This is a genomic window from Pseudomonas palleroniana, assembly GCF_003031675.1.
Taxonomy (GTDB): Bacteria; Pseudomonadota; Gammaproteobacteria; order Pseudomonadales; family Pseudomonadaceae; genus Aquipseudomonas; species Aquipseudomonas palleroniana.
The window spans coordinates 1-57671 of the sequence record NZ_PYWX01000007.1; the positions used below are offsets into that span (position 1 = coordinate 1).

The window sequence follows — 57671 nt, forward strand, 5'->3', positions numbered from 1 at the left end:
ATGCGGAGTGTCAGTCAGCACATGTGTAACTGGCCCACCGCATTCGCGAGCAAGCCCGCTCCCACATTTGGATCTCAACTGGCTTTCAGTACGTTGTGCGGCACCGAACACGCCTCATCCAGGAACTTCACCACGGTCCCCATGCACGCCTGGCGTTCTTCCACATGGGGCATGTGGCTGGAATCTTCGAACAGTGCCCAGCGCACGTCCGCGATTTCATCCAGGAACGGCTTGACCACCAGCGGCGTGGCCTCGTCGTGCCGACCGGAGATCACCAGCGTCGGTACGTTGATCGCCGACAGGCGGCCGATCACGTTCCAGTCTTTCAAGCTGCCGATGACGTGAAACTCGGTCGGGCCGCTCATGGCGTGGTACACCGTCGGGTCTGAATCGACCTGGGCGAAGGTACGCGCCACTTCTTCCGGCCATGGGTTGACGCGGCATACGTGCTGGTCATAGAAAATCCGTGAAGCGGCTACGTATTCCGGGTCCTGGTAGCTGCCGGCCTGTTCATGCTTGAGCAGGGTTTCATGCACGCCTTCCGGCAACAATTTGCGCAGGCGGTTGGCCTCGCTGACCCAGGTACGCATGCAGGTCGGCGAGTTGGCCGGGATAAAGGCACGCAGGCCCTTGGGTTGCAAGATCGCGTGTTCGCTGCCGAGCATACCGCCCCAGGATTGGCCGAGAATCGCGTAGTTGTCGCTGATTTGCAGGTGGTCCAGCAGGTTGTTCAGTTCTTCGAGGAACAGGCTGATGGTCCAGAACGACGGGTCTTTGTCGGGCAAGTGGGTGGAGCGGCCATTGCCCAGTTGGTCGTAGTGAATGACCGCGTGGCCGCTGGCGGCGACGTCCTTGAAGGCGTCGACATAGTCATGGGTGCAACCAGGGCCGCCATGGATGACCACCAAGGGAGTGCGGCCGCTGCTCAGGTCGCCGGTGACGCGGTACCAGGTTTGGTAGGCGCCAAAGGTTGCATAGCCTTCGCGGACTTTGTCGATGAATTCCATTTCGTACCCTGCTGTGAAAAAAAGGATCAGGGACACGATAGTCTGCACGCAAAATTTAGGTAACTAGCAAAACAGATAGGTTTTTGCCGGCGGCTCAATCTTCGAGCAGGCGGTAATGGGTGGCACGTACCACCGCCTGCACACGGTTCTTGGCCCCCAATTTGTGCATGGCTGAAGTCAGGTGCAGGGTGACCACCGCCAATGAGCGGCTCAGTTGCTTGGCGATTTCGGCGGCGGTCAAGCCGTCGGCGGCCCATTTCAGGCACTCGCGTTCACGCTTGGTCAAATGGATGTGCGGGTAGGTGCGTAGCTCCTTGCTGAACAGCGGGTAGGCCGCTTCCTGCAGGGCATGGGTAATCAGGCTGAAATCCGTCAGGGTTTGCTGGGCATCCTTCAGCACCGTGTGCGCCTTTCCGGTGCGCAGGCCGGTCAGGGAGGCAAAACCGCCACGGGGCAAATGGATAGGCACGCTGACCCCGCAGGTCAGTTGCTGTTCATGCAGGTAGGACGATACCGGCGCGTGGCAGGGGTCGATGATTTTCTGCAAGGCGGTCTCGGCTTTTGCCTCGTAGGACCAGACAAACGGCGACACCGTGCTCAGTGCCAGATGCTGCACCGGGTCAATCTGGTAAAACCCTTCGCTGCACCACAAGGCCTGCCAGTCGCTGGGCGTGTTGCGCAGTTGCAGCACCGAGGGGGTGATGAGCGTGCCATTGAGGTCGATGGGCACCGGGGTGTAGTCATACACCAGTGCATCGAAGCCCAATTGTTGGGCGAGGATGAAAGTGTTGTCCATCTGTTCATCCAGGCTCCTGCCCGGCATGAGGCGATTATTGAAGGCGGTCAGCTTGGCCAGCATCCGTTCTGCTCCCGAATTCATTTGAATCTCGACTTGCTGCAAGTAGAATGCCACGCCCCGGCGAAGGACTGCCAGGCCAAACCTATAAGAAATACCAGGTTATGGCCGCGTGGCATCCTCGGTAGTGTTGGCCTGATCAGCGGCCGCTACCCGCCAGGCCGATACAACACAAGGAATGTATGCATGTGGCGTGAAATTGCCCCCGACCAGCAGTACAACGTGCAAGTCGATGGCCATAACCTCGTGGCCTACAGCTTTGGGGACGGCGATGAGGTGCTCTTGTGTCTCAACGGCGGTCCCGGCTTGCCGTGTGATTACTTGCGCGACGCCCATGGCTGGCTCAAGGACCATAACCTGCGAGTGGTTGCATTCGACCAGCTTGGCACGGGCGCATCAGCCAGACCGACCGATGTTTCCCTGTGGGAAATCCGCCGTTATGTGGAAGAAGTCGAAACCGTGCGCCAAACCCTGGGCCTGGGCCGTGTGCACTTGCTGGGGCATTCCTGGGGCGGCTGGCTGGGCATCGAATACGCCATTCACTACCCCGATGCGCTGAAAAGCCTGATCCTGGAAAACACCGTCGGCGACATCCCGCACCTGTCCCTGGAGCTTGACCGCCTGCGCGGTGCCCTGGGCAGCGAAACCGTGGCCATGATGCAGCGCCACGAAGCCATGGGCACCCTCGAGCACCCGCAGTACCAGGCGGCAATCACCTTGCTCAACTACCGCCACGTGTGCCGCCTGGACGAATGGCCCGAGCCGGTCAAGCGCTCCCTCGGCGACTGGAACATGGGCCCGTACGAAACCATGCAAGGCCCCAACGAGTTCCTGTATATCGGCAATCTCAAGGACTGGAACCGCATCCCCGAGATGGCCGGGTTCAAGATGCCGATATTGATCACCACCGGCCAACATGACGAGCTGACCCCGGCCTGCGCGATGCGCATGAAGCAAGCCGCCAGGCACGCCGAGTTGCACGTTTTTCCCAACAGCAGCCATATGCCGTTTTATGAGGAGCCCCAGGCGTACTTCCCGGTGTTGCTGGACTTCCTCGCTCGCCACCGAGGCTGACGGATGAACCTGGCGCGCTATCGCTTTGTGCTCTCCCGGCCGCTGCAATTGCTGCCGGTGTTGTTCGGCATCAGCCTGATCACCTTCGTGCTGGTGCGTTCCATTCCCGGCGACCCGGCGCGGGCCTTGCTCGGCTCGCGCAGCACGCCGGATGCGCTGCTGAAAATTCGCGCCCAGTACGGTCTTGATCAGCCTCTGTGGCTGCAATATTTCTACTTCCTCAAGAACCTGCTCAAGGGCGATCTCGGCCAGTCGTTGTTGTACAAGGTCGATGCCCTGAAGCTGATCGTCACCCGCATCGAACCGACCTTGGTGTTGGTACTGGGCAGCGTGGTGCTGGCGCTGCTGATTGCGCTGCCGCTGGCGACGCTGGCGGCACGCAATAAAGGCGGGTGGGTGGACAACCTGATCCGCGTGTTCACGACGGTCGGCCTGGGCATGCCGGCATTCTGGCTGGGCTTGATGTTGATCCTGTTGTTGAGTGTGCAGTGGGGCTTGTTCCCGGTGTCCGGCTATGGGCGGACTTGGCTGGATAAGGCTCACCATATGCTGCTGCCATGCCTGACCATCGCACTGGCGCTGTCGGCGGTGCTGGTACGCAACCTGCGGGCGAGCATGTTGATGGAGCTGCAGGCCGATCACGTCACCGCTGCACGCGCGCGTGGACTGTCGGAGGCGGCCGTATTTCGCCGGCATGTGCTGCCCAATTCGCTGGTGCCGGCGGTCAACCTGCTGGCCGTCAACATCGGCTGGCTGATCAGCGGCACGGTGGTGATCGAGAGCCTGTTTGCGATTCCGGGCATTGGCCAATTGTTGGTGCGCGGGATCTTTACCCGCGATTACATGGTGGTGCAGGGCGTGGCCATGGTGCTGGCCTGTGCGACGGTGGTGGTCAACTTCCTTGCCGATGTGGTGACGGTGGCCCTCGACCCGCGAGTGAAGATGCAATGAGCAGTCGCCCACTGATCGCTCCGTGGCGCGTGCGCCTGCGTTTTGGTTTTCGCAATGGTCGGCTGACCGCGGCGTGGGGCCTGCTGATACTGTTCGGCTGGTTTGCCCTGGCACTATGCGCACCCTGGATTGCGCCGTATGACCCGATTGCGCAGCACACTGACCTCAGTTTGCTGGCGCCGAGCCTGGCCCATCCGTTCGGCACGGACAACTATGGCCGAGACATCCTTTCACGGGTGATCTGGGGCGCGCGCATCGACCTGCAACTGGCCATCGTCGGGGTAATTTTCCCATTCATGATCGGCACATTCATCGGCGCGGTTTCCGGCTATATCGGCGGGCGCTTCGACAGCTTTTGCATGCGCGTGATCGACGTGATCCTGGCATTCCCGTTCCTGGTGTTGATGCTGGCGATCATGGCCATCCTCGGCCCGGGCCTGAAGAGTTTTTATATCGCCATGGCGCTGGTGGGCTGGGTGTCGTATGCGCGGCTGATCCGCTCGCAGATCCTGGTACTCAAGGAAAGCGACTTTGCCTTGGCCGCCAAGAGCCTGGGCTTCGGCCATGGGCGCATCCTGTTCAGGCACCTGCTGCCCAACGCAATGTTCGGTTCGATCGTGTTTTCCATGTCTGACGCAGTGCTGGTGCTGCTCAACGGTGCCGCAGTGAGTTACCTGGGCCTGGGCGTGCAGCCGCCGACGGCTGAGTGGGGGACGATGGTGGCCGAAGGGCAAGCGTTTATCACCACCGCGTGGTGGATCTGCACCTTTCCGGGGTTGGCCATTGTGACGCTGGCCATGGGCTTCAGCCTGTTGGCCGATGGCGTGGCGCAAGTGTTGGGGGATCGCTCATGAGCCTGTTGCAGGTCAAGGATCTCAGCGTGATCGCGCATAACGCCGGGCGGGATGTCACGCTGGTTGATCGCGTGTCTTTCGGCCTGGCTGAAGGCGAAGTCCTCGGCCTGGTGGGTGAGAGCGGTTCCGGCAAGACCCTGACGTGTCGCGGGCTGATGCGGTTGCTGCCGTCGCCCAGCCTGCGTGTGCAAGGCGGTAGCGTGCGCTTGGCCGGGCAGGACTTGTTGTCATTGGACGACGCCGGGATGCGTGCCGTACGGGGTGGCCAGTTGGGCATGATCTTCCAGAACCCCAGCAGCCACCTTGACCCCTTGATGCGTATCGGCGAGCAGATCGGCGAAGGCATCCGCTTGCATCAAGGCGCATCGAAAAAAGACGCCCGCCGGCAGGCGATCGAAGTGCTGCGTCAGGTGGGCATTCCCGATCCCCAGGCGCGGGTCGACAACTATCCTCACGAGTTTTCCGGCGGCATGCGCCAGCGCGCGATGATCGCCGTGGCGTTGGGCTGCAACCCGAAAGTACTGATTGCCGATGAGCCGACCACCGCTCTGGATGTGACGGTGCAGGCGCAAATCCTGCGCTTGTTGCTGGACCTGCGCGACCAGCGTGGCCTGTCGATCATCATGATCACCCATGACCTGGGCGTGGTGGCGCAGACCTGTGACTCCATTGCGGTGATGTATGCCGGGCGCCTGTGCGAGCACGGCAGCAAATACGACTTGCTGGCCCGTCCGCAGCACCCTTATACCGCCGGCCTGATCGATTGCCAGCCGGCCCACAGCAGCGGCCACGCCTTGCTGCGCACCATCCCCGGCCAGCCGCCTTTGCTGGATGCATTGCCGGACGGTTGTCGCTTCAACCCGCGTTGCCCGCAGGTGGGCGCGTTGTGCTTCGAGCGGCTGCCCGAAGGCGCGCAAGTGGCGTGTCACTATCCGTTGGGAGGCCGTCCGTGAGCCTGTTGCAGATCAAGGATCTTGAGGTGCGCTTTGCCGCATCCGGTACGGGGTTGTTCGGCCTGAACCGGCAGTGGGTGAGGGCGGTCAACGGGGTTTCGCTGAACCTGGCCGCCGGCGAGACCCTCGGTTTGGTGGGCGAATCCGGCAGCGGAAAAAGCACCCTGGGGCGCGCGATCCTGCACCTCAACCCGATCAGTGCCGGCCAGGTGTTGTTCGATGGCATCGACATGGCCCACGGCAGCGCCATTGACATTGCGCGCTTGCGCCATGAAACCGCGATGATCTTCCAGGACCCGTACGCCGCGCTGAACCCCCGCCACACGGTGGGCGAAACCCTTGCCGAAGTGCTGCGGGTACAGCGCAAAGTCGCACCGGCGGGGATTCCACGCCGCGTTGATGAGCTGCTCGATCTGGTCGGCCTGCGCCCCGAGCTGGCCAGCCGCAAGCCCGGCTCCCTCAGCGGCGGCCAGTGCCAGCGCGTCGGTATCGCCCGCGCCCTGGCGGTGGAGCCGCGCTTGATCATCGCCGATGAGTGCGTGGCGGCATTGGATGTCTCGATCCAGGGCCAGATCATCAACCTGTTGCTGGAACTGCAGCAGCGCATGAACCTGGCGATCCTGTTTATCGCCCATGACTTGGCCATCGTGCGGCGCCTGTGCGACCGCGTGGCGGTGATGTACCTGGGCAAGATCGTCGAAGAAGGGCCGGTGGAAGCGGTGTTCAGCGCGCCGCGCCATCCGTATACCGCGGCATTGATCGAGGCGATTCCCGAGATCGACCCGCATCGGCCATTGCCTGCGCAGCTTCTGCCGGGTGAGCCGCCCAGCCCGTTGAATTTACCGGCCGGTTGCGCCTTTCATCCGCGTTGCCGCCATGCCCGGACGGAGTGTTCCGTGGTGTTGCCGCCGACCCATTTCCTGCACGAGCATCGGTACAGTTGCGTGCTTGAACAGCCCTTGAACCTTTCCTGCCATTCATGAACAAGGAGTTATGGACATGCAATCCCGTCACTTGAAGTTGCTCGCCGCCGCTACGCTCACCGCGTGGTCCCTGACAGCCGGGTTGGCACACGCCGCTGGCGTGCTGACCATTGGCTGCCGTGAAGACAGCACCACGTTCGACCCGATCAAAAGCGCGCAAAACCGCGACACCTGGGTATTCGCCAACGTCTACGACACCCTGGTGCGGGTGGATAACCTGGGCACCAAGATGGAACCGGGGCTGGCCGAAAGCTGGGACATTTCCAAGGACGGCCTGACCTATACGTTCAAGCTGCGTGATGCGAAGTTCTCCGATGGCTCGTCAATCACCGCCGACGATGCCGCGTTCAGCCTGTTGCGTATCCGCGACAACAAAGCCTCGCTGTGGAGCGACCCGTTCAGCCTGATCAATACCGCCAAGGCGACGGACGCCAAGACCCTGGTGGTGACCCTGAAAACACCGGCCGTGGCTTTCCTCTCGCAACTGGCGTCGCCGACCGTCTCGATCCTGTCGGAAAAGGCCATGACCCAGATGGGCGAAGACGCCTACTCGGAAAAACCGGTGACCTCGGGCGCGTTTACCGTGGATGAGTGGCGCAAGGGCGATCGGGTGATCCTGAAGAAAAACCCGAACTTCTGGCAAGCCAAGAGCGTCAGCCTGGATGGCGTGGAATGGGTGTCCGTGACCGATGACAACACCCGTATGCGCATGGTGCAGAACAATGAACTGGACACCGCGATCTTCGTGCCGTTTTCGCGGGTGGAAGAGCTGAAAAAAGACCCGAACGTCGTGATCCACTCCGACCCGTCTACCCGTGAAGACCACCTGCTGATCAACCACGCCCACGGCCTGCTGGCCAAGCAGGAAGTGCGCGAGGCGCTGGACATGGCCATCGATAAGCAATCGTTGGTCAAGACCGCTACTTACGGTCAAGGCACCGTGGCCTATTCCTACATCCCGAAAGGCTCGCTGTACCACTACGCCAACAACCTGCAGCGCCCGTACGACCCGACGGCGGCCAAGAAGCTGTTGGAGCAGGCCGGCGCCAAGGACTTGAAGCTCAACTACGTGGTCAATGCCGGCAACGAAGCCGATGAGCAGATCGCGGTGATCATCAAGGACCAACTGGCCAAGGTCGGCGTGACCGCCAACCTGCAAAAGGTCGACCCGACCCAGAGCTGGCAGATGCTGGTGGACGGTGACTACGATATCTCGGTGATGTACTGGACCAACGACATTCTCGACCCGGACCAGAAAACCACCTTCGTCCTGGGCCACGACACCAACCAGAACTACATGACCCGCTACAAGAACGACAAGGTCAAGGACCTGGTGGCTGCGGCACGTATCGAGGCGGACCCGGCCAAGCGTGAGCAGATGTATGTCGAACTGCAGAAGTTGGCGAAACAGGACGTCAACTGGATCGACCTGTACTACAGCCCGTATATCAACATCTCACGCAAGAATGTGAGCAACTTCCTGCAAAACCCGTTGGGCCGCTTCACCCTAGAAGAAGTGGTGAAAAACTAAAGAGCACCGCAATAAAAAATGTGGGAGGGGGCTTGCTCCCGATGGCGGTGGGTCAGCAAAGAAATAGCTGACTGACACACTGCTATCGGGAGCAAGTCGAATCGTCGCACCGCCCCTCCCACATTTTGCTTTCCCGGCGTTTCAGTTACTGCGCATCGAACGCCTGGCCATTGATGCCGGCACTGTCCGGCCCCATCAGGTACAGGTACACCGGCATGATCTCTTCCGGTGCAGGCCGTTCCATTGGGTTCTCCCCCGGGTACGCCTGGGCCCGCATGCTCGTGCGTGTGCCGCCGGGGTTGATGCTGTTGGCGCGGACCGCAGCGATGTCTTCCAACTCATCGGCCAGGGTTTGCATCAAACCTTCAGTGGCGAATTTCGACACGCCATAAGCGCCCCAATACGCCCGCCCCTTGCGCCCGACACTGCTGGAGGTGAACACCACCGAGGCATCCTGGGACAGCTTGAGCAGCGGCAGCAGGGTACTGGTCAGCATGAACATCGCATTGACGTTCACGTGCATCACCCGCATGAAGTTCTCGCCGGACAACTGCTCGATCGGCGTGCGTGGGCCGATGATCGAAGCGTTGTGCAGCAGGCCGTCTAGGTGGCCGAATTCCTTTTCGATCATGGCCGCCAGTTCATCGTATTGATGGGGCAGGGCGGTCTCCAGGTTGAACGGAATCACCACCGGCTGAGGCTGGCCTGCGGCTTCGATTTCGTCATACACCTGGGCCAGGTTGGCCTCGGTCTTGCCCAGCAGCAGCACGGTGGCGCCATGGGCGGCATAGGTTTTCGCCGCCGCCGCGCCGATCCCACGACCGGCGCCGGTTACCAGGATGACCCGGCCTTTGAGCAGGTCCGGTCGTGCAGAGTAATCAAACATAAACAACCTCGACAAAAGTTAACTGGCTCCCACATTGATCTTCAGCAAGTCATCAATCAGCAACTGCACAGCGCGTTATCCAGCACCTTGCGCAGTTCCAGCGGGTGATCCACTACCACATCGGCGCCCCAGTGACGTGGGTTATCGTCCGGGTGGATGTAGCCGAATGTGACCGCTGCGGTGCGGGTGCCGGCGTCGCGGCCGGACTCGATGTCGCGCAGGTCATCGCCCACGAACAGCACGCTGGCCGGGTCCAGGTCGAGCATCTTGCACGCCAGAATCAAGGGTTCCGGGTCCGGCTTGCTGTTCTTCACGTGGTCCGGGCAAATCAGCAGTGCCGAACGTTCGGCCAGGCCCAACTGCTGCATGATCGGCTCGGCAAAGCGCAGCGGCTTGTTGGTGACCACACCCCAGATCAGCTTGGATTTCTCGATGTCATCCAGCAGCTCGCCCATGCCGTCGAACAGCTTGCTGTGGATTGCGCAGCCCTTGAGGTAGCGCTCGAGGAATTCCAGGCGCAGCTCTTCGAAACCAGGCGACTCCGGGTCCATCGAGAACGTCACGGCGACCATTGCCCGTGCACCGCCGGAGATTTCATCGCGAATGTGCTGGTCATTGATCGGCGCCAGCCCACGGTCGGCGCGCATGGCCTGGCAGATGGCGATAAAGTCCGGCGCCGTGTCCAGCAGGGTGCCGTCCATATCGAAGAGAACTGCTCGCAACTTCACAGGCTTACTCCTCGCGCAGGGTCTGGATCATGTAGTTGACGTCAACGTCATTGGCCAGCTTGTAGTGCTTGGTCAGCGGGTTGTAGGTCAGGCCGATGATGTCCTTGACGGTCAGCCCGGCCTGGCGGCTCCAGGCGCCCAGTTCGGAGGGGCGGATGAATTTCTTGAAGTCATGGGTGCCGCGTGGCAGCAGCTTCATGATGTATTCGGCGCCGATGATCGCGAACAGGTAAGCCTTGGGGTTGCGGTTGATGGTGGAGAAGAATACCTGGCCGCCCGGCTTGACCATGCGAAAGCACGCGCGGATCACGGAAGACGGGTCGGGCACGTGCTCCAGCATTTCCAGGCAGGTGACCACGTCGAATTGCTCCGGCATCTCTTCGGCCAGGGCTTCGGCGGTGATCTGGCGATATTCCACGCTGACGCCGGATTCCAGTTGGTGCAGTTGGGCCACGGCCAGCGGGGCTTCGCCCATGTCGATGCCCATTACGGTGGCGCCGCGCACGGCCATCGCTTCGCTGAGGATGCCGCCGCCGCAACCGACGTCCAATACTTTCTTGCCGGCCAGGTTGACGCGTTCGTCAATCCAGTTGACCCGCAGCGGGTTGATGTCGTGCAAGGGCTTGAATTCGCTTTCGCGGTCCCACCAGCGGTGAGCCAGGGCTTCGAATTTGGCGATTTCGGCGTGGTCGACGTTGCTCATGGTGAATCCTCTAAAACTGATAAATCGGTTTGCAGGCTTTGAACGCAGGGGTTCAAAACCGACGTTATTCGTTTCGTCCGCTGATGCGCCGGCCCCACTCGATCGCCGAGGCGACCAGTTCCGGTTCGTTCATGCGGGTCAATCGCCGGTCGTCGAGCAACTGCTTGCCGGCGACCCAAAGGTGTTTCACACAATCGCGCCCGGTGGCATATATAAGCTGTGAGACCGGGTCGTAGATCGGTTGTTGCGCCAGGCCGGACAGATCGAAGGCCACCATGTCGGCGGCCTTGCCGACTTCCAGCGAGCCAATTTCGCTCTCCAGGCCCATGGCCCGGGCGCCGTTCAGGGTGGCCATGCGTAGCGCGCGATGGGCATCCAGGGCGGTGGCAGACCCGGCGACCGCCTTGGCCAACATGGCGGCAGTGCGAGTTTCACCCAGCAGGTCCAGGTCATTATTGCTGGCGGCGCCGTCGGTGCCGATTGCTACATTGATACCGGCCTGCCACAGACGTTCCACCGGGCAGAAGCCGCTGGCCAATTTCAGGTTCGATTCCGGGCAGTGGATGATGCTGGTGTTGCTTTCTACCAGCAAAGCCAGGTCATCTTCGCTGATTTGCGTCATATGAACGGCCTGGAAGCGTGGGCCCAGCAAGCCCAGGCGGCCCAGGCGCGCCAATGGGCGTTCCCCGGTCTGGTCCACGGCCTGCTGCACTTCGGAGGCGGTTTCGTGCACATGCATATGGATCGAAGCATCCAGTTCTTCGGCGATTATGCGGATTTTTTCCAGGTTCGCATCGCACACGGTGTAGGGAGCGTGGGGGCCGAAGGTGATCTTGATGCGCGGATGATGCTTGAGGTCGCCGAACAGCTCGATCCCCTGGCGAATCGCCTCATCGGCGCTGGCGGCGCCGGGAATCGGGAAGTCGAGGATTGGAATGGCGATCTGCGCGCGCATCCCGCTGTTGTGTACGCAGTCGCTGGCGACCTTGGGAAAGAAGTACATGTCGGAGAAGCAAGTGATGCCCCCCTTGAGCTGCTCGGCAATGGCCAGGTCTGTGCCGTCGCGGACAAAGGCTTCGTCGACCCATTTGGCCTCGGCGGGCCAGATGTGCTTTTCCAGCCAGGTCATCAACGGCAGGTCGTCGGCCATGCCGCGAAACAGGCTCATGGCCGCATGGCCGTGGGCGTTGATCAGGCCAGGGCTGAGCAACATGCCCGGCAGTTCACGCGTCTCTTTGCTGGCGAGTTTCAAGGCGGCTTCGCGAGGCCCGATAAAAGCGATTCGCCCGTCGCGAATGCCCAGGCCATGTGCCTTGAGCACCACGCCGGCGGGTTCGACGGGTACCAGCCAGCTTGGCAGTAACAGTAAGTCGAGGGGGGCGGCAGTGGCGGTCATCGCGGGCTTCTTCCCAGGCAACTATAAAAGAAGGGCGAAGTATACCCGAGCGTCCTGGCTGGCGGATCGCTATAATCGGCGGCTTTTGTTCATGAGTGCGGGGTAAGGGATGCGCGACCGACTGTTGGCTGCCGAGAAAGTAAAGGCCATCGATTGGCGTGATGGCGCGCTGCATCTGCTCGATCAGCGTGCGCTGCCGTCCCGGGAAAGCTGGGTAACCTGTACCACGGTCGATGAGGTGGCCCAGGCCATTCGCTCAATGGTGGTACGGGGCGCGTCAGCGATCGGCATCAGCGCTGCCTATGGGTTGGTGCTGGCCGCCCGCTCTCGACTCGCAGAGGGCGGTGACTGGCAGGCTGCGTGGGAAGAGGACTACGCACTGTTAGCCGATTCGCGCCCCACCGCGGCGAATTTGTTCTGGGCCTTGCAGCGTATGCGTGACCGCCTGGATCGCCTCAAAAAGCCTGCCGATCCTTTGGCGGTGCTGGAGGCCGAGGCCATTGCGATTCATGAGAGCGACCGGGAAGCCAACCTGGTCATGGCTCAACTGGGTGTCGAACGGATCCGCAGGCACCAGGGCAACGCCCAGGCGATCCTCACTCATGGCAATGCCGGTGCCTTGTCGACAGGCGGCGTGGGCACGGCGCTGGGGGTGATTCGCGCGGCGTTCCTGGAGGGGCTGGTCGAGCAGGTCTACGCCAACGAAACCCGCCCCTGGCTGCAGGGGTCGCGGCTGACTGCCTGGGAACTGGCGGGCGAGGGCGTTCCGGTGACGGTCAATGCCGACTCCGCCGGCGCGCATATTCTCAAGACCAAAGGCGTGACCTGGGTCGTCGTCGGTGCCGACTGCATTGCCGCCAATGGTGATGTGATCGGCAAGATCGGCACTTATCAGCTGGCGGTATGCGCCATGCATCATGGTGTGCGCTTCATGGTGGTGGCCCCCAGTTCCACCCTCGACCTGATGATGGCGACGGGGGAGGATGTCGCCCTGGAAGAGCGTGATCCGGACGAGTTGCGTGACATCGTCGGGCAGTGGTTAGAGGTGGATACGTACAATCCGGTGTTTGATGTGACGCCGGCGGACCTGATCGATGTGATCGTGACGGAAAAGGGCATCGTCGAGCGGCCGGATGCGGCGAAGCTGGCGAAGTTGATGTGCCGCAAGCGTCTGCATTGACGAGGGATGGCCCCCGATTGGCCCTGGAAGTCAATAAAAGCCTTGGATTTACCCTCAAAAATTGACCCCAACTCAGCTCTGAGCCCCTCTCGTCGCCCTCAAGCCTGTCATCCGTCAACTTACTACGCTCCATGCGCATCAGGGGGATAGGTGCGTGGCGGCGATTGTGATAACATCCGGCGGTTTCCAGGGCCACCCCGAGGGGTGGCCTATAACGCGCAGATCCGTGTCATAACTCGTTGATTTGTCGTAAGTCGTTGTCAGGCACCCTGCCGGCAGCGGCGAGCTTCGTTCGTCCCATATGGATGTGACGAGGTTTCACCCGAAAAAGGAATCAGGCTTCTCATGGGCGAACTGGCCAAAGAAATCCTCCCGGTCAATATCGAAGACGAGCTGAAACAGTCCTACCTCGACTACGCGATGAGCGTAATTGTCGGTCGGGCACTGCCTGATGCGCGCGATGGCTTGAAGCCCGTGCACCGGCGTGTGCTGTTCGCGATGAGCGAGCTGGGTAACGACTGGAACAAGCCGTACAAGAAATCTGCCCGTGTTGTCGGTGACGTGATCGGTAAGTATCACCCTCACGGCGACACTGCGGTGTACGACACCATCGTTCGGATGGCCCAGCCGTTTTCCCTGCGCTACCTGCTGGTAGACGGCCAGGGTAACTTCGGTTCGGTCGATGGCGACAACGCCGCGGCGATGCGATACACCGAAGTGCGCATGACCAAGCTGGCGCACGAGCTGCTGGCCGACCTGCACAAAGAAACCGTGGACTGGGTGCCGAACTACGACGGCACCGAAATGATCCCGGCTGTCATGCCGACCAAGATCCCCAACCTGCTGGTCAACGGTTCCAGCGGTATCGCCGTGGGCATGGCCACCAACATCCCGCCGCACAACCTCGGTGAAGTCATCGACGGTTGCCTGGCCCTTATCGACAACCCTGAGCTGACCGTCGATGAGCTGATGCAATACATCCCCGGTCCGGACTTCCCGACTGCTGCGATCATCAACGGTCGCGCCGGTATCATCGAAGCCTACCGTACCGGTCGTGGCCGTATTTACATGCGCGCCCGCTCGATCATCGAAGACATCGACAAGGTCGGTGGCCGTCAGCAGATCGTCATTACCGAGCTCCCGTACCAGTTGAACAAGGCGCGTCTGATCGAGAAGATCGCCGAGCTGGTCAAGGAGAAGAAGCTCGAAGGTATCACCGAGCTGCGCGACGAGTCCGACAAGGACGGTATGCGCGTGGTGATCGAGTTGCGTCGTGGCGAAGTGCCTGAGGTGATCCTCAACAACCTCTACGCCCAGACCCAGCTGCAAAGCGTGTTTGGTATCAACGTCGTGGCCCTGATCGATGGTCGCCCGCGCATCCTGAACCTCAAGGATCTGCTGGAAGCGTTCGTGCGTCACCGCCGCGAAGTGGTGACCCGTCGTACCGTGTTCGAGCTGCGCAAGGCCCGTGAACGCGGGCATATCCTGGAAGGCCAGGCGGTTGCGCTGTCGAACATCGACCCGGTGATTGCGCTGATCAAGGCTTCGCCAACGCCGTCGGAAGCCAAGGAAGCGCTGGTCAGCACGCCTTGGGAATCCAGCGCCGTGGTGGCCATGGTCGAGCGCGCCGGTGCCGACTCCTGCCGTCCCGAGACCCTGGACCCGCAATACGGTCTGCGCGAAGGCAAGTACTTCCTGTCGCCGGAACAGGCCCAGGCCATCCTGGAACTGCGCCTGCACCGCCTGACGGGCCTGGAGCACGAGAAGCTGCTGGCCGAGTACCAGGAGATCCTCAACCAGATCGGCGAACTGATCCGTATCCTCAGCAGCGCCGTGCGCCTGATGGAAGTGATCCGCGAAGAGCTGGAAGTGATCCGTGCCGAATACGGCGACGTGCGCCGCACCGAAATCCTCGATGCCCGCCTCGACCTGACCCTGGGTGACATGATCCCGGAAGAAGAGCGCGTGGTGACCATCTCCCACGGCGGCTACGCCAAGACCCAGCCTCTGGCTGCGTACCAGGCCCAGCGTCGTGGTGGTAAAGGTAAATCGGCTACCGGCGTCAAAGATGAGGACTACATCGCTCACCTGCTGGTCGCCAACAGCCACACCACGCTGCTGCTGTTCTCCAGCAAGGGCAAGGTGTACTGGCTGAAAACCTACGAAATCCCGGAAGCTTCCCGCGCCGCCCGTGGTCGCCCACTGGTCAACCTGCTGCCGCTGGACAGTGATGAGTACATCACCACCATGCTGCCGGTCGAGGAATACACCGAAGGTCACTTCATCTTCATGGCGACCGCCAAAGGCACCGTGAAGAAGACCCCGCTGGAATCCTTCAGCCGTCAGCGCAGCGTGGGCCTGATCGCCCTGGAACTGGATGAAGGCGACGTGCTGATCTCCGCAGCCATCACCGATGGCGAGCGTGAAGTGATGCTGTTCTCCGACGGCGGCAAGGTGACGCGTTTCAAGGAATCCGACGTTCGCGCCATGGGCCGTACCGCCCGCGGTGTGCGCGGTATGCGCCTGCCGGAAGGGCAGAAGCTGATTTCGATGCTGATCCCGGAAGAAGGCAGCCAGATTCTCACTGCCTCCGAGCGTGGTTATGGCAAGCGCACGGCCATCAGCGAGTTCCCTGAGTACAAGCGTGGCGGCCAGGGCGTGATCGCCATGGTCTGCAACGAGCGTAACGGCCGTCTGGTCGGTGCGGTCCAGGTGCTCGATGGTGAGGAGATCATGCTTATTTCCGACCAGGGCACCCTGGTACGTACCCGTGTGGCTGAAGTCTCGAGCCTGGGCCGTAACACTCAGGGCGTGACCCTGATCAAGCTGGCCAAGGACGAGAAACTGGTCGGCCTGGAGCGTGTCCAGGAGCCGTCGGAAGTCGAAGGCGAAGAGCTGGAAGGCGAGGAGTTTGATGGCGAAGTGATCGCAACCGGCGATGACAACGTCGACGAGCCAACCCTCGACGCTGCCGCAGACGACGAAGAACCGCAGGAATAAGCGGACATACAGGGGGCGGATGAAGATTCGCCCCCTTGTTGTTTGTCCGGATGGAAATATCGACAACCATGGAGATCCCTTGTGGGAGCGGGCTTGCTCGCGAAGGCGGACTGACATTCACTCCAGATGTCGGCTGTTGGATCGCTTTCGCGAGCAAGCCCGCTCCCACACCGGGTCCGGTGTCGGCTGATATGTTTGCGTGACTACCACCAGATCAGAGTGAGATTGGATGTGAGCAAGAGAGCCTATAACTTCTGTGCCGGTCCCGCGGCGCTTCCTGAAGCAGTCCTGCAGCGTGCGCAGGGTGAACTCCTCGACTGGCATGGAAAAGGCCTCTCCGTGATGGAAATGAGCCATCGCAGCGATGAGTTCGTGTCCATCGCCACCAAGGCCGAGCAGGATCTGCGCGACTTGCTGGACATCCCATCCAACTACAAAGTGCTGTTCCTGCAGGGCGGCGCGAGCCAGCAGTTCGCCCAGATCCCACTGAACCTGCTGCCCGAAGAGGGCACTGCCGACTATATCGACACCGGTATCTGGGGGCAGAAGGCCATTGAAGAGGCCTCCCGTTACGGTCACGTCAATGTAGCGGGCACCGCCAAGCCTTACGACTACTTCGCCATTCCGGGTCAGAACGAATGGAAGCTGTCGAAGGATGCTGCCTACGTGCACTACGTCGCGAACGAAACCATCGGTGGCCTCCAATTCGACTGGGTGCCGGAAGTGGGCGACGTACCGCTGGTGTGCGACATGTCCTCGGACATTCTTTCGCGCCCGATCGATGTGTCCAGGTACGGCATGATCTACGCCGGCGCGCAGAAGAACATCGGCCCAAGCGGCATACTGGTCAACATCGTCCGCGAAGACTTGCTGGGTCGTGCCCGTTCGGTGTGCCCGACCATGCTCAACTACAAGGTCGCGGCGGATAACGGCTCGATGTACAACACCCCGCCGGCCTTCGCCTGGTACCTGTCGGGCCTGGTGTTCGAATGGCTCAAGGAGCAGGGCGGCGTGGCGGCCATGGCCAAGCTCAACGAAGAGAAGAAGCGCGTCCTGTACGACTTCATCGACGCCAGCGGCCTGTACAGCAACCCGATCAACCTGACTGACCGCTCGTGGATGAACGTGCCGTTCCGTCTGGCCGACGACCGTCTGGACAAGCCGTTCCTGGCCGGTGCCGACGAGCGCGGCCTGCTGAACCTCAAGGGCCACCGCTCGGTGGGTGGCATGCGCGCCTCCATCTACAACGCTGTCGACATCCACGCGATCAACGCACTGGTTGCCTACATGGCAGAGTTCGAAAAGGAACACGGCTAATGTCTGAACAAGAGCTCAAGGCCCTGCGCGTACGCATTGACAGCCTGGACGAGAAAGTCCTGGAACTGATCAGTGAGCGTGCGCGCTGTGCCCAGGAAGTGGCACGGGTGAAGATGGCGTCCCTGGCGGAGGGCGAGGTGCCGGTGTTCTACCGTCCCGAGCGTGAGGCCCAGGTGCTCAAGCGCGTGATGGAGCGCAACAAGGGCCCGCTGGGCAATGAAGAAATGGCGCGATTGTTCCGCGAAATCATGTCTTCCTGCCTGGCCCTGGAGCAGCCGCTGAAAGTGGCTTACCTGGGTCCTGAAGGCACCTTCACCCAAGCGGCGGCCATGAAGCACTTTGGCCACGCGGTGATCAGCAAGCCGATGGCGGCCATCGACGAAGTGTTCCGCGAAGTGGCGGCCGGTGCGGTGAATTTTGGTGTAGTGCCGGTGGAAAACTCCACCGAAGGTGCCGTCAACCACACGCTGGACAGCTTCCTTGAGCACGACATGGTGATCTGCGGTGAAGTCGAGCTGCGTATTCACCACCACCTGCTGGTGGGCGAGAACACCAAGACCGACAGCATCAGCCGTATCTACTCCCACGCCCAGTCCCTGGCCCAGTGCCGCAAGTGGCTGGACGCCCATTACCCGAATGTCGAGCGTGTTGCGGTGTCCAGCAATGCCGAAGCGGCCAAGCGGGTCAAGGGTGAGTGGAACTCGGCGGCCATCGCCGGTGATATGGCGGCGGGCTTGTATGGTCTGACGCGCCTGGCCGAGAAGATCGAGGACCGCCCGGACAACTCCACGCGCTTCCTGATGATCGGCAGCCAGGAAGTGCCGCCGACCGGCGACGACAAGACCTCGATCATCGTCTCCATGAGCAACAAGCCGGGCGCGCTGCATGAGCTGCTGGTGCCGTTCCACGATAACGGGATTGACCTGACGCGCATCGAGACGCGCCCTTCGCGCAGCGGTAAATGGACCTATGTGTTCTTTATCGACTTCGTCGGCCATCACCGCGACCCGCTGGTAAAGGGCGTGCTGGAGAAGATCAGTCAGGAAGCCGTGGCACTCAAGGTGCTGGGCTCTTACCCGAAAGCGGTTTTGTGAGGCTTTAACATGAGTGGCAACTTTCTCGCCCTGGCGCAGCCGGGCGTGCAACAACTGTCGCCTTACGTTCCGGGCAAGCCTGTGGACGAGTTGGCGCGTGAGTTGGATCTGGACCCCTCCAATATCGTCAAGCTGGCGAGTAACGAGAACCCATTGGGCCCAAGCCCTAAAGTGCTGGCGGCGATTCGTGAAGAGCTGGCCGAGCTGACGCGTTATCCCGACGGCAACGGCTTTGCCCTCAAGTCACTGTTGGCGCAAAAGTGCGGTGTCGAACTGAACCAGGTGACCCTGGGCAACGGTTCCAACGATATTCTTGAGCTGGTCGGCCGCGCTTACCTGGCTCCGGGCTTGAACGCCGTGTTCAGTGAGCATGCGTTTGCGGTCTATCCGATCGTCACTCAGGCGGTGGGCGCTGATGCGAGAGTGATTCCAGCCAAGGACTGGGGGCATGATCTGCCGGCCATGCTGGCGGCGATCGATGCGCAAACGCGTGTGGTGTTTATCGCCAACCCGAACAATCCGACCGGCACCTGGTTCGATGCCCAGGCGTTGGACGACTTCCTGCAAGATGTGCCTGCGCACGTGCTGGTGGTACTGGACGAGGCGTATATCGAGTACGCCGAAGGCAGCGACCTGCCGGACGGCCTGGATTTCCTGGCAGCCTATCCGAACCTGTTGGTTTCGCGCACGTTCTCCAAGGCTTACGGCCTGGCCTCGCTGCGGGTTGGCTACGGCCTGTCCACGGCGGTGGTTGCCGATGTGCTGAACCGCGTGCGCCAGCCGTTCAACGTCAACAGCCTCGCCCTGGCGGCGGCCTGTGCGGCGGTAAAGGATGTCGAGCACCTGGAAGAAGGCCGTCGCATCAACGAAAGCGGCATGCTGCAGTTGCAGGAAGGTTTCCGTGAGTTGGGCCTGGGCTGGATTCCATCCAAGGGCAACTTCATTTGCGTCGATCTGGCTCAGGTGGCCGCCCCGGTATTCCAGGGCTTGTTGCGCGAAGGCGTGATCGTGCGTCCGGTGGCCAACTACGGCATGCCGAACCATTTGCGTATCACCATCGGTTTGCCGGCTGAAAACAGCCGCTTCCTGGAGGCGTTGGCCAAGGTCCTGGCCCGTGGTTGATGTCACCGCATTGCAACCTGTTATGCCTATGATCGGTCGCCTGGTGGTGGTTGGCCTGGGGTTGATCGGTGGCTCCTTCGCCAAGGGCCTGCGTGAAAGCGGGCTGTGCGGCGAAGTGGTCGGTGTGGACCTGGACCCGCAATCGCGCAAGCTGGCGGTTGAGCTGGGGGTGGTCGATCGCTGTGAGGCGGACCTGGCGCTCGCGTGCCAGGACGCCGATGTGATCCAGCTCGCCGTGCCGATCCTGGCGATGGAGAAGTTGCTGGCGGTGCTCGCCGGTATGGATTTGGGGCAGGCGATCCTGACGGACGTCGGCAGTGCCAAGGGTAATGTGGTGCGCGCAGCGCAACTGGCCTTTGGCGGCATGCCGGCGCGCTTTGTGCCGGGCCATCCGATTGCCGGTTCCGAGCAGAGTGGGGTAGAGGCGTCCAATGCGCAGCTGTTCCGCCGGCACAAGGTGATCCTGACGCCGCTTGAGCAAACCGATCCGGCAGCCCTGGCTGTAGTCGATCGTCTTTGGCGCGAGTTGGGTGCGGATGTCGAACATATGCAGGTCGAGCGCCACGACGAAGTGCTGGCGGCAACCAGTCATTTGCCCCATCTGCTGGCTTTTGGCCTGGTGGATTCTTTGGCCAAGCGTAACGAGAACCTCGATATTTTCCGTTACGCCGCGGGTGGTTTCCGTGATTTCACGCGTATTGCCGGCAGTGACCCGGTGATGTGGCACGACATCTTCCTGGCCAACCGCGAAGCGGTGCTGCGCACCCTGGACACTTTCCGCAGTGATCTCGACGCCTTGCGCGACGCGGTTGATGCGGGGGATGGTCATCAATTATTGGGCGTGTTTACCCGCGCGCGGGTGGCGCGTGAGCATTTCAGCAAGATCCTGGCTCGCCGGGCTTACATGGATGCGGCTGTGAACACTGATGAGCTGACGTTTCGGGCCGACCCGGGCGGCCGCTTGAGCGGCAGTATCCGGGTGCCGGGCGACAAGTCGATTTCCCATCGGTCGATCATGCTGGGTTCACTGGCTGAAGGCGTGACGGAAGTCGAAGGTTTTCTTGAGGGCGAAGATGCCCTGGCGACCTTGCAGGCTTTTCGTGACATGGGCGTGGTCATTGAAGGGCCGCACCATGGGCGCGTGACCATTCATGGTGTCGGCTTGCATGGCCTGAAGCCTGCGCCGGGGCCGATCTACCTGGGGAATTCGGGGACGTCGATGCGCCTGCTGTCCGGGCTGCTGGCGGCGCAAAGCTTCGACAGTGTGTTGACGGGTGACGCCTCCCTGTCGAAGCGCCCAATGAGTCGCGTGGCCACGCCGCTGCGGGAGATGGGCGCGGTAATCGAGACCGGGCCGCAAGGCTGTCCGCCGCTGACCATTCATGGTGGTCAGGTGCTCAAGGGCGTGGCCTATTCAATGCCAATGGCCAGTGCGCAGGTCAAGTCCTGCCTGCTGCTGGCAGGTCTGTATGCCGAGGGTCAGACTTCGGTGACCGAGCCGGCGCCAACCCGTGATCACACCGAGCGCATGCTGCGCGGGTTTGGCTATCCGGTGGTAGTGGCAGGGGCTACGGCATCGGTAGAGTCGGGCCATGCGCTGGTTGCAACCCGTATCGAAGTGCCGGGGGATATTTCCTCGGCGGCGTTTTTCCTGGTGGCGGCTTCGATTGCCGAGGGTTCCGAGTTGTTGCTGGAGCATGTCGGCGTCAATCCGACGCGTACCGGGGTGATCGATATCCTGCGGTTGATGGGGGCGGACATCACCCTGGAAAATCCGCGTGAAGTCGGTGGTGAACCGGTTGCTGACCTGCGTGTGCGTTCGGCTGCACTCAAGGGGATCGAGATTCCCGAGGCGTTGGTGCCGCTGGCTATCGATGAGTTTCCGGTGCTGTTTATCGCGGCGGCCTGCGCCGAAGGGCGAACCGTGTTGCGCGGTGCGCGGGAGCTGCGCGTGAAAGAGTCTGATCGCATTCAGGTCATGGCCGACGGTCTGCTTGCGCTGGGGGTGAAGTGTGAACCGACCCCCGATGGGATTATCATTGACGCAGGTTTGATGGGTGGTGGTGAAGTGCATGCCCAGGGCGATCATCGGATTGCAATGGCGTTCAGTGTGGCTTCCTTACGGGCGGCCGCACCGATTCGTATCCGTGACTGCGCCAACGTTGCTACATCTTTTCCGAATTTTCTTACATTGTGTGCCCAAGTCGGCATCCGTGTTGCCCAAGAGGCTCAATTGTGAATATCAAAGCACCGGTGATTACCATCGACGGGCCAAGTGGCTCGGGCAAAGGCACGATCGCTGGCATCCTGGCCAAGCGGCTGGGCTGGTGCCTGCTGGATTCCGGCGCGCTGTACCGCTTGCTGGCGTTTGCTGCACGCAACCATGGCGTCGACCTGACCAACGAAGAATCCTTGAAGCTGCTGGCGGCGCACCTTGATGTGCAGTTCGTCGGCGCGACGGAGGGGCATCCCCAGCGGATCATCCTGGAAGGGGATGATGTGACCGACGACCTGCGTAACGAGCAGGTAGGTTCCTGGGCCTCCCAGGTTGCCGCGTTGCCGGCAGTGCGTGATGCATTGCTCCAGCGCCAGCGGGCGTTTCAAGAGCCCCCGGGCCTGGTGGCCGACGGCCGTGACATGGGCACGGTAGTATTTCCCGAGGCGCCGCTGAAGATTTTCCTGACTGCCAGCGCCGAGGAGCGGGCTCGTCGGCGCTACTTGCAGTTGAAGGGAAAAGTCGATGGTGTTAGTCTGTCGAGTCTGCTAGATGAGATCCGTGCGCGCGATGAGCGTGATACCCAGCGAGCAGTAGCCCCGCTCAAGCCGGCGGCTGATGCAATACAGCTGGATTCCACGGAGTTGTCCATCGAGCAGGTGCTGGAACGCATCTTGAGTGAAATCGCCATTCGCGATATCGCCGGGTGACCAAGAAGGCTGCAGGGGACCAGTCATAGTCCTGTAGTGCTTCTTTTAATTGAAACTGACCCACACCGTCTGGGGTGTGGAGATGGGCGTATTCTTCGCCCTTATCAACAGGAATTAAAATGAGCGAAAGCTTTGCGGAACTCTTTGAAGAAAGCCTAAAAACCCTGAACCTTCAGGCAGGCTCCATCATCACCGGTGTTATCGTTGATATCGATTACCAAGCTCGCTGGGTAACCGTTCACGCTGGTCTGAAGTCTGAAGCTCTGATCCCGCTGGAACAGTTCTACAACGATGCTGGTGACCTGACTATCAAGGTCGGTGACGAAGTTCACGTTGCTCTGGACTCGGTTGAAGACGGTTTCGGTGAAACCAAGCTGTCCCGTGAAAAAGCCAAGCGCGCTGAATGCTGGATTGTTCTCGAAGCAGCCTTCGCAGCTGAAGAAGTGGTCAAGGGCGTTATCAACGGTAAGGTTAAAGGCGGCTTCACTGTCGACGTTAACGGCATCCGTGCGTTCCTGCCAGGTTCTTTGGTCGACGTTCGTCCAGTGCGCGACACCACGCACCTGGAAGGTAAAGAACTCGAATTCAAGGTCATCAAACTCGACCAGAAGCGCAACAACGTTGTCGTTTCCCGTCGCAGCGTCCTGGAAGCAGAGAACTCCGCCGAGCGTGAAGCTCTGCTGGAATCCCTGCAGGAAGGCCAGCAAGTCAAAGGTATCGTCAAGAACCTCACCGATTACGGCGCATTCGTCGATCTGGGTGGCGTCGATGGCCTGCTGCACATTACCGACATGGCTTGGAAGCGTATCAAGCATCCTTCCGAAATCGTCAACGTTGGCGACGAGATCGATGTCAAGGTTCTGAAATACGATCGTGAGCGTAACCGCGTTTCCCTGGGCTTGAAGCAGCTGGGCGAAGATCCATGGGTTGCTATCAAAGCTCGTTACCCAGAAAGCACTCGCGTAACTGCGCGTGTAACCAACCTGACCGACTACGGCTGCTTCGCTGAGCTGGAAGAAGGCGTGGAAGGCCTGGTACACGTTTCCGAAATGGACTGGACCAACAAGAACATCCACCCTTCGAAAGTCGTACAAGTCGGCGACGAAGTGGAAGTTATGGTTCTGGACATCGACGAAGAGCGTCGTCGTATCTCCCTGGGCATCAAGCAGTGCAAATCTAACCCATGGGAAGATTTCTCTGGCCAGTTCAACAAGGGCGATAAAATCTCCGGCACCATCAAGTCGATCACCGATTTCGGTATCTTCATTGGTCTGGACGGCGGCATCGACGGCCTGGTTCACCTGTCCGACATCTCCTGGAACGAAGTGGGCGAAGAAGCTGTTCGTCGTTTCAAGAAGGGCGACGAGCTGGACACCGTTATCCTGTCGGTTGACCCAGAGCGCGAGCGCATCTCCCTGGGTATCAAGCAACTGGAAAGCGACCCGTTCTCTGAATACGTTCAGGACAACGATAAAGGCGCGATCGTTAAAGGCACTGTGAAAGAAGTTGATGCCAAAGGCGCCATCATCGTTCTGGCCGACGATATCGAAGCGACTCTGAAAGCCTCCGAAATCAGCCGTGACCGCGTTGAAGACGCGCGCAACGTTCTGAAAGAAGGCCAGGAAGTAGAAGCCAAGATCATCAGCGTTGACCGCAAGAGCCGCGTGATCCAGCTCTCCATCAAGTCGAAAGACGATGCTGAAGAGAAGGAAGCGATCCAGAACTTGAAAGCTGCTCCAGAAGCTGAAAGTACTGACACCACCATGGCGGCACTGCTGCGCCAGGCAATGGCTAAGCAGAACTAAGTTCTGTAAGGCTGTAGAAAAAGGGCGGCTTCGGTCGCCCTTTTTTGTGCCTGAAATTCGTTGAATCAACAACAGGAAGTTGAGGTCTACAGCTCAGGATGGGAACTGGCTATAGTTTTCAGGAGTGTGACTGTTCTGTTGTTTTTTCAATAAGGAATTAAATGAAGAGGCTGATCGTAGTATTGGCGGTAGCGATGCTCGTGGGGTGTTCTGCCACCAGTGCCAAGACCCACGCCAAGCGCGGGGTGAGCGGCATAGAGATCGACTGCTCAGGGCTTGGTTCTGGCTGGGACAAGTGCGAAAAGCGCGCTGCGCGCGAGTGTAAGGCGCAAGGTTACAAGGTTGTCACTCGGTCCAGCGATGCCAAGGACGAAGAGGGCGACTACCTGTTTGGGTGGAACCCTGCCGGCGCGGTAACGCGTACCATGCTGGTCATCTGCAACTGAGGTTGTAAGGTGTTTTTGCAGGTGTCCGTCGTACCTGGAGATAAGTCACCGTATGGGCTGTTCAAATTCATCAAGTCATGCTAAAACCTTCGGAGCGCTTTTCCTAGCTGCTTGAAAAAGAAGGGAAAAATATGACGAAGTCGGAGTTGATCGAACGTATTGTCACCCATCAAGGGCTGCTCTCATCCAAGGATGTGGAGTTGGCCATCAAGACCATGCTTGAGCAAATGTCCCAGTGCCTGGCTACCGGAGATCGTATCGAGATCCGAGGCTTTGGCAGTTTCTCACTGCACTACCGTGCGCCGCGTGTTGGCCGTAACCCAAAGACCGGTCAGTCCGTCAGTCTCGACGGTAAGTTTGTTCCCCATTTCAAACCGGGCAAGGAATTGCGCGATCGGGTGAACGAAGAAGAGGAAGAAGGCGTCTGAGTCTTTTTGGGGTTAGGAGAAGGTTATGCGTGGGTTTAAGCGCGTTGTGCTGCTATTGGTTGTACTGGTTGCAGTCCTGGCTGTCTTGGGTTTTGTGCTGGAAAACCAGCAGGGCGTTTCTCTCTCATTCCTAGGCTGGGCAACTGTGCAGATGCCGGTAGCGGTATTTGTCGTGTTGGCATTGATTGCTGGGATGCTGATAGGGCCGCTATTGGGTGTTGTGGTTGGTGGTCGTCGACGTAAAACGGTGTCTGCGGAGCGTGGGTAGGGTTGATTCTTATGCTTCGCTGCGTTCGGCATGTCGGTCGTAGAGCCGTCTGTCAGAAAGTCTCCTTCATGTATCTTCATCGCCCCGAGGTCTCGTGATGCCAGCGGGGCTGGCAGGTTGCTTGTCAGACCGTGATATTGCGTGCTTGTATCTTCGCTTGGATGCCTTTCTTTCGCTCTCAGTATACTCTTCCTACAAGCTTGTGAGCTGTATCTCTCTTCATGCATGAATCATCCTACAGCCCTGTCAAGACTTGTAATATGTCAGGGAGATGGCAGAATGGAATCTGTTCTCGATAACGGGCATTTTGTGCGTTCATGATTTGGCAGAGACGCCGGATTTTGACGGTCATATAACTAAAACAATAAATACATAAAATTGTCTGCATAACGAGCCCGCAGTTTCTCTTTGAAGGCAGGTTTTAGTTGTGAGTAGTAGCTTCCGCGCTCCCCCGGTTTCCTCTTCCGACGAAATTGATGTCGTCGCTTTGTTTCGTACTATGTGGCGTCAGAAAATACTCATTATTTTGTTTGCTGCTGGTGGGGCTTTAGTGGCTGCAGCTTATGCATTCACTGTTACTCCGGTATATCAGGTCAGCAGCGTTTTGCGCCCTGCAGCCATAAATGAATTAGATGCCCTGAACAGATCAGAGGTTTATTCGCTTCCTCCAAGTGCTGCACTTTTGCGAGTGGGGGCATCTTTGGAATCTTATGAGACACGGTTGGGCTTTTTCCGTGAGAATCAGAATTTATTCCAAGCGTTTGTACGCCCGGGTCGGACTCTGGAGCAGAGTTTCGAAGAGTTTAATCGAGACTCCATTACGCTTACTTTGCCTGATGCAATAAAAGCTGGCGCTATGGGCGCGTTTATTAAGCTGGACATGAGTTATCCCAAAGGCGTTGATGGTGTCTCGATTCTTAATGATTTCGTGACGTACGCTATTACCAATGAGCGTAAGCAAATTGCGGCGGATATGAATGTCATTGTAAAAAACCGCCTGAATGAGCTATCTGGCAAGCTCGAAGCTGCGCGTTCTAGTTACCTCAATGATAAGCAGATCAAAATCGCCTCTTTGCAGGAGGTAGACAATCTTCGGCGTGCTCAACTGACTGACGAATTGAAAGCTCTTCGCGAGCAGTTGAAAACCCAGCGCAATGACCGAGTGGCTCAATTGAACGAAGCTATTGTTATCGCACGTTCGTTGGGTATTGAAAAGCCAACGACACCGACATCGCTAGGGGATCTAGGGCGGCAAGGTGGCAGTGTCATGCGGACTGAAATCAACAATCAACAAATTCCACTTTACTTTATGGGGGTGGATGCTCTACAGGCTGAGCGTGCAGCCCTGATGGCGCGTAAGTCAGATGACTTTACCGAGGGGCGAGTTTCCCAGATAGCTAAAGAGTTGGAGTTGCTCAAATTAAACCGGCAAGTTGAAGTGCTTAATCAGCGTAAAAACGAGGATGTATTTCTTGCAGGTGTAGAACCTTTGCGTGCAGAAATTGCGCGTCTGAAAAATCTTAATATCAACCTGGACAGTCTTAAGCTAGTTGTGGTTGATCAGCAGGCTCTCGAGCCGTTGCGGCCAATGAAGCCGAAGAAAATCCTGATTATTTTGCTAGGGCTCATCGCAGGCGTGATCCTCGGAAGCGCCATCGTCCTAGGGCGCAGTTGGGTGGGGAGCCGTTCCGCAGTATCGGTGGATTACCATAAGGTAGCAGTCCCGAAAGGTATTCAGAGCAAGTGAGAATACGTGCGGCTGATAGGGTTCTGATTGAGCTTGTTGCTTCTCCTGGTTTTTATAGCCCTTTGCCCCGGGTGAGCATTCGTCGGCTCATGCGGAACTACGGAGTGCCGGTGGTCGTCTGAGAGGACGCGCAGCGCGTTAAAAGTTCAAAAGGTAAATGCTTGGTTCATCAGGAGCGCCTGATCTGGTGCAGTGGTGTTGTTTTTTTCAGTAGGTAGGGGCTTTTGATGCGAAGCCATGATAAAGGCGGTAGAGTCTCAACTCTTTCACCTTGTGCCGTAACGCGTCAAATTATGGAGCTGCATCGGATGGGTCAGACGTTTAAGCCAATTATTTCCCCGGGGGTGCCGGAGTCTGCGCGTCGGCTGTTTTGGGAGGTTTTCTTTGCTTCCAGAGGTCGGGGAATTGATCTGAATGCCCATTTCCCCTGGATATCGTGTACCCAGAATATTTTCTGCGTGGAAATCAGAAACCCGTCCGGCACTGGTGAGGCGCTTGCGGCGCTAGTGGTCAGGGAGCTGCGTGTCGGTCTAGATGCATGCGCAGGTCTAATCGGGTTGGTCTGTGTAGATGAAGCCTGGCGTGGCAAGGGCCTTGCGTCGGGTTTGATGAGTAGCGCTATAGAGCTTGGCGTGAGCCGGAATATGACTGCGTTGATACTCTGGACACAAAAGCCAGAAGTCTATGCAGGCCAAGGATTCGTTATAGATCAGCAGGATAGGTTTGGCTATGTGGAGTCAGCGCCAGAGCAGCGTATCAAGATGGTGTACGCTACGCATGATTGGCCTGGCTCGGACGTGGGCGAAACTAAACGTGGGATCCCTCCTTTTGCTTCCAGAGGGCAGGTTATTTCAAGTGACAGAGCCAGTATTGTTGTCTTCTCTGTAAAGGAGGGGTGGAGTGTAGCGGAGTGGGCTGGAGAAAAGAAAGACATCGTCGATCTTATGATGGCGTCCTTGCCGGGCCGTTATTCTCTCAACTTAGCTGAAGGTGACTCTTTAATATCTGAACTGGAGGAAAGAGGCCTTGGGCTTGATTTGCGACCATCTGCGGTAAGAATGGTTAAGCATCTAGGTGACGGTGTTCCTGTTAAATTGCCAACAATTAAATTTCTCGATCGGATCTGAAAAATGTCAAATGTAGCCTCACCTATTCCGCTGGTTAAAGTCGCGATGCCTCCGCGTGATATTTTACTACCGGCGTTGGAGTCAGTTCTTTACAGTGGGATGATTTCTGAGGGGGAGCATGTTTACCGCTTTGAAGATGCCTTTGCTGAACAATTTAGACTGAAAAATGTTTTGGCTACCAGTAGCGGTACAGCAGCTCTTCATTTGGCTCTCCTATTAGCCGGTGTTGGAATAGGTGATGAAGTAATCACTACGTCAATGACTGCAGAACCCACCAATACGACTATTCTGCAGGTAGGTGCAATACCAGTCTTTGCTGATGTAGAGCGTTGTACGGGGAATTTGTGTCCAGATGCAGTAGCTGCAGCTATTACAGAAAAAACAAAAGCTATTTGTGTTGTGCATTACGCTGGGTATCCAGCGCGCTTGAAAGAGTTAAGAGAAATTGCCGATCGCCATGGGCTCTCATTGATTGAAGACTGTGCGCATGCGTTGGGGGCGGAATATAATGGCCAGCCTGTTGGCACAGTTGGTGACTACGCCATTTACTCTTTCCAAGCAATCAAACATATGACGACGGTAGATGGTGGTCTGCTGACGATGAAAAACCCTAGTCAGATGGGGGACGCGCGTAAGTTGCGCTGGTTTGGTTTGGCAAAAGGTGTTCCACGTACCGAGGTCGATATCACCAAGGTCGGCTACAAATATAATATGCATAATGTTGCTGCGGTTATTGGTCTAAAACAATTGGAAGTTATTTCGCCATTGTTGAAAAGACATTACGATAATGGACGCTATTTTGATAGCGCGTTACAAGGGGTGGCGGGTTTGGCGCCTGCTCCCGTAGAGCCAGGCGTAATGCCTGCGTATTGGCTGTATACGCTTCTAGCCGATGACTCGGACGAAATTGAAAAGGTACTGGCAGCCAACGGTATAATGGCGTCAAAACTTCATCGCCCGAATCACCTGCACTCCGTCTTTAAGCCATTCGCGGGTGAAATGCCAGGGCTTGAAGAGTTTTACAAGCGCTTAATCCACATTCCATGTGGCTGGTGGGTATCCGAAGATGATCGCGAGCGTATCGTCGACATACTGAAGCGTGGTTGAAGAGAGAAAAGTTACGTGATATCTAAAATTTTTCCGCTTTATGGTGTTGTTCATACCCCAGAGATGGACGTGGTGGCGCTAGATATATTGCGCTCTGGCAGAATCGCCAGCGGAGAATGGGTCGCGAAATTTGAGGATGCCCTGAAAGGCGTTATTGGCTTGCCTCACGTAGTATCGACAGTTGATATGACTAGCGCGCTATTTCTTGCTCTGCACCTTGCGGATGTTCAGCCAGGTGATGAGGTGTTGACGACAGCATTCGCTTGCCTCTCGACAAACTCGGCGATTGCTCATTCTAAGGCGATACCTGTTTGGGTTGATGTGAGTCCGGGCAACGTATCGATGAGTGTTGCAGACCTCGAGTCGAAGATTAGTGAAAAGACGAAGGCTGTAATCTTGTATCACGTTGCTGGCTATCCGGGCCCTGCGAGAGAAATTAGTGAACTGTGCAAAAAATACAATCTGGTTTTGATAGAAGATTGTGATAACGCTTTGTTGGCTGCACAAAACGGCGTAACCGTGGGATCGTACGCCGACTTCGCTATCTATTCTTTTTACCCAAATCGACAAATTAACGCCACCGAGGGTGGCGCATTAGCTTGTCGCAACGAAGCTATGGCAGCTAAGGCGCGTCGCTTAAGGCGTTTTGGTATCGACTTTGGGACCTTCAGAGCCGAGACCGGTGAGATAAATCCTCTTTCCGACATTCCCGAGATTGGCTGGGGAGTGACTATGAACAATCTGTGTTCAGGACTGGGTTATGCACAATTTGAATCGCTGAATACCAGGCGAGATGCAACCATTAGAAATGCTCAGGCGCTATCCTCGCTTATCTCGGGCGTTCAGGGTTTGACACCCGTTCCGGTGCGTGAGTCAGATCAGCCCGTATATTGGGTTTTTTTGATTCTTGTTGAAGATCAAGCGCGTGTATTGAGTGAGTTGAAGAAGAGGGGGGTTATGGCTTCGAGTGTGCACCAGCGCAATGATGTTTATAGTGGGTTTGAGGGGGGGGCAAAGTACCTACCGAACACTGATGTTCTCCAGAGTAGCATCATAGGTGTGCCCTGTGGCTGGTGGTTGACAGAGGTTGACATGGTATTTATCGCCGACGCTTTGAAGGAAGCGGTGGCATTGCAGGCCGCCTATGCAGTCGATAGCCAGTCATGAATTGGCGAACTCCTGTTATAGGAAGAATGCTAATGTTGTATGCAGGAAGGTCTTCCAGCTTGCTGGTGGCCTTCTTGTTTTTACCTTTATATAGCCATTTGTTGGGCAGCTCGCAGTTTGGTGTGGTTGCTGTCATTCTGTCCCTTCAAGCACTGTTGGTCATGATGGACCTAGGGATGTCCACCCTGACGGGTAGAGAGATATCTGTATCTAATGGCACGGATAATTCATTGCTGACTCTGCTTAGAACGGCCGAGTTAAGTCTCTCGGGGTTTTATGGATTATTGCTGTTTATCGCTGTTGCGTTGAAGCTTTTTTACTTTGCTAGTTCGATATCATGGCTAGTCGTGGTCGGTTCGGTAGTGCTCTTTTGGTTGTTGGTTATGCAAAACCTTTACTATTGCAGCCTAATAGCTCGGAGAAATTATACGTTGGGTAGTGGTGTGCAGATCGTAGGGGTCGTAGTTCGGGCCTTTATTACTGCCGCTGCGTTGAACTACGTATCTGCAACTTTGGAAGTGTTCATTATCGCTCAATTGATCCTGACGGCTCTACACTGGGGGGTAACCCGTCAATTGGTGATTTCGGCTCTTGCCGGTAGCACTGATGGCTTATCGCAGGCAAGGAAACCGACCATCTCTGACGCAATAGTCTTGACGAAAATGGGCGGAGCTCTAGTCTTATTTTCTGCAGCCGGAGCTGCGGTAACGCAGCTGGATAAGCCTATAATATCGATGTTCGCTTCAGCCAGCAGCGTTGCACCTTACTACCTGGCCAGTCTGTTGTGTATGACGCCGATTTCCATTCTTGCTGGACCGGTCAGTCAATACTTTCAGCCGATTTTTCTGCGTGAGGCAGTAGAGGGCAGTCAAGCCAGGGCGAAAAGCACCATCGTCAGGTTTGCGCTTTCCGTATTTTTTGTGACAGCCTTACCTACCTTTATATTGTGGTGGTTTCGCGCGCCAATCATCGACCTTTGGGTTGGCACGAGCGAGAATAATGGTTTGATCTCAACCTACGTGGCAATCTTGCTTCCTGGTTTGGCCCTCGGTGCATTCGGTTTCATACCCTACAGTTTGCTGGTTTTTGCCAAAGATTATCGCTTTCAGGCTGTGATGTCCGCATGCCTGACTGCAGTTACACTAGGGTTAGCTACATTCGCAGCAATTGAAAAAAATATTGAGGCGGTTTGCTATATTTATTCTGCATATCATACTGCGTCAACCGTGATTTCCTGGTTGAGGGCCTCAAGGCTGCCAGATGTTGGAGTTTATGCAAGGAAAGCAGCACTGGTAGTGTCGATCTTGGTGTTTGCATCCGTCTCGGTGTTCGGTTTCGCGTTATACATTATTATTTGATCGGTGGATGGTAATATGTTTGATAATAAAGTTTTAATGATTACGGGCGGTACAGGCTCTTTTGGTAATACTGTTTTGAAGCGGTTTTTGAATACGGATGTCAAAGAGATTATCGTATTCAGTCGAGATGAAAAGAAGCAGGAAGATATGCGTATTGCCTTGAATAATTCCAAGGTTAAATTTCATATTGGTGATGTAAGGAACTATGAAAGCATTAGTCGCGCCATGGCCGGTGTAGACTATGTTTTTCACGCTGCGGCGTTGAAACAGGTACCGTCGTGTGAGTTTTACCCGATGGAAGCAGTACTGACCAATATCACCGGGACAGAAAATGTCCTGAACGCGGCTATTGATAATAACGTGAAGCGTGTGGTTCTGTTGAGCACCGACAAGGCGGTTTACCCTATCAATGCGATGGGCATTTCTAAAGCAATGGGCGAAAAAATTCTGATCGCCAAATCGCGCATGGTACGTGAGGGAGGGCCAGTACTTTGTGCGACTCGTTACGGAAATGTAATGGCGTCGCGTGGCTCGGTAATTCCACTCTTTGTGGATAAAATCAAAGCGGGCGTACCGCTTACCGTCACCGACCCAAACATGACTCGCTTCCTGATGAGCCTTGAGGACTCTGTTGATTTGGTTCTTCATGCCTTTGAGCACGGCGAGCAAGGCGATATTTTCGTCCAGAAGGCGCCTGCCAGTACGATTGGCGATTTGACGGTTGCGCTGAAAGAATTGTTCCAGAGTGATGTGCCGGTAAACATCATTGGTACACGTCATGGCGAGAAGTTGTATGAATCACTCGTTTCTCGTGAGGAAATGGCCAAGGCCAAGGATATGGGGCGGTATTATCGTATTCCTGCGGATAACCGCGACTTAAACTACGATAAGTTTATTATCGAGGGGCATCCGGAAGCTAACTCTATCGATGATTACACATCCCATAATACTGAGTTGCTCAATATAGAAGGGATCAAGGAATTGCTTCTGACATTAGCATATATCAAGCATAGTATTGGTTCGTAAGTATGACATTATTGAGTGTGATTATACCGACGCATAATCGTGCTAAGTATGCTGTTCAGTCGATAAAGTCGATTTTGGAGCTTTCGGACGATATTCAAGTCGTGGTATGTGATTCCAGTCCGGTAGATGATATTTCAAGTGAATTTTCTGAGACTTTACCAGTGTCCCGCTTAAAGTTCGTGAGGGGGCGCACAGGTATAAGTGTTGTTGATAATTTTAATCTTGGTCTTCAGTCTGCTGACGGGCAGTATTTAGTATTTCTCGGGGATGACGATTTCGTCTCTTCGGAGATTGTTAATGTTGCAAACTGGGCTAAATCGAAAGGCGTTGATTCGATAAAGTTTAATTTTCCTGCGCTTTATTATTGGGATGACTTCAAACATTCCACTCGAGGCGACTCGTACTTTGGGACGCTGCACCTGGCACCGTTTAATGGCGCAGTAGTAGCTCATGATTTAACTGGTTCCATGAGGTATGCGCTTGATAATTTTGGTGGTGGCGTATTCAATATGCCCCGCGCTTATGCTGGTATGATCTCTGCTGGCTTAGCCCATAGAATTGTAAGTAAGTATGGTAGTTTGTTTGGGGGAGTAAGTCCCGACATCTTTAGTTCTTTCCTGATCGCAAACGAGTCGGAAAGCTGCTTCCTGGTTGACTATCCAGTCATTATTCCCGGAGCTTCTGGACTGAGTACTTCTGGGCAAAGCAGCTCTGGAGGACACTACGGTAAGCTTCGCGATAACCCACATATCGCCCCCTTCAAAGACCTTGTATGGGACAAACGCGTTCCTGAATTTTATTCGGTACCTACGGTGTGGTCATACTCTCTACTGAAGGCGGTAGAGAAGGTTGAAGAAGAAAAAGGAGTTTCTCTGAATCCCAATTTTGGTAGGTTACTGCTGAAGTGTTTTGTCTACTTTCCTCGTTCCTATCGAGAAACAGTTTTTTCTTTTCGAGAAGCTTGCTCGCTGTTTGGTGCTCCAAAAATCGTAGGTCAGTTACTCGGCTCTTTTTGGACTGAGTTTTTATGGGGAGCTTCCCGTATAATAAATAGGTTTCGGGCACGTCATGTAAGTAATAGCATCGAAGTGTTAACGGGGCTCAATACTTCCTATATGGCAAGTCAGAGGTTGGAGGAGGTCTTAAAGGCGTCTGACGTTAAGATACAGCTTCCTCATTGAAGTTGGCACGGATGCGTTGAAAGTTTCAATGGTAACTATTGCGTTGCCGTCGTCAGACTATATGTTATTGGAAGTATTGAATGGTTACTGAGTCAAGTGTTCAAAATCCAAACACCGCTTGGGTGAGCGTCGTGATCCCGTGCTATCGTTGTAAGGAGACCATACGACGTGCACTTGATTCCGTTTACCACCAATCCTTGCGACCCGCTGAGGTCATACTCGTTGATGATGCGAGCCCGGATAATACGCTTAATTTTTTGTTTGAATTGGCCAAGGAGTACCCGGAGCATTGGATTAAGGTTATCTCATTGGCGGTAAATTCGGGGCCTGGCACGGCACGAAATGAAGGTTGGAGGATTGCAAGCCAACCCTATATCGCTTTTTTAGACTCCGATGACAGCTGGCATTATAAAAAAATTGAACTTCAGTATGAGTGGATGAAAAACAATCCAGAAGTTTTTTTAACTGGACAAAAGGGACTGACGATTGAGGAATCGTCGAGCATAGCAACCGCTCCTTATGAAAGCGGTGATGTGACCTTCACTCGGGTATTGAAGCAGCAACTGCTGCTTTCGAATAAATTTTCTACCCCATCGATTATGTTGCGTCGGGACTTACCATTGCGGTTTCCCGAGGGGAAACGTTTTTGCGAGGACTACGAGCTTTGGTGTGTTTTATGCTGCTCCGGCTTAGACTGCTACTCGATCGATAAGCCGCTGACATTTTGTCATAAGCCTTTGTATGGGCATGCAGGGTTGAGTGGTAACTTGTGGAACATGGAAAAAGGTGAGCTAGAAGTATATAAAGTGCTTCGTGCGCAAAGGAAGATAGGCTTCTATTACCACTGTTTTTTGAAGTTTTGGTCTTTGATGCGATATCTACGTCGAGCGTCGAAGGTCAAGTTGGGTAGTCGTACAGAATGATTTATCTACTGGGCTGGCTGATATTGCTGGTGGCGTTGTTTTTCACCGCATTGTCCGGGTACCGGACACGTTTTTTTGCAGGCGTAGCATTGCTGTTCTTTATGTTTGTTTCGGTCTTCCGCGGGGCTGTAGGCACTGACACAAATACCTATGAGGTGGTCGTTGGTCGCTTAATGGAGGGTATTTCCTGGACGGGGATGGAGCCGGGCTTTGTTTTTATGAGCTGGGTGCTTGTCGAGATCACGGGGGTTCCGGAAATTGCTGTCAGGCTGGTCAGCGTCGTTTTATTTCTTATCATGTTTTTGCATCTATTTCGTTCGGATAAAAATGAAAAGTTTTTGATGCTTTCTTATATGCTGCCTGCTTTCGTATATCAATATACAATGAATGGGCTGAGGATCGGCATCGCAGCGATGTTATTATTATTTGCGGTCCAAAATATAAGGCGGTCTAAAACGCTCACGGGATTGGTTTTGGCCGTCTCGGCCTTGCTTTTTCACTACTCTTCCCTCGTCTCTCTTGTATTTATCTGGGCTTCCCAGGCGCGCTGGGCTAAAGCCTCTAACGTTCTAATAGTCCCGCTTGCTTGCGTTGCGGTGTTGGCGATATTTAGTATTAATGGTGATTATTTTTTCGCCAAGCTTCTCTCTTATCAAGATTCCGAGTCACCAAGCGCGCTTTCCGGGTTAGGTAAAATTGCGGTTTTATTGCTGCTGGTATTGGGCGTAGGCCTCTCAAGATTGCCTCGACTGGAGAAAACAAAACTGATGTTCTTAGGTGGCGGCTTTACAGTTATGTTTTGGGCTGTGTCGAGTGTTTCATATGCCGGGTTGAGGTTTTTGGATTTGATCTCGTTTGCATTCCCCCTCGCTATATTGCTCACCTACAGTAGATGCCGGCTGGATTTTGATCGGACCATCAAGCTCACTCTTATTTTGGCTGGCTTGCTGGCGGCTATAAGCGGTTACAGAAATTTCATATTTGAGGAAGGGGAAGGGCCAACGCCTTTCATGCCGTATCATCTTAACGAAGCATTTGATGTGTTATAAGCGGCTGGAGGCCTATATGCCACTTTATTCAATGTTGCTTGAAGTGGCTTCCTATGGAGGCAGTAGCTTTAATTCTGTTCAGGGGGGCGTATGAATGTTTGCGTAACTGGGGGCACGGGTTTTATCGGTGCTCCTCTCTGTAGGGCGCTTTTGAGTCAAGGCGGTACGGTGAGGATGCTTTCAAGGAAAGCGCGACCGTCCCATCCGGGATTGGAAGTTGTGCCGGGAGATCTCCTCGAGTCGGGTGACCAACTCTTGGACTTCATCGAGGGCTGTAATACGCTCTTTCACTGTGCAGGCGAGATCAAAGATGTCAGCTTGATGTATGACTTGCATGTCCGTGGCACGTCCAATCTGCTCAAAGCGGTGAGTGAAAAAATCAGAAAAACCGGTGAGCCTTTTCATTGGGTTCAGTTGAGCAGTACGGGAGCGTATGGAAAACGGGCAGTTTCCAAGGCTCAGCATTCAAGTATTGATGAACATTGTTCCCCGGCGCCGGCTGGAGAGTATGAGGTTACCAAGACTATTTCCGATGAACTGGTAATCAGTTTTTCAAAAGTGGAGCCGCTGTTTACCTACACTATTTTGCGACCTTCGATAGTTGTTGGCCCTGAAATGCCAAATCAATCATTTTTTCAGCTGTCAGCCATGGTCCGAAAACGACTATTTTTTTATATAGGCAATCTACCCTCGTTGTCGACTTATGTTCATGTTAATGATGTCGTCAGGGCACTGATGATGTGTGCTTTTGATGCTAGAGCGAAAGGGCAGATTTTTATTTTGTCCAATGACTGCCTTCTCTCTGAGGTTATTGGTTCAATGGCGAAGGCCTATAATGTATCCGAGCCTCGGGTAAGAATTCCAGAAGGCGTGCTACGACTTCTAGTCAGTCTGACCTCGCCCCTTATCAAACTACCGTTGACACACGAACGAATAGATGAGTTGGTGAAATGTGTGGGTTACAGCTCGGAAAAAATTAAACAAACTATTGGGTTTGAATTCGAAAACACGATACCGCAGACGATGCATGAATTGCTAAGCCAATTTATCAAAAAAACAAACTCCAAAGCTGTGGTTGATAATGATTAAGAAAAAGAGAATATGCGTTGTTGCTACGGTGCCAGTTGCATTAAAGGTGTTTATGGTTGAACACATTAATAAACTGGCGGAAAAGTACTGTGTAACCGTAATGGCTAATGCAGAGTCCGAGCAAATTTATCAATTTCTCGACAAGAGCATTAGGTTTATTCCGCTGCCTATACAGCGCAAAGTCTCGGTGTTCAGTGATTTGGTATCGTTAATAAAGCTATTCAAAATTTTTACAACTGAAAACTTTGACTGTGTACTGTCTATCATGCCGAAATCGGGTCTTTTAACGATGCTGGCTGGTTATTTTGCGCGTGTACCTCATCGCATCCATATTTTCACCGGACAAGTTTGGTATACAAAACGAGGATTTTCACGGTTTGCTTTGAAGAAATTAGATCAGCTTCTAGCATCTGCGGCCACCAATTTGCTGGCTGATAGTCCTTCCCAGCGGGATTTCCTTATAAAGGAAAACGTTGTTAAACCCGCAAAAATCGAAGTGCTTGGTCAAGGTTCAATTAGTGGGGTGGACTTGGCTCGCTTCAAACCAGATACCATGATGAGAGAGAAAATCAGGCGCGAGCTTGGACTGGATGATTCGGCTCTGGTTTTTCTATTCATGGCGCGCTTGACCCACGTCAAAGGAATTGTGGATCTGGCGCGGGCCTTTACCGATGTCGCGATGAGTTGTCCGGATGCTCATTTGCTTGTTGTCGGCCCTGATGAAGACGGTGTCGAGCATGTGGTTGCAGAGCTAGCGTTGAAGTTCAAGGGGCGGTGTCACCGGGTTGGCTTTACCAATAACCCTGAAGGATATATGGCGGCTTCGGATGTCTTTAGCCTACCCAGCTACCGGGAAGGCTTCAGCTTGGCAACTATTCAGGCTGCGGGCGTCGGCCTTCCTGCCATTGCTTCGCGAATATATGGCTTGAGTGATGCTGTGCAGGAAGGCAAGACTGGGCTTCTGCACCGGCCAGGTGCGATTGATGAAATCAGTGCGGCTATGAAGGCGCTCTACTCTGACAGTGGCTTGAGAATTAAGCTTGCTGAAGCTGCAAGGCAAAGAGCACATACAGATTTCGCCCAGCCGATCATCATCAATGAAATGTCTTTGTATATGGACCGTTTGCTGGTGTGATTCGCCTTCTGGTCGTATATCGAGTCAAGGTAATTATTGCCACGACTACAGTTTTGTATTGGTGTGGGGGAGCTCTAGATGCATGTTTTAATCACCGGTGCGTCCGGATTTGTAGGCAGTCGATTGGTCGAAGTCCTAAAGAAAAAAGATGGCGTCAAGGTGACCGGTGCTGTACGTCGCCAGGCTGTTGAGCATCAAAATGGGATCAAACAGATCAACGTTGGCGAGCTTTCCCCGGTGACGGATTGGGCTGAAGCGCTTGCGGGCGTTGACGTGGTTATCCATGCGGCTGCCCGTGTTCATGTGATGAATGACGCTGAGTCTGATCCGCTGGCGGTGTTTCGTAAGGTCAATGTCGAGGGGACGTTGAATTTGGCTCGTCAGGCAGTTGCAAATGGGGTCGGTCGATTCATTTTTATCAGTTCTATCAAGGTAAATGGTGAGGCAACGGTACCTGGAAAACCGTTTACTGCAGAAGATATACCAGCGCCGCTTGATCCCTATGGTGTTTCTAAAATGGAAGCTGAGGCCGGCCTGAGGGACATCGCTGCAAACAGCCGTATGGAGGTCGTCATAATTCGTCCGGTTTTGGTATATGGGCCGGGCGTAAAAGCAAATTTTTTGAACATGATGCGCTGGTTGGATAAAGGGGTTCCTCTGCCTTTTGGCTCAATTTTTAATCGTCGTAGCTTGGTTGCGCTGGATAATCTTGTAGACCTTGTCATCACCACTACCACACATCCGGCGGCAGCCAATCAAACATTTTTAGTGAGCGATGGAGAGGACCTGTCTACAACTCAACTATTACGTAGAATGGCGACAGCGTTAAATAAAAAAGCTTTGCTTTTGCCAATTCCTAGCGCGTTTTTGAGTACTGGCGCAAGTCTGTTGGGTAAAAAGTCTCTGTCGCAGCGCTTATGTGGGTCGCTACAGGTCGACATTAGTAAGACGTGCTCATTGTTGTCTTGGAGACCGCCGGTTACTGTTGATCACGCTTTGGGTCTTGCAGCCTCATACTATCTGGAAACAAAAAACTAATGACTAGTTGGTGGTTGGTGCTCATTGCCGTTGTTCTGTCTCTCGTTTTGACTGCCGTGTTACGCCGATATGCTTTGGCTAAAAGTATTATTGATATTCCCAACGCACGCAGTTCCCATTCTGTGCCCACTCCCCGTGGTGGCGGAGTAGCGATTGTACTTACCTTTCTTCTCACACTCCCGCTTCTGGTTATAGCAGAGCTTGCTCCGCTACCGTCTGTTATTGCTCTAGGTGGGGCCGGGGCGCTGGTCGCGTTAATTGGTTTTATGGACGACCATGGTCATATTGCAGCCAGATGGCGTTTGTTGGGGCACTTTCTGGGCGCCGGCTGGGCACTATTCTGGTTGGGGGGGCTGCCACAGATTACGATCTTTGGCTTAGAAGTGAATCTTCAATGGTTTGGTCAGTTTATCGCTATTTTGTATCTTGTATGGATGCTCAACTTATACAACTTCATGGATGGTATCGATGGAATTGCGAGTATCGAGGCTATCAGTGCGTGTCTGGGAGCTTGTTTGCTCTATTGGCTGGCTGGTTTTGAAGGTTTGATATGGCTTCCAATGCTTCTAGCTGCAGCTGTGGCTGGATTTTTGTTCTGGAATTTCCCGCCAGCACGCATTTTTATGGGCGATGCAGGCAGTGGATTTTTGGGTATCACCCTCGGAGTTCTTTCGATTCAGGCTGCATGGGCTTCTTCCCAATTGTTTTGGGGATGGTTGATTCTAATTGGAGTGTTTGTTGTTGATGCAACCTTCACGTTGATCCGTCGCCTTGTGCGTGGGGATAAGGTGTATGAAGCACACCGCAGCCATGCGTACCAGTTTGCCAGTAGGCGATTTGGCCGGCATTTGCCAGTTACCCTGGCTGTAGCGGGCATCAACCTCTTTTGGCTACTCCCTCTCTCTTTTTGTGTCGTATACCTCGGGCTGGACGGCGCTTTCGGTCTGATTGTGGCGTACGTGCCGCTTATTGGTCTCGCTCTGAAGTTCAATGCCGGCGCGCTAGAGCAGCCGGTTGGGAGCTAGGCCCCAATAGGTCAAATTTTTAGTGAACCATGATGTATTTAAAAACGTAGAATATCAGCTTTGAAAACTAGGGGAGAGGTCTGAGGTGGGTGAGAGGGCTATGGATAGGTTGCGAGCATTCTTGGTGGGTTTGCCACGTCGAAAGAAACGATTAATTCAGGTCGGGACCGACACGTTCGTCGTGTGGGCGGCTTTATGGCTTGCTTTCGTCGTTCGCCTTGGGGTGGACGAGATGGTCAATTCCTTTCGCGATCATTTCTGGCTATTTGTTGCCGCACCTATAGTTGCCATCCCGTTGTTCGTGCGCTTCGGAATGTATCGGGCGGTCATGCGCTACTTTGGTAACGATGCCCTCATCGCCATTATCAAGGCTGTGAGTCTGTCTTCTCTTATTCTTGGTGTATTAGTGTACTGGTATAGCAATCACCAGACCGTCGTCCCACGCTCCATCATTTTCAATTACTGGTGGCTCAGTCTTATTATGGTTGGCGGGCTGCGACTGGCTATGCGCCAATATTTTTTGGGGGACTGGTTTGCAGCAGCACAGCACGTGCCATTTACCAATCGTGAAGACGGCCTACCCAGAGTCGCCATCTATGGCGCTGGTGCCGCTGGCAATCAATTGGTTGCCGCGTTGCGCATGGGGCGAGTGATGCGCCCAGTTGCGTTTATCGACGACGATACCAGCATTTCCGATCGTGTCATTTCCGGATTGCAAGTTTATAAGCCAAAACACATCCAACATATGATCGACGTAACGGGAGCTCAGGAGATTTTACTCGCGATCCCTTCCTCCAATCGCGCACGTCGCCGGGAAATACTTGGTTTCCTTGAAGGCTTTCCATTGCATGTGCGAAGTGTCCCTGGCTTTATGGATCTCGCTAGCGGCAGGGTCAAAGTGGATGATATTCAAGAAGTGGATATTGCTGACCTTTTGGGCCGTGACGCAGTGCCCGCCCAAGCTGAATTGCTCGAACATTGTATTAAAGGGCAATGTGTTCTGGTGACGGGAGCAGGCGGTTCTATCGGCTCTGAATTGTGCAGACAGATTATTGCCCTGCGTCCGATAACACTTCTACTATTTGAGCACAGCGAATTCAATCTCTACAGTATTCTTTCGGAGCTCGAACAGCGTATTACTCGTGAGTCGCTACCCGTAAAGGTACTTCCAATCCTCGGTTCGGTACGTAATCAGCTGAAGCTGCTGGATGTTTTTAAAACATGGCGTGTAGACACTGTATACCATGCTGCGGCTTATAAACATGTGCCTATGGTTGAACATAATATTGCAGAAGGTGTATTAAACAATGTTATTGGTACACTGAATACCGCCCAAGCCGCTCTTCAGGCGGGCGTGGCCAACTTTGTTTTAATTTCTACCGATAAAGCAGTGCGTCCAACTAACGTGATGGGTAGCACCAAGCGCCTAGCCGAGTTAACGCTCCAAGCTCTTAGTCACGAGCCGGCCCCGGTGCTGTTTGGCGATAAGTCGAACGTGTCACGAGTTAATAAAACGCGTTTCACCATGGTACGTTTTGGCAATGTGCTCGGCTCTTCCGGTTCCGTGATTCCGCTGTTTTATAAACAAATCAAGTCGGGAGGACCATTAACGGTTACCCACCCCAAGATCACGCGTTACTTCATGACCATACCAGAGGCTGCCCAGTTGGTAATCCAAGCTGGTTCCATGGGGCTCGGCGGGGATGTGTTCGTGCTGGATATGGGGGAGCCGGTAAAAATCGTTGAACTGGCGGAGAAAATGATTCATCTCTCCGGTCTGAGTGTGCGCTCAGAAAAAAATCCTCATGGCGATATCGCAATCGAGTTTTCCGGGTTGCGCCCAGGAGAAAAGCTATACGAAGAGCTGCTGATTGGTGACAACGTTGCGGCGACACAACACCCGATGATCATGAGTGCCAATGAAGATTACTTGCCGTGGGATATACTTAAAGCTAAGTTGACGGAGCTGCTTGCTTCAGTAGATCAGGATGATTACGCACGGGTTCGTCAGCTGCTGCGTGACACCGTCAGCGGATACGCGCCTGACGGCGAAATTGTTGACTTGATCTATCAGCAACGTCGGCTCGAACCCTGACTATCTTCACGCCTTTTCTGAATCAGTTCTACTGAGTAGTGTCTTTAGGAAAGGAGATGCTACTCTGCGGTTTTCAGATTACGGTCAACCAGTTGCCGACAAAGGTCACCTGGCGCCATAGGCGAATTGTTATCCTGATTGGATGAGAGGCATCGGATAAGGCCCTTTGCTTTGTTTGATATCTGGACCTCAACCGGTCGGGCTTTGGGCAGTTGTTTTTTGAGAGAGTTGCAAATGACGTTTTTTCCTTGTTTTTTATCAGTGGTATTCGTCATTCGAAACAGATCAGATGAAGTCGAGCAGTTCCTTTGTGACGCAGCGTCTGTAATTGCCTCCATCGTCAGCGATTACGAGTTAATCGTTGTAGACAACGCTTCCAATGATGACAGTATTCGCGTTTTAAAGCGCCTGACCAGTGAAACTGGATTAGCGAATTTGCAAATCTATGCGTTGACCAAGGAGGTGGATGCAGATACAGCGTCTTGGGTTGGCTTGGAAAATGCGTTGGGCGATTTCGTTGCGGTGATTGATCCATTATCTGATGATATTCGGTTTATCCCTCAGATGCTCGATCAGGCGGTCAATGGCGCTGATGTGGTATTTGCAAATAATGCACAAAAACATAAGCAAAGTTTTGCTTATCGTTGGGCCAACACTGCATTTCATAGTCTTTATAACCGGTTTAATGGTGTGCACTTGGCTCGAGAAGCCCCTCAGTATCGTCTTCTCAGCAAAAGAGTAATCAACTTTATTCTTCAGCATCCGCAACCTGCAATTACCTATCGACATCTCCCAGCGACGGGAGGCTTTGCCCGTGCCTATTTGGATTATAGTTCCACACCCGCAGCCTCTACACCAAAGCGTTTAGGAGATAGTATTGATAGAGGGATGCGCTTATTAGTGTCGACCACACGTGCTCCCATGCGATTGGTGACGTCATTGTCATTGTTTGGAGCGCTGGCTAACCTTGCGTACTGTGTTTATGTCGTTTGTATTGCTATATTTAAAACAGATGTAGCGCCCGGATGGATAAGTTTCTCACTGCAGTTGTCGGGAATGTTTTTTCTAACCTCGCTGGTCTTGCTAGTGTTGGGTGAATATATTTTGAATATGGCGAGTTTATCAAGCGAAGGGCCGCTGTATCATGTAGGGCAAGAGTTTACGAGTGCACGTATTACCCGTTTTGATAAGTTGAACTTAGAAGAAGTGGTGTCAGGAATTTCGGCGTCCGAACCTACATCGAATGTTAGTCCTTCATGACACATCTCCACCAGGATGCCGTCATCATCGGTGGAGGGTTCTACGGTGCCGCAATTGCTGTTTATCTTGTAAAGCAGAAAGGGTTTAAGCATGTTGTGCTGATTGAGCGCGAGGCCGCTTTATTAACGCGGGCGTCTTACAATAACCAAGCACGCGTCCACAATGGTTATCACTACCCAAGAAGTTTCACTACTGCTTACCGCAGTCGAATAAATTTTCCGAAATTTGTTCGTGATTGGCCTCAGGCGATAAATCAAGACTTTACTAAACTGTATGCTATTTCACGTAGAAACTCTAAAGTGACATCCAGGCAGTTTGAGCGATTCTGTCGTGAGATAGGTGTCGAGTTTAGGGCAGCGGACCCCGTGTTACGTACATTATTTGAGCCTCGCTTGATTGAAAGTGTATACGTCGTCAACGAATATGCATTTGATACTCTCAAGCTTGCGAGCTGGGCTGCGCGAGAGCTAGCGGAGAACGGTGTTTCAGTTCGGTGTAATACTCATGCGTTGACTATTTCGAAAGGTCGGGAGACGCCATTGCAGGTGGGCGTTCGCACTAACTCGGGTACAGAACAACTCATCCAGAGCCGTTATGTTTTCAACTGTACCTATAGTGGCCTTAATCAGTTTGCTGGTGATTTTTCTGGGATTCAGAGTAGCCTGAAGCAAGAAATAACTGAAATGGCGTTGATGAAAATGCCAGATTCACTATGTGGATTGGGGGTTACGGTTATGGATGGGCCCTTTTTTTCAATCATGCCGTTTCCTGCTCGGGGCCTGCACACGTTGTCCCATGTCCGTTATACGCCGCATCAACACTGGTGTGATCAGCCAGACCTTGATCCTTATGAAAAGCTGCGGAGTTACCATAAAGCCAGCAGAGTCGAGCGTATGGTGCGGGACGTTGCTCGCTATATGCCAGATGTTTGGCGGGCAACCTACCAAGAATCATTGTTTGAGATAAAAACTGTTCTTGCTAAAAATGAAAGTGACGATGGGCGGCCGATTCTCTTTGAGAGGCACACCACGTTACCTGGCTGCTACTCGATCCTCGGCGGTAAAATTGACAATATTTATGATGTCTTGGAGAGGCTGAATGAAGTTGTTTAGCGCGTCGGACGACCACGCTGTTTCTCATGCGGCTGATCTTAACGATTATACTTTGGCTGATCGTTGGGCGGACTTTGATGGCCACTTAGACGTCATGAAGCTTGTAACCTATCCACCGGGAAAGCCGCTAGTTAAATTTTCAAGTATTAGCTCTTATATTATATTGGCACTTAAACTTTTTGGTTTTTACGTTATGTTTAGCCTTGAATTATTGATTGTTAATCAGCCGGCAGGTGCCAATTGAATGCATTGATTGGTTGTTCAGGATTTGTGGGTAGTACTTTGCTAAAACAAAGTTCTTTCGAATATTCCTATCGATCTACAACGATTGGAAAAATTGAAAATAAAAAATTCAATGTGGTCGTCTGTGCAGGAGCGCCAGCCCAGAAGTGGATCGCTAATAAAGATCCTCAAGGTGACCGTCGTACGATTGAAGGGCTGATTGCACACCTGAAAACGATTCAATGTAAAATGTTCATTCTAATTAGTACTGTCGACGTTTTTCGAGATCCGCTGGGTGTTGATGAAGATACTGTCGTTGAGGAGGACGGATTGCATGCTTACGGCCTCAATCGCCGCGCCTTAGAGAAATTTGTCGAGAGTCAATTTTCTAATCATTTGATTGTTCGATTGCCCGGCTTGGTGGGCCCGGGCCTGCGCAAAAATGTTATTTACGATCTATTGAATTATAACAATCTTACCGAAATTGATAGCCGTGGAGTATTCCAATTCTACCCAATGGTCAATCTTTGGTCTGATATTGAGAAAGCCGTCGCCGCCCGGCTGAAGTTGGTTCACTTGACGGCTGAACCGGTCAGTGTGAGTGAGATTGCGTCCCTTGGGTTTGGTAAGCATTTTTCTAACATGACGGCTAGTTCTCCCGCAGTTTATGATTTCCAAAGCAAACACGCGGATGTATTTGACGGGCAAGGCCGTTATCAATATAGCTCGCGTGAGGTTCTTCTCGCCATCAGAGCGTATGCGCAATCAGAGCCCGTGACTATTACATCGAGGTAACTATGAGGCTCGCGGTTTCTAATATTGCTTGGGACGTTTCAGAAGACGAGGCCATTGCGGCGCTTCTACACCGCTACGCAATTGATGCTATTGATATCGCACCCGGAAAGTACTTCCCCAACCCAATTGATGCAACCACGGCTGATATTTTTCGAGTCAAAAAGTGGTGGGCTGATCGAGATATCGAAATCACCGGCATGCAGGCGCTGTTGTTTGGGACCACTGGGTTGAATGTGTTTGGCTCCGGGGAGGACAGAGCCAAATTACAGACACATCTAGCAGCGGTTTGCCGTATAGGAGCAGAGTTGGGCGCCTCCCGAGTGGTGTTTGGCTCCCCCAAGAATCGTGATCGTACGGGGCTAGATGATGCGCAGGCGGCGGCGATAGCATTACCTTTTTTTCGAAAGTTAGCAGATGTCGCGCAAGCACTAGGAGTAACAGTCTGTCTTGAGCCAAACCCCGAGCATTATGGCGCAAATTTTATGACTGACAGTTCTAGCACCGCCGCAGTGGTTAAGCAACTGGCACATCCCGCACTCCGGATGCAATTGGATACTGGCGCTTTGACGATTAATGGCGAGGATCCCCGAGTGGTCCTGCATGATTATGCGGCGTTGATCGGTCATGTGCACCTCAGTGAACCCGATTTGGTACCTTTGGGTGATGGTGATACAGCACACCAGCTGATATCTCGGGTTCTGAGCCAGTACTTGCCAGAGCATGTGTTGACCATTGAGATGGTTGCGACGACCAGTGAGCCACATGAGGTTTCTATTGAGCGTTCCATACAAGTCGCGCAGCAACATTATCATAACTTGCGAACTGGAGCTGATGTATGAGCGCTAAATGGTTCATTTTGATTTTTGGAATACTCTCCAATGCATCTGCTAGTGTTTTGATAAAAATGGCGATGATGCCACCAAGAAAGTTTCCCTCTCTAAGCGATCCTATTGCTGCCCTGAGTAACTGGCCATTTTGGCTTGGGTTGTCATTGTATGGCGGCGCATTTCTATTTTACGCGAGTGCTCTTGCACGTCTTCCTTTGAATGTCGCTCATCCGGTTTTGACAGCCGGGGCTATTGCTACTGTCGCATTGTTTTCTGTCTTTTTTTTTCGTGAGTCCTTTCATTGGACGACAGTGGCGGGGATTGTACTAGTTATCATTGGGGTTGGTTTGATCACTGTTCGTGTATCTTGAAGGTATATAACATCATGAGTACTCCAGATAATGTTTCATCTGTTTGTGAGCATTGGGTGGTGCCTGCTTATAATATTCAACTTTGGCTTGGTCGTCAGCATCCCTGCTGTGTAATCATTCCAGTGATCAATGAGGGGGAACGGATTAAAAATATGTTGAATAAGATGCATGCGCTTAATATATCGGGTGCTGCTGACATTATTATCGTCGATGGTGGGACTACTGATGGTTCACTCGGTGTATCTGCTTTACAACAGTTGAGTGTAAGAGGGCTCTTGCTTAAAACCTCTGCAGGAAAGCTCAGCGCGCAGCTTCGTTGCGCCTATGCTTTCGCGCTCGAACAAGGGTATGAAGGTATCGTAACCATTGACGGGAATGATAAGGACGATCCGAGTGCCATCCCTGATTTTATCAATGCATTAAAAAACGGGATAGACTTCGTGCAAGCCTCGCGATTTGTCGTGGGTGGCGTCGCTGAGAATACTCCTAAATTACGAGATTTTGCCATTCGATTTGTTCATGCGCCGATGCTTAGTCTGTTTTCCGGGTTTAAATGGTCCGACACAACTCAAGGCTTCAGAGCGTATAGCCGTAGACTGCTGGAAGATCCGAGAGTCTCTATTTTTCGTGATGTTTTCGTGACATATGAGCTTTTGGCTTATCTTTCATATAGAGCCCCTAAACTAGGTTATCGTTGCATTGAGCTGGCTACCGCCAGGCGTTATCCCGAGGGAGAGGTGCCAACGAAAATCAGCAGCGTGAAAGGTAATTTATCGATCTTATTCGTGTTATTTAAAACGTGTTTTGGTCGTTATAACCCTTGAGTTTTCAGTGGCGGCTTTTAGGCCTTCATGAACGCAGCTGGACTGGGAGTGTCCCAGCACATGATAATCAGTGCTGGGTTTCGTAGTGTATTTAGACTTCCTTGGGTTTTTTTTGTTTGACAGGTTTTTTTGAATGTATATTTACAAGTATTAAGAAGGATACGCTTGCTATGAAGCACATCCAATATGCGTATCTAAAGTCCGCAGCAGGTGTTATGGGGAAGTAGCTGAGCATATAGCTCAACCCTGAGAAAGGGAGCAGCCAAAGGGCGGCTCCCTTGGGATCCTTACATAAAGTTAGCATCACCACCAAGCTTAAGCTGATTAAGATCCATGTGTATGGTTTAAATAGCTCCGGCACTATATCTTGGGAGGTTGTGATGTATTGTTCTACTAAGTGTTTCGAAGCCGACTCTTCGCGATTGCCTGAACTTGCCGTGAACGGCTGATTCTTGACGCTGAATTCGCTGTAATAATAAGGTGCCATCGATGGTGCACGAATGAGATTGAGAAAAGCATTCAGCCGAAAGTTTGCATAAGTCGAAAAATGCAGCGGGATATTTGCTAGCCACACAGCCTTCAACTCTGCATAGTGTACTCTAGTGATTTCGGTGAATTTTTCGTCGGATAGGCAGAATGCGGCTCCGATCTCGTGGGCGTGAAGGTAGTCACAGCTTTTGATGGTTTCCATTTCTTCTCTATTCAAAAAGCTGACGGGTATATCTACTCCTTGCAATTTAAGGGCTATGACATCGTCAAATAAAACGTAGCTAACCGGGTTGGCTTTTTTGGCATTTAACAAGGCGCTTGCTGACAAATGTGCTATCACGAATGTCACAATGCCAACAATCATAAATCCAAGCAGGCTTTTTTTAGAGCTGACCTTGAAGATGCTTGCACATAGGAATGCCATTAAAAACACTCCGGCGCTGAGCGAATTGGAGCGAACGAGTGATCCATAAAGAAATAAAATTATCACCAAGGCGGCTGCAAGCACGGGAAATTTTTTCTGATCTCTGAAATAAATACATATCGCAATGGAAAGCCCCCATGAGTAGGCCATTCCAACATCTTTCCAAATCGTAAACTGAAAATTCATTACCCAGGGAAGTAGGGGGAGAATCAAGAATAAAAAACCAAACCTATGTCCTTCTCGGATACTCCATTTGAAGAGTAATAGCGAAGTACCCCATAACAAAGTAAAATGGAAAATCAGCATGGCGCCTGGGCCATCGCTTAAATTAAGAAAGAGGCTCCAGAGAAAAGCCATCGTCGGAGGCTGCCAGTCGGTATACGTGCCTGTCCGAGCTTGTCTGAGTTGATCTAGACTGTCCCACGTCATGGCCCCAGGATAAAGAGCGGTAAGTGAATATATCGAGACGATAATCGAGGCGAGCCCCATCAGATTAAGATAGCGGTTATTCACAAACAGATAATCCAATAGTGAAAGTATTTCATCCATTTTAGCAGTTATCTAGCTTCGATACTTGAAAATGACTAGTGATTTTACCTTCAAGGCTATGTTGTTAGAAAATGATCGAATCAGGATCGGATAGTCAGGCTGTAGGCAAGCATGCAACGTTCCCGGCGCTGTGATCTGCTCCTACACGGATTGACGGGGGGGAACAGGCTGTATGCACTGAAGCGACGATACATACTTAGCAATGCTCTGCTTTTTGACATGCGCGCCACATCATCTAAGTTTGGAGAGCAGCTTCGGATTGGCTGCCTTTCTTATGATGTCATGGAGTATATCGATTATGTATAACGCTGTTTTTTCTGCACTTTTTCTTGCGTTTCTAACCAGTGCTACCTCATTGGCGTACGCGGTCCCTGCCTCCAAGGCCGAGAGCGCTGTCTCTATTGCGGTTCAGTCTGGCGGCACCCAACAGTCCGTCAAAGTCAAACTCAATTCGGCCGACGCGGAGACCTTGAGGCGCGACCTATTTGGTATCGGCGCCTCCAAGGCTAAAGCGATTGTCGCTTACCGCGAGAGCAATGGCCCATTCACAGTGGTCGATGAGTTACTGGAAGTTAAAGGTATTGGCAAGGCACTTCTGGAAAAAAATCGCGATCGTTTGGAAGTTAATTAAGAAACCTTAGGTAAAAAAGGCCGGTCATTGACCGGCTTTTCTGTCTATAAATTTTCATGTTACAGCGCGCTGCAATCAGCACATGTGTTGCTAGCTTGGCATTCTGGTGCGCTACGCGGCGATATCATTACTCCCTACTGGCATCGACATGCGGCTACTTCGTCACGTCGAAAACGGACGGAAGCTCTTCGCTGATGATGAGGAGCGCACATAGCTAACTCGCGAGCGATTGAAAATTTTAACGGCGTCGCACTTTTTACTCCACCTGGCGTTATTGGCATGAAACGTGATCCCGTTTTGGCCAATGATTGTTCAACAATCTCGAGGTGGATATGTCACTCAGTTTGTCTTTAGCGGACCAGATCGTGCGGGAGCTGCGCGCTGACATCATCGGTGGGCGGTTATCTCCGGGTATGTCGTTGATCGAGATGGATCTGGTCAAGGGATATAACGCATCGCGCAATACGATTCGTGAGGCGTTGCATCGCTTGAGTCAGGAAAGGCTCACACGTTATGTGCGCAACAAGGGTGTGATGGTTCGGCGCGTGGAGCGAAAGGAGGTGCATGATCTGTTTATGGTCCGCCGCACTCTGGAGTTGCAGGCGATTGCTCAGAGTCGCGCGCTGACAAATTCCCAATCCGAGTGTATGCAGAGTTCCATTGAAGCGGCGGGTTTGGCCTGCGAGCGAGAGGACTGGCGGGCCGTTGCTACGCACAGCCTAGTATTCCACCAACAGATTGTCGGGCTTATGTGCAGTACCTTGTTCGATGATTTTTTTGCCCAGATTATTGCTCAGTTGCGCCTGATGTTTTGTGCGGCGCCCAACGAGCAGTGTTTTCAGCTACCTTGGCTGGAACGGGACCAAGAGATCTACACGTTATTAGTTGGTAACAATAAGCTGGCCGCCTTAGAGGCGATGAGCCTGTACCTGGACGATTCCGAACGCCTTTCCCTCGCCTTGTTTGATCACCCTTGAAGGAGGGTTGCCCCATGTACAAAGACTACCCAGCTGCTTACCAAGTCAGCAAAGGCTCTGCGCTGCAAGTCGATACGGCGTTCTATGAGCGTATTCGTGACCGTGCCGGCCAGCGCACGCTGATCGAACAGTTCGAGGTGCCAATTCGGACGGGGAGGGCGTGGAAGGTGCCGGCCGGGCATGTGTTCCGTGTCACTACGCCGGTGGGGCCGCAGGTGGGTGACTTCAACGTGTGGAACGCCAATGACCCGCGCGAACGTCTGTGGGCGGCGCGTACGAGGCAATTGCAGGGCGCCCATGTCAGCACCCACGACCGGCTATGGTCCAACCTGCCATTTTTAAGACCTCTGGTAACGATCACCGATGACAGTCTGGCCGGCTATGGCATCGACGAACATGGCGGTCGTTTGCATGATCTGCTGGGCACGCGCTGCGATCCGTATGTGAACCGCATGCTGACGGGGGAGGACTTCCATCATCATTGCCACTCCAACCTCACTCGTGCGGTATTGCCCCACGGCCTGACGGAATTCGATGTGCATGACGTGCTGAATATCTTCCAGTGCACCGGGCTCAATCATGACGATATGTACTTCATGAAAGCCTGCCCGGCGCAGAAGGGCGACTACCTGGAGTTCTTCGCCGAGATCGATCTGCTATGCGCATTATCGACTTGCCCTGGCGGAGATCTCTCGCTGCCGATGTGGGGGCCGGACGCGCAGGACCCGTTGACGGTGTGCCGTCCGCTGGGGGTCGAAATCTACCGATTGGAGGATGAGTTATTGGACGGCTGGACTCAGCCTGAGCGTGCTGCCTACAGGGGGCAGCACGGTTTGCACATTGCCAAGGCGGCCTGGGAGTAAACCGGCTTAGCGATCCTGCGCATCCTTGGCGTCGGCCTGGGCGTTGCGTTCGGCCACGCGTTTACGTTGTTCGTCGGTGAGTTCCACCTTGTTGGCGCTGTCACGCAGCATCAGCAGCCCACCGACGATCGACCCGATCGCTACCACTAAAATCAACCACGCATACCACGGCATAAGGCTCTCCTTGAGGCGGACTATCGTGGGAGAATTTTCCCACAGTAGTACCGCTTTGAGTCACGGGCATTCTGAGTAGTTCAGTGTAGGCCCGTTCCGCCTCAATATCTCAGAGCCCGGTCAACATCGCATCCGCCGGTGCGTCGGCGCGGTCCTGTGCGGTCATCTGGAAGTACACGAACCCCACCAGCATGAAACCCAGGAAGATCAAGCCGATCAGCGCATTGAACCAGGCCATGGCCACCAGGCATACCACGGCCAGCACCAGCGCAATGCCCGGCACGATGGGATAGCCCGGCGCGCGGAACGTACGTTCCAGCAGTGGCTCGGTCTTACGCAGCTTGAACAGGCTGAGCATGCTCATGATGTACATCACGATGGCACCGAACACCGCCATGGTGATCATGGCCGCTGTCAGTGTCATGCCGCCCAGGTTGATCAGGCCATCGCTGTAGATGGCGGCGATGCCGACCACGCCACCGGCGATGATCGCCCGGTGCGGTGTCTGAAAACGTGACAGTTTGGCCAGGAAGGACGGCAAGTAGCCGGCACGCGCCAGGGCAAAGAACTGACGCGAGTAGCCGAGGATGATGCCGTGGAAACTGGCCACCAGCCCGAACAGGCCGATCCAGACCAGCATGTGCAGCCAGCCCGAACCGTTACCGACCACGGCCTTCATGGCTTGGGGCAGCGGGTCGTTGATGTTCGACAGCGCACGCCAGTCGCCCACGCCGCCGGCAAAGAACATCACGCCCATGGCCAGGATTACCAGCGTCAGGATGCCGCTGATATAGGCTTTCGGGATGGTGCGTTTCGGATCTTTCGCCTCTTCGGCCGCCATGGCGGCACCTTCAATAGCCAGGAAGAACCAGATGGCGAAGGGGATCGCCGCGAACATCCCGGCAATCGCCGGCGCGCCGAAGGTATCCGCACCGGCCCAGCCATTGAGGGCAAAGTTGCTGAAGCTGAATGCCGGCGCGACCACGCCCATGAAGACCAGCAATTCGGCGACCGCGAGTACACACACCACCAGTTCGAACGTGGCAGCGAGCTTCACCCCGAGAATGTTGAGGCCCATGAACACGATGTAGGCACCGACGGCTGCGTGTTTCGGGTCCAGTGCGGGGAACTGCACATTCAGGTAAGCACCGATGGCCAAGGCGATGGCGGGGGGCGCAAACACAAACTCGATCAAGGTCGCGAGACCGGCGATCAAGCCGCCTTTTTCACCAAAGGCGCGGCGGCTGTAGGCAAACGGCCCACCGGCATGGGGGATGGCAGTCGTCAGCTCGGTGAAGCTGAAGATAAAGCAGGTGTACATCGCCGCGACCATCAGCGACGTCACCAGAAACCCCAGCGTGCCTGCCACGCCCCAGCCGTAGCTCCAGCCAAAATACTCGCCGGATATCACCAGGCCGACCGCGATGCCCCACAGGTGCAAGGTGCCCAAAGTGGGTTTGAGTTGTGTATTCATTATGGGGTGCTCCCTGAACCGGTTGGAATGATTCAAGGTGTTGCAGCGGCCATGCCAGCCCACGCAACCGTGTCGTAAAGACACGCGACTGTCGTCGGGGGAACGGTTTGGCGTTTGAAAGTCGCTGGAGTTGCACCAGCAAAGTGCGGCAGAGACTCGACTGGCGCTTTCGCGAGCAAGCCCGCTCCCACACTTCACCGAGGTTCATCAGAAAATACGCGGTCAAGTGTGGGAGCGGGCTTGCTCGCGAAGAGGCCCTCCCAGCCCCTGTAAACCTCCTGTAAAACCACTCTTTACGCCGTCTTTACGCCCCGCCCACGCCCTCGGTCTCGTTCCTTTACGCCGCTCCTGCGGACAATTGCCTCACACGCGGCAATCGCCGCAAAACGGAGAGACTTCCATGAGCGTTCTGGACGCGGTGTCACTGCTATTGGCCGTGGCGCTGTTCATTTATCTGCTGGTTGCGCTGTTACGCGCGGATCGGAACTAGGAGCGGGCTATGCACAGTTATGACTATTGGCTGATCATCGCCTTTTTTGCCGTGGTGCTGGTGCCGGCGCCGTTCCTGGGGCGGTTCTACTACAAGGTGATGGAAGGCCAGCGCACGTGGTTGAGCCCGGTTCTGGCGCCGGTGGAAAAAGCCTGCTATCGCCTGTCGGGCGTCGACGAGCACCAGGAGCAAAGCTGGCAGAAGTACACGCTGGCGCTGATCGCGTTCAACCTGGCCGGTTTTGTGTTGCTGTTCGCGATCCTGCTGTTCCAGGACTACCTCCCACTGAACCCGCAGAAATTGCCGGGGCAGGAGTGGACGCTGGCCTTCAATACCGCGGTCAGTTTCATGACCAATACCAACTGGCAGAACTACAGCGGCGAAGCGTCCCTGAGCTACCTCAGCCAGATGGTCGGCCTGACCGTGCAGAACTTCGTCAGCGCCGCCACCGGCCTGGCCGTCCTGGTCGCGCTCTGCCGCGGTATCGGTCGCAAGTCCACCAAGACCTTGGGTAACTTCTGGGTCGATATGACCCGCGCCACCCTCTATGGCCTGTTGCCCTTGTGCCTGGTGCTTGCGCTGTTCCTGGTATGGCAGGGCGTACCGCAGACCTTCGCGCATTACGTGGACGCCGTGACCCTGCAAGGCGTGGATCAAGTGATTCCGCTGGGCCCTGCGGCCAGCCAGATTGCGATCAAACAACTGGGCACCAACGGCGGCGGTTTCTTCGGCGTCAACTCTGCCCATCCCTTCGAAGACCCGACTGCCTGGGCCAACCTGTTTGAATTGGCCGCGATCATCCTGATCCCCGTGGCACTGGTGTTCACCTTCGGTCACTACGTCAAGGATCTGCGCCAGAGCCGCGCGATCCTGGGCTGCATGCTGGCCCTGTTCCTGATTGGTGGCGCGACTTCGCTGTGGGCCGAATACCAGCCCAACCCGACCCTGACCAACCCGGCGGTTGAGCAAACCGCACCGCTGGAAGGTAAAGAAGCCCGCTTCGGCACCACCGGCACCGTGCTGTGGTCGGTGACTACCACGGCGGCGTCCAACGGTTCGGTCAACGGCATGCAAGACAGCCTCAATCCCCTGAGCGGGATGGTGGCGCTGGTCAACATGATGGTCGGCGAAGTGATCTTCGGCGGCGTCGGCGCGGGCATGTACGGCATGTTGCTCAACGTGTTGATCGCGGTCTTCCTCGCCGGCCTGATGATCGGCCGAACTCCCGAATACCTGGGCAAGAAGCTGCAGGCCAAGGAAGTGCAATTACTCGTCGTGACCCTGCTGGTCATGCCGGTGGGTGTGCTGGTACTCGGCGCTATCGCCGCCAGCCTGCCCGGCCCGGCCGGTGCCATCAGTAACCCAGGGCCGCATGGGTTCAGCCAGTTGCTGTATGCCTATACCTCGGCCAGCGCCAACAACGGCTCGGCGTTCGGCGGTTTCAGTGGCAACACCGCGTTCCATAACCTGATGTTGGGCCTGGGCATGTTGATCGGCCGCTTCGGCTACATCCTTCCGGTACTGGCCCTGGCCGGTAGCCTGGCGATGAAGAAGACCGCGCCGATCGGCCAGAACAGCTTCCCCACCCACGGCCCGCTGTTCGTGACGTTGTTGACCGTGACCATCTTGCTGGTGGGCGGCCTGACTTTCCTGCCGACACTGGCGTTGGGCCCCATCGCCGAACACTTGAGCATGGGCTTCTGATAAGGGATATGACAATGAATATGCCTGCAAAAAATGCGGCTTCCGTAGCCACCCAGGAACCCGCCAAAACCGCCATTTCCGCGCTGTGGCGCCCGGCGCTGGGCCAGGCTTTCGTCAAGCTGGACCCACGGCAGCTGCAACGCTCGCCGGTCATGCTGGTGGTTGAACTGACCGCCATCCTGACGACCGTGTTGTGCTTCGTGCCCGACACCGCCGTGCCGACCTTTGTCGCCGTGCAAATCGCGGTCTGGCTGTGGTTCACCGTGTTGTTCGCCAACTTCGCCGAAGCCTTGGCCGAAGGTCGCGGCAAGGCCCGCGCCGACAGCCTCAAGGCCGGCAGTGAAGGTCTGAGCGCACGGCGTAAAGAGGCCGATGGCAGTTTCAAGGTGGTGCCGGCCACCAGCCTGCGTAAAGGCGACGTGGTCCGCGTTGCCGCCGGGGAAATGATCCCCGGTGACGGCGAGGTCATCGAAGGGATTGCGGCGGTCAACGAAGCGGCGATCACGGGCGAATCCGCGCCGGTGATCCGCGAGTCCGGCGGCGACCGTTCGGCCGTCACCGGCAACACCCGGCTGGTGTCGGACTGGTTGCTGATCCGCATCAGCGCCAACCCCGGTGAGTCGACCCTGGATCGTATGATCGCCCTCGTGGAAGGCGCCAAACGTCAGAAAACCCCCAACGAAGTCGCGTTGGACATTTTGCTGATCGGCCTGACCCTGATCTTCCTGTTGGTGGTGGTGACCCTGCAGCCGTTCGCTCACTTCGCCAATGGCAGCTTGCCGCTGGTGTTCCTGGTCGCACTGCTGGTGACGTTGATTCCTACCACCATTGGTGGGCTGTTGTCGGCCATCGGTATCGCCGGCATGGACCGCCTGGTGCGCCTCAACGTGATTGCCAAGTCCGGGCGTGCCGTGGAAGCGGCGGGGGATGTACACGTATTGCTGCTGGATAAAACCGGCACCATCACGTTCGGCAACCGTCGCTGCGCGGCAGTGCTCGCAGCGCCTGGCGTCAGTGGCCGGGACCTGGCCGAAGGTGCTTTGCTGGCGTCGCTGGCGGACGACACGGCCGAAGGCAAGTCCATCGTCGAATACCTGCGCGCCCTGCACCCCCAGGCCGAGCCGACCCTGGATCAACTGACCGCCGTGCCGTTCAGTGCCGAAACCCGTTTATCGGGTGTCGACTACCAGGGCCGTGTGTACCGCAAAGGTGCCGTGGATTCGCTGCTGGCATTCATTGGCCAACAACGTCGTGATCTGCAACCGGCACTGTCCCGCGAAATCGACAAGATTGCCCAGAGCGGCGGCACACCGCTGCTGGTGTGCGCCGATGGCAAATTGCTGGGTGCGATCCACCTCAAGGACGTGGTCAAGCCTGGCATCCGCGAGCGTTTCGCCGAGTTGCGCAAACTGGGCATCCGCACGGTGATGGTCACCGGCGACAACCCACTGACTGCCGCCGCGATTGCCGCCGAGGCGGGTGTGGATGACGTGCTGGCCGAAGCCACGCCGGAGAAGAAACTTGCCCGCATTCGCCACGAACAGAACGACGGCCGGTTGGTGGCGATGTGCGGTGACGGCGCCAACGATGCCCCGGCACTGGCCCAGGCCGACGTCGGCATGGCGATGAATGATGGCACCCAGGCCGCTCGCGAAGCCGCCAACATGGTCGACCTCGACAGCGACCCGACCAAGCTGCTGGACGTGGTACAGATTGGCAAGGAATTGCTGGTCACCCGTGGTGCGTTGACCACCTTTTCCATCGCCAACGACGTGGCCAAGTATTTCGCGATCCTGCCGGCGCTGTTTGCCGCGATCTACCCGCAGTTGGGCGTGCTCAACGTCATGCACTTGCAGAGCCCGCAAAGCGCGATTCTCTCGGCCATCGTGTTCAACGCGCTGATCATCGTGG

53 protein-coding genes (1 of these 53 running past the window's edge) are annotated in these 57671 nt (G+C 54.9%); 44 read left to right on the forward strand and 9 right to left on the reverse strand.

Annotated features, from left to right (window positions below; translation table 11 throughout):
- Nucleotides 1-74 precede the first annotated feature (74 nt).
- Together C9383_RS01860 and C9383_RS01865 are read right to left on the reverse strand one after the other, a co-directional pair.
- A complete protein-coding gene (locus tag C9383_RS01860) occupies nt 75-1007 on the reverse strand; it encodes a proline iminopeptidase-family hydrolase (protein ID WP_060753194.1) in 933 nt (310 codons plus the stop codon).
- Nucleotides 1008-1101: 94 nt separating this feature from the next.
- Complete coding sequence (locus C9383_RS01865; protein WP_090366107.1) at nt 1102-1866, reverse strand: LuxR family transcriptional regulator; 765 nt, start codon at nt 1864-1866, stop codon at nt 1102-1104.
- Between the two features lie 183 nt (nt 1867-2049).
- On the opposite strand from C9383_RS01865, the gene C9383_RS01870 reads away from it, so the two are divergent.
- The 6 genes from C9383_RS01870 to C9383_RS01895 are packed head-to-tail and all read left to right on the forward strand — an operon-like array spanning nt 2050 to nt 8209.
- Entirely contained in the window at nt 2050-2937 is an 888-nt protein-coding gene (locus C9383_RS01870) for a proline iminopeptidase-family hydrolase (RefSeq protein WP_090366106.1), read from the forward strand.
- 3 nt (nt 2938-2940) lie between these two features.
- Nucleotides 2941-3888, forward strand: a complete 948-nt coding sequence (locus C9383_RS01875) for an ABC transporter permease (RefSeq protein WP_090366104.1) — start codon at nt 2941-2943, stop codon at nt 3886-3888.
- Nucleotides 3885-4742: an ABC transporter permease gene (locus tag C9383_RS01880; protein WP_090366102.1), complete on the forward strand. Its 858-nt coding sequence runs from the start codon at nt 3885-3887 to the stop codon at nt 4740-4742. Before C9383_RS01875 ends, C9383_RS01880 begins: the two co-directional genes overlap by 4 nt.
- Nucleotides 4739-5695 carry an ABC transporter ATP-binding protein gene (locus C9383_RS01885; protein ID WP_090366101.1) on the forward strand — a complete coding sequence of 319 codons (957 nt, stop codon included), beginning with the start codon at nt 4739-4741 and terminating at the stop codon, nt 5693-5695. The genes C9383_RS01880 and C9383_RS01885 overlap by 4 nt, the downstream gene beginning before the upstream one ends.
- Complete coding sequence (locus tag C9383_RS01890; protein ID WP_060753200.1) at nt 5692-6678, forward strand: ABC transporter ATP-binding protein; 987 nt, start codon at nt 5692-5694, stop codon at nt 6676-6678. The genes C9383_RS01885 and C9383_RS01890 overlap by 4 nt, the downstream gene beginning before the upstream one ends.
- A 16-nt stretch (nt 6679-6694) precedes the next feature.
- Nucleotides 6695-8209 carry an ABC transporter substrate-binding protein gene (locus C9383_RS01895; protein ID WP_060753201.1) on the forward strand — a complete coding sequence of 505 codons (1515 nt, stop codon included), beginning with the start codon at nt 6695-6697 and terminating at the stop codon, nt 8207-8209.
- A 145-nt stretch (nt 8210-8354) separates the two neighbouring features.
- Here the strand turns inward: C9383_RS01895 and C9383_RS01900 are convergent, their stop codons facing one another.
- The 4 genes from C9383_RS01900 to C9383_RS01915 form a co-directional block, all read right to left on the reverse strand.
- The gene (locus tag C9383_RS01900) at nt 8355-9095 is read right to left on the reverse strand and encodes a YciK family oxidoreductase (RefSeq protein WP_060753202.1); all 741 of its coding nucleotides are present in this window, start codon (nt 9093-9095) and stop codon (nt 8355-8357) included.
- Nucleotides 9096-9151: 56 nt separating this feature from the next.
- The gene (gene mupP, locus C9383_RS01905) at nt 9152-9823 is read right to left on the reverse strand and encodes an N-acetylmuramic acid 6-phosphate phosphatase MupP (RefSeq protein WP_060753203.1); all 672 of its coding nucleotides are present in this window, start codon (nt 9821-9823) and stop codon (nt 9152-9154) included.
- A gap of 4 nt (nt 9824-9827) precedes the next feature.
- Nucleotides 9828-10526, reverse strand: a complete 699-nt coding sequence (ubiG, locus tag C9383_RS01910; protein ID WP_060753204.1) for a bifunctional 2-polyprenyl-6-hydroxyphenol methylase/3-demethylubiquinol 3-O-methyltransferase UbiG — start codon at nt 10524-10526, stop codon at nt 9828-9830.
- A gap of 64 nt (nt 10527-10590) precedes the next feature.
- Entirely contained in the window at nt 10591-11922 is a 1332-nt protein-coding gene (locus tag C9383_RS01915) for a TRZ/ATZ family hydrolase (protein ID WP_090366099.1), read from the reverse strand.
- Between the two features lie 109 nt (nt 11923-12031).
- Between C9383_RS01915 and mtnA the strand changes: the two genes are divergently transcribed.
- The 32 genes from mtnA to C9383_RS02080 all read left to right on the forward strand — a co-directional run bounded on the left by mtnA (nt 12032) and on the right by C9383_RS02080 (nt 47985).
- Nucleotides 12032-13102, forward strand: coding sequence for an S-methyl-5-thioribose-1-phosphate isomerase (gene mtnA, locus C9383_RS01920; protein ID WP_090366098.1), 1071 nt, complete (start codon nt 12032-12034; stop codon nt 13100-13102).
- Nucleotides 13103-13447: 345 nt separating this feature from the next.
- The gene (gene gyrA, locus C9383_RS01925) at nt 13448-16102 is read left to right on the forward strand and encodes a DNA gyrase subunit A (protein ID WP_090366096.1); all 2655 of its coding nucleotides are present in this window, start codon (nt 13448-13450) and stop codon (nt 16100-16102) included.
- Nucleotides 16103-16333: 231 nt separating this feature from the next.
- Entirely contained in the window at nt 16334-17419 is a 1086-nt protein-coding gene (serC, locus tag C9383_RS01935) for a 3-phosphoserine/phosphohydroxythreonine transaminase (RefSeq protein WP_060753208.1), read from the forward strand.
- Entirely contained in the window at nt 17419-18513 is a 1095-nt protein-coding gene (pheA, locus tag C9383_RS01940) for a prephenate dehydratase (RefSeq protein ID WP_003218812.1), read from the forward strand. The genes serC and pheA overlap by 1 nt, the downstream gene beginning before the upstream one ends.
- Nucleotides 18514-18522: 9 nt before the next feature.
- Nucleotides 18523-19635, forward strand: coding sequence for a histidinol-phosphate transaminase (gene hisC, locus C9383_RS01945; protein ID WP_090366095.1), 1113 nt, complete (start codon nt 18523-18525; stop codon nt 19633-19635).
- Nucleotides 19636-19663: 28 nt separating this feature from the next.
- Nucleotides 19664-21874, forward strand: a complete 2211-nt coding sequence (locus tag C9383_RS01950; RefSeq protein WP_090372227.1) for a bifunctional prephenate dehydrogenase/3-phosphoshikimate 1-carboxyvinyltransferase — start codon at nt 19664-19666, stop codon at nt 21872-21874.
- Entirely contained in the window at nt 21871-22560 is a 690-nt protein-coding gene (cmk, locus tag C9383_RS01955; RefSeq protein ID WP_003172653.1) for a (d)CMP kinase, read from the forward strand. The genes C9383_RS01950 and cmk overlap by 4 nt, the downstream gene beginning before the upstream one ends.
- A 119-nt stretch (nt 22561-22679) precedes the next feature.
- Nucleotides 22680-24365, forward strand: coding sequence for a 30S ribosomal protein S1 (gene rpsA, locus C9383_RS01960; RefSeq protein WP_090366094.1), 1686 nt, complete (start codon nt 22680-22682; stop codon nt 24363-24365).
- Between the two features lie 161 nt (nt 24366-24526).
- Nucleotides 24527-24811: a hypothetical protein gene (locus tag C9383_RS01965; RefSeq protein WP_060753211.1), complete on the forward strand. Its 285-nt coding sequence runs from the start codon at nt 24527-24529 to the stop codon at nt 24809-24811.
- A 131-nt stretch (nt 24812-24942) separates the two neighbouring features.
- Complete coding sequence (gene ihfB, locus C9383_RS01970) at nt 24943-25239, forward strand: integration host factor subunit beta (RefSeq protein ID WP_003189779.1); 297 nt, start codon at nt 24943-24945, stop codon at nt 25237-25239.
- 25 nt (nt 25240-25264) lie between these two features.
- Nucleotides 25265-25507, forward strand: a complete 243-nt coding sequence (locus C9383_RS01975) for a lipopolysaccharide assembly protein LapA domain-containing protein (RefSeq protein WP_090366092.1) — start codon at nt 25265-25267, stop codon at nt 25505-25507.
- 427 nt (nt 25508-25934) lie between these two features.
- Nucleotides 25935-27254 (forward strand): Wzz/FepE/Etk N-terminal domain-containing protein, encoded by a 1320-nt coding sequence (locus C9383_RS01980; protein WP_090366091.1) that lies wholly within the window; start codon nt 25935-25937, stop codon nt 27252-27254.
- 308 nt (nt 27255-27562) lie between these two features.
- Entirely contained in the window at nt 27563-28381 is an 819-nt protein-coding gene (locus tag C9383_RS01985; protein WP_090366089.1) for a GNAT family N-acetyltransferase, read from the forward strand.
- A gap of 3 nt (nt 28382-28384) precedes the next feature.
- A complete protein-coding gene (locus C9383_RS01990; RefSeq protein ID WP_090366088.1) occupies nt 28385-29488 on the forward strand; it encodes a DegT/DnrJ/EryC1/StrS family aminotransferase in 1104 nt (367 codons plus the stop codon).
- A 15-nt stretch (nt 29489-29503) separates the two neighbouring features.
- Complete coding sequence (locus C9383_RS01995; protein ID WP_143038180.1) at nt 29504-30655, forward strand: DegT/DnrJ/EryC1/StrS family aminotransferase; 1152 nt, start codon at nt 29504-29506, stop codon at nt 30653-30655.
- Nucleotides 30652-32013: a lipopolysaccharide biosynthesis protein gene (locus C9383_RS02000; RefSeq protein WP_107338847.1), complete on the forward strand. Its 1362-nt coding sequence runs from the start codon at nt 30652-30654 to the stop codon at nt 32011-32013. The genes C9383_RS01995 and C9383_RS02000 overlap by 4 nt, the downstream gene beginning before the upstream one ends.
- 15 nt (nt 32014-32028) lie before the next feature.
- Nucleotides 32029-33039, forward strand: a complete 1011-nt coding sequence (locus C9383_RS02005; protein WP_090366083.1) for a polysaccharide biosynthesis protein — start codon at nt 32029-32031, stop codon at nt 33037-33039.
- Nucleotides 33040-33041: 2 nt separating this feature from the next.
- Entirely contained in the window at nt 33042-34220 is a 1179-nt protein-coding gene (locus C9383_RS02010; protein ID WP_090366081.1) for a glycosyltransferase family 2 protein, read from the forward strand.
- Between the two features lie 80 nt (nt 34221-34300).
- A complete protein-coding gene (locus C9383_RS02015; protein ID WP_090366080.1) occupies nt 34301-35143 on the forward strand; it encodes a glycosyltransferase family 2 protein in 843 nt (280 codons plus the stop codon).
- Nucleotides 35140-36192, forward strand: a complete 1053-nt coding sequence (locus C9383_RS02020; RefSeq protein ID WP_090366078.1) for an EpsG family protein — start codon at nt 35140-35142, stop codon at nt 36190-36192. Before C9383_RS02015 ends, C9383_RS02020 begins: the two co-directional genes overlap by 4 nt.
- A gap of 90 nt (nt 36193-36282) precedes the next feature.
- Nucleotides 36283-37281 carry an NAD-dependent epimerase/dehydratase family protein gene (locus C9383_RS02025; RefSeq protein ID WP_090366077.1) on the forward strand — a complete coding sequence of 333 codons (999 nt, stop codon included), beginning with the start codon at nt 36283-36285 and terminating at the stop codon, nt 37279-37281.
- Nucleotides 37274-38416, forward strand: coding sequence for a glycosyltransferase (locus C9383_RS02030; protein ID WP_090366075.1), 1143 nt, complete (start codon nt 37274-37276; stop codon nt 38414-38416). The genes C9383_RS02025 and C9383_RS02030 overlap by 8 nt, the downstream gene beginning before the upstream one ends.
- Nucleotides 38417-38494: 78 nt before the next feature.
- A complete protein-coding gene (locus C9383_RS02035) occupies nt 38495-39454 on the forward strand; it encodes a UDP-glucose 4-epimerase family protein (protein WP_090366074.1) in 960 nt (319 codons plus the stop codon).
- Complete coding sequence (locus C9383_RS02040) at nt 39454-40479, forward strand: MraY family glycosyltransferase (protein ID WP_090366072.1); 1026 nt, start codon at nt 39454-39456, stop codon at nt 40477-40479. The genes C9383_RS02035 and C9383_RS02040 overlap by 1 nt, the downstream gene beginning before the upstream one ends.
- Before the next feature lie 100 nt (nt 40480-40579).
- The gene (locus C9383_RS02045; protein ID WP_090366071.1) at nt 40580-42574 is read left to right on the forward strand and encodes a polysaccharide biosynthesis protein; all 1995 of its coding nucleotides are present in this window, start codon (nt 40580-40582) and stop codon (nt 42572-42574) included.
- A 234-nt stretch (nt 42575-42808) separates the two neighbouring features.
- Nucleotides 42809-43834: a glycosyltransferase gene (locus C9383_RS02050; protein ID WP_090366069.1), complete on the forward strand. Its 1026-nt coding sequence runs from the start codon at nt 42809-42811 to the stop codon at nt 43832-43834.
- Complete coding sequence (locus tag C9383_RS02055) at nt 43831-44946, forward strand: NAD(P)/FAD-dependent oxidoreductase (RefSeq protein WP_090366068.1); 1116 nt, start codon at nt 43831-43833, stop codon at nt 44944-44946. The genes C9383_RS02050 and C9383_RS02055 overlap by 4 nt, the downstream gene beginning before the upstream one ends.
- Nucleotides 44933-45190 carry a hypothetical protein gene (locus tag C9383_RS02060; RefSeq protein ID WP_090366066.1) on the forward strand — a complete coding sequence of 86 codons (258 nt, stop codon included), beginning with the start codon at nt 44933-44935 and terminating at the stop codon, nt 45188-45190. The genes C9383_RS02055 and C9383_RS02060 overlap by 14 nt, the downstream gene beginning before the upstream one ends.
- Nucleotides 45187-45963 (forward strand): NAD-dependent epimerase/dehydratase family protein, encoded by a 777-nt coding sequence (locus tag C9383_RS02065; protein ID WP_090366064.1) that lies wholly within the window; start codon nt 45187-45189, stop codon nt 45961-45963. The genes C9383_RS02060 and C9383_RS02065 overlap by 4 nt, the downstream gene beginning before the upstream one ends.
- A 2-nt stretch (nt 45964-45965) precedes the next feature.
- Complete coding sequence (locus C9383_RS02070; protein ID WP_090366063.1) at nt 45966-46802, forward strand: sugar phosphate isomerase/epimerase family protein; 837 nt, start codon at nt 45966-45968, stop codon at nt 46800-46802.
- Nucleotides 46799-47161, forward strand: a complete 363-nt coding sequence (locus C9383_RS02075) for a DMT family transporter (RefSeq protein ID WP_090366061.1) — start codon at nt 46799-46801, stop codon at nt 47159-47161. Before C9383_RS02070 ends, C9383_RS02075 begins: the two co-directional genes overlap by 4 nt.
- 14 nt (nt 47162-47175) lie before the next feature.
- Nucleotides 47176-47985, forward strand: coding sequence for a glycosyltransferase family 2 protein (locus tag C9383_RS02080; protein WP_090366060.1), 810 nt, complete (start codon nt 47176-47178; stop codon nt 47983-47985).
- Nucleotides 47986-48076: 91 nt separating this feature from the next.
- On the opposite strand, the gene C9383_RS02085 is transcribed toward C9383_RS02080, so the two are convergent.
- Complete coding sequence (locus tag C9383_RS02085; protein WP_090366059.1) at nt 48077-49447, reverse strand: hypothetical protein; 1371 nt, start codon at nt 49445-49447, stop codon at nt 48077-48079.
- Between the two features lie 298 nt (nt 49448-49745).
- Between C9383_RS02085 and C9383_RS02090 the strand changes: the two genes are divergently transcribed.
- The 3 genes from C9383_RS02090 to C9383_RS02100 all read left to right on the forward strand — a co-directional run bounded on the left by C9383_RS02090 (nt 49746) and on the right by C9383_RS02100 (nt 51918).
- The gene (locus tag C9383_RS02090) at nt 49746-50078 is read left to right on the forward strand and encodes a ComEA family DNA-binding protein (RefSeq protein ID WP_090366057.1); all 333 of its coding nucleotides are present in this window, start codon (nt 49746-49748) and stop codon (nt 50076-50078) included.
- A 332-nt stretch (nt 50079-50410) separates the two neighbouring features.
- A complete protein-coding gene (locus tag C9383_RS02095; RefSeq protein ID WP_090372225.1) occupies nt 50411-51055 on the forward strand; it encodes a GntR family transcriptional regulator in 645 nt (214 codons plus the stop codon).
- A gap of 14 nt (nt 51056-51069) precedes the next feature.
- Nucleotides 51070-51918: an urea carboxylase-associated family protein gene (locus C9383_RS02100; RefSeq protein WP_060753227.1), complete on the forward strand. Its 849-nt coding sequence runs from the start codon at nt 51070-51072 to the stop codon at nt 51916-51918.
- 6 nt (nt 51919-51924) lie between these two features.
- Here C9383_RS02100 and C9383_RS02105 read toward each other — a convergent pair whose 3' ends face one another.
- Both C9383_RS02105 and eat read right to left on the reverse strand, forming a co-directional pair.
- A complete protein-coding gene (locus C9383_RS02105; protein ID WP_008437727.1) occupies nt 51925-52092 on the reverse strand; it encodes a DUF2897 family protein in 168 nt (55 codons plus the stop codon).
- A gap of 109 nt (nt 52093-52201) precedes the next feature.
- Nucleotides 52202-53566 carry an ethanolamine permease gene (gene eat, locus C9383_RS02110; RefSeq protein WP_060753228.1) on the reverse strand — a complete coding sequence of 455 codons (1365 nt, stop codon included), beginning with the start codon at nt 53564-53566 and terminating at the stop codon, nt 52202-52204.
- A 400-nt stretch (nt 53567-53966) separates the two neighbouring features.
- On the opposite strand from eat, the gene kdpF reads away from it, so the two are divergent.
- The 3 genes in view from kdpF to kdpB are tightly spaced (at most 14 nt apart) and all read left to right on the forward strand, a layout consistent with a single transcriptional unit that may run on beyond the window.
- The gene (kdpF, locus tag C9383_RS02115) at nt 53967-54056 is read left to right on the forward strand and encodes a K(+)-transporting ATPase subunit F (protein WP_057703805.1); all 90 of its coding nucleotides are present in this window, start codon (nt 53967-53969) and stop codon (nt 54054-54056) included.
- A gap of 9 nt (nt 54057-54065) precedes the next feature.
- Entirely contained in the window at nt 54066-55760 is a 1695-nt protein-coding gene (gene kdpA, locus C9383_RS02120) for a potassium-transporting ATPase subunit KdpA (RefSeq protein ID WP_090366056.1), read from the forward strand.
- 14 nt (nt 55761-55774) lie between these two features.
- Nucleotides 55775-57671, forward strand: the 5' portion of a protein-coding gene (gene kdpB, locus C9383_RS02125) for a potassium-transporting ATPase subunit KdpB (RefSeq protein ID WP_174554020.1). Its footprint extends 161 nt past the window's final position; only the first 1897 of its 2058 coding nucleotides appear in the window; it begins with the start codon at nt 55775-55777; its stop codon lies beyond the right edge, outside the window.

Coding starts and splice junctions, on each gene's coding strand:
- C9383_RS02035 (WP_090366074.1), top strand. CDS start 38,495: ATGCATGTTTTAATCACCGGTGCGTCCGGATTTGTAGGCAGTCGATTG.
- C9383_RS02010 (WP_090366081.1), top strand. CDS start 33,042: ATGACATTATTGAGTGTGATTATACCGACGCATAATCGTGCTAAGTAT.
- C9383_RS02090 (WP_090366057.1), top strand. CDS start 49,746: ATGTATAACGCTGTTTTTTCTGCACTTTTTCTTGCGTTTCTAACCAGT.
- C9383_RS02070 (WP_090366063.1), top strand. CDS start 45,966: ATGAGGCTCGCGGTTTCTAATATTGCTTGGGACGTTTCAGAAGACGAG.
- mtnA (WP_090366098.1), top strand. CDS start 12,032: ATGCGCGACCGACTGTTGGCTGCCGAGAAAGTAAAGGCCATCGATTGG.
- C9383_RS01900 (WP_060753202.1), bottom strand. CDS start 9,095: ATGTTTGATTACTCTGCACGACCGGACCTGCTCAAAGGCCGGGTCATC.
- C9383_RS01875 (WP_090366104.1), top strand. CDS start 2,941: ATGAACCTGGCGCGCTATCGCTTTGTGCTCTCCCGGCCGCTGCAATTG.
- C9383_RS01990 (WP_090366088.1), top strand. CDS start 28,385: ATGTCAAATGTAGCCTCACCTATTCCGCTGGTTAAAGTCGCGATGCCT.
- C9383_RS02005 (WP_090366083.1), top strand. CDS start 32,029: ATGTTTGATAATAAAGTTTTAATGATTACGGGCGGTACAGGCTCTTTT.
- C9383_RS02000 (WP_107338847.1), top strand. CDS start 30,652: ATGAATTGGCGAACTCCTGTTATAGGAAGAATGCTAATGTTGTATGCA.
- C9383_RS01895 (WP_060753201.1), top strand. CDS start 6,695: ATGCAATCCCGTCACTTGAAGTTGCTCGCCGCCGCTACGCTCACCGCG.
- C9383_RS02100 (WP_060753227.1), top strand. CDS start 51,070: ATGTACAAAGACTACCCAGCTGCTTACCAAGTCAGCAAAGGCTCTGCG.
- rpsA (WP_090366094.1), top strand. CDS start 22,680: ATGAGCGAAAGCTTTGCGGAACTCTTTGAAGAAAGCCTAAAAACCCTG.
- C9383_RS02015 (WP_090366080.1), top strand. CDS start 34,301: ATGGTTACTGAGTCAAGTGTTCAAAATCCAAACACCGCTTGGGTGAGC.
- C9383_RS01975 (WP_090366092.1), top strand. CDS start 25,265: ATGCGTGGGTTTAAGCGCGTTGTGCTGCTATTGGTTGTACTGGTTGCA.
- C9383_RS01870 (WP_090366106.1), top strand. CDS start 2,050: ATGTGGCGTGAAATTGCCCCCGACCAGCAGTACAACGTGCAAGTCGAT.
- ihfB (WP_003189779.1), top strand. CDS start 24,943: ATGACGAAGTCGGAGTTGATCGAACGTATTGTCACCCATCAAGGGCTG.
- C9383_RS02095 (WP_090372225.1), top strand. CDS start 50,411: ATGTCACTCAGTTTGTCTTTAGCGGACCAGATCGTGCGGGAGCTGCGC.
- kdpF (WP_057703805.1), top strand. CDS start 53,967: ATGAGCGTTCTGGACGCGGTGTCACTGCTATTGGCCGTGGCGCTGTTC.
- C9383_RS02085 (WP_090366059.1), bottom strand. CDS start 49,447: ATGGATGAAATACTTTCACTATTGGATTATCTGTTTGTGAATAACCGC.
- C9383_RS02060 (WP_090366066.1), top strand. CDS start 44,933: ATGAAGTTGTTTAGCGCGTCGGACGACCACGCTGTTTCTCATGCGGCT.
- C9383_RS02045 (WP_090366071.1), top strand. CDS start 40,580: ATGGATAGGTTGCGAGCATTCTTGGTGGGTTTGCCACGTCGAAAGAAA.
- hisC (WP_090366095.1), top strand. CDS start 18,523: ATGAGTGGCAACTTTCTCGCCCTGGCGCAGCCGGGCGTGCAACAACTG.
- C9383_RS02020 (WP_090366078.1), top strand. CDS start 35,140: ATGATTTATCTACTGGGCTGGCTGATATTGCTGGTGGCGTTGTTTTTC.
- eat (WP_060753228.1), bottom strand. CDS start 53,566: ATGAATACACAACTCAAACCCACTTTGGGCACCTTGCACCTGTGGGGC.
- C9383_RS02055 (WP_090366068.1), top strand. CDS start 43,831: ATGACACATCTCCACCAGGATGCCGTCATCATCGGTGGAGGGTTCTAC.
- C9383_RS01985 (WP_090366089.1), top strand. CDS start 27,563: ATGGGTCAGACGTTTAAGCCAATTATTTCCCCGGGGGTGCCGGAGTCT.
- C9383_RS01860 (WP_060753194.1), bottom strand. CDS start 1,007: ATGGAATTCATCGACAAAGTCCGCGAAGGCTATGCAACCTTTGGCGCC.
- C9383_RS02025 (WP_090366077.1), top strand. CDS start 36,283: ATGAATGTTTGCGTAACTGGGGGCACGGGTTTTATCGGTGCTCCTCTC.
- C9383_RS01885 (WP_090366101.1), top strand. CDS start 4,739: ATGAGCCTGTTGCAGGTCAAGGATCTCAGCGTGATCGCGCATAACGCC.
- C9383_RS02080 (WP_090366060.1), top strand. CDS start 47,176: ATGAGTACTCCAGATAATGTTTCATCTGTTTGTGAGCATTGGGTGGTG.
- C9383_RS02105 (WP_008437727.1), bottom strand. CDS start 52,092: ATGCCGTGGTATGCGTGGTTGATTTTAGTGGTAGCGATCGGGTCGATC.
- C9383_RS01915 (WP_090366099.1), bottom strand. CDS start 11,922: ATGACCGCCACTGCCGCCCCCCTCGACTTACTGTTACTGCCAAGCTGG.
- C9383_RS01950 (WP_090372227.1), top strand. CDS start 19,664: ATGATCGGTCGCCTGGTGGTGGTTGGCCTGGGGTTGATCGGTGGCTCC.
- C9383_RS02030 (WP_090366075.1), top strand. CDS start 37,274: ATGATTAAGAAAAAGAGAATATGCGTTGTTGCTACGGTGCCAGTTGCA.
- pheA (WP_003218812.1), top strand. CDS start 17,419: ATGTCTGAACAAGAGCTCAAGGCCCTGCGCGTACGCATTGACAGCCTG.
- C9383_RS01880 (WP_090366102.1), top strand. CDS start 3,885: ATGAGCAGTCGCCCACTGATCGCTCCGTGGCGCGTGCGCCTGCGTTTT.
- C9383_RS02040 (WP_090366072.1), top strand. CDS start 39,454: ATGACTAGTTGGTGGTTGGTGCTCATTGCCGTTGTTCTGTCTCTCGTT.
- ubiG (WP_060753204.1), bottom strand. CDS start 10,526: ATGAGCAACGTCGACCACGCCGAAATCGCCAAATTCGAAGCCCTGGCT.
- C9383_RS02050 (WP_090366069.1), top strand. CDS start 42,809: ATGACGTTTTTTCCTTGTTTTTTATCAGTGGTATTCGTCATTCGAAAC.
- C9383_RS01965 (WP_060753211.1), top strand. CDS start 24,527: ATGAAGAGGCTGATCGTAGTATTGGCGGTAGCGATGCTCGTGGGGTGT.
- kdpA (WP_090366056.1), top strand. CDS start 54,066: ATGCACAGTTATGACTATTGGCTGATCATCGCCTTTTTTGCCGTGGTG.
- C9383_RS01865 (WP_090366107.1), bottom strand. CDS start 1,866: ATGCTGGCCAAGCTGACCGCCTTCAATAATCGCCTCATGCCGGGCAGG.
- gyrA (WP_090366096.1), top strand. CDS start 13,448: ATGGGCGAACTGGCCAAAGAAATCCTCCCGGTCAATATCGAAGACGAG.
- C9383_RS02075 (WP_090366061.1), top strand. CDS start 46,799: ATGAGCGCTAAATGGTTCATTTTGATTTTTGGAATACTCTCCAATGCA.